The following is a 57,671-nucleotide window of genomic DNA, read 5'->3' on the forward strand; positions in this document are numbered from 1 at the left end:
TTCTGCAATTCGTCATTCAAATAGAACTTGCAGGGAATAGTTTCCGGGAATCTCTTGTTCAAAACAAACTGATGGTCCGCCATATTGGACACGCTGAAATTCTGTTCGTAGTTGGAAACTCCCTTCTTGGAATTGATCTTGTATATCGCAAGGGGATAACCAAACATCTTAGGTTCAAGGAGAACACGTTCATTCTTGTACTGTCCAAGAATTTCATCCACCTGATCGGTAGTCTTGAAACCAACCACACGGCTCTTACGGTTCAATTCACCATAGCCGTCCTGTCCACGGACCAGATAAATATTTCCATTGGAATACTGCAGCCACTGTGCAAAAGTTTCGGTACTCCAGGCCATGAAAGTTCTTTCGCTAAAGGAACTGTGTCCAGAAGCAAGCATCTGCCAAGGACGAGCATAAATAAAGATGGAATTCTTGGGATAGCCTTCCAAAGCCTTGTCCAGGTAGTCTTCCTCGGCAAGAAGCTTGTTCTTGTAATACAGCATGTTGCTGCGGTAGCTATTGCCATGATAGACCATAAGGCCCACAGCCATGACACAAGCTACCACCATGATAATGTATCCTGCGGCGTCCACCTTCATCTTGGTGGCGAAGGTAAGGGCGTCGTACAAACCGAGAGCCATAATCAAGGCAAACAGCGGCAAGGCCACCAACACATAACGCTGGTTAATATCGATAGTGAAGGTTCCGGAAACATTCAGCAAGATCACAAAAATCTGGGCACAGAAGGTAATGCCAAGGATCAAGCCGCGTAAATATCTTTTCCAGACGATGGCACGGACCAAGAGCCACACCGTTGCCACCAGCAAAATAACCGTAAAGCTGGTGTAGAACGGGTTTTCCATAATGCCGCCAAAGGCACGATCCTGGCCCAGGTTCATCATGATTTCGATATTGGTCTTCAGATTGAACCACATGTTCTCAAGGGAATGGGCTGCATGTTCGCCCCCCTGGAAATCGTAGCCACGGTAGGCAGCCATGGTGTTAATTGAAGGCCAGCTCACAAGGATAACCGCGGCCACGAATGCCGGCAATCGGTAAACCTTTTCGAGGAAATACTTGTAGTAGAAAAGAGCAAAAGGAATAAAGGCAAAAACGGTTTCCTGACGAGTCTGGGCAAAGAATCCCAGCAGAGGAACCGTCAGCAGGAAATGCTTCCAGGTCACCTTGGCTGCCGGCACAAAGGCATACCAGGCCATCAAAGCCGTCAGCAAGAAGATGTAGAGAACTTCAGTGGATGCGGACCTGGCCTGTAGCAAGTAAATGGGCATGCCACCAAGGAATGCAACAGCCGCCAAGGCTGCGCCTTCATTTTTGAACCACTTGGACAAAGCCAGGAAGAAGAACAGCAAGCTGAAAAGGTAGAACGGATAGTTCACCAGCAAGGCGGTATCACGATTCGGTTCCATGAAATTGAACACCAGGGAATAAACAAAGCCAAGGGCCTTTCCCTTGAAGTTGTTCACTTCGGTCTTGCAATCCAGAACACCATCGGACCAGACACCTTCATTACAAACGCCTCCCGAATGCTGGAAATACATTTGCAGGCCCATGGATTCCCAGCTGGTTTCATCACTCAATACTCGATGAGTATTGCTGATGTTAGCAAACATGAATACAGAGAAAATCAGGGCAATGCCTGCAAAAATGCAGAAGCCCTTTCCGCTGGGCAGGAACTTTTTAATGTTCGACGCAATAAACGGAATGTTTACCACAACACCGACAACAAGCAGAATGAATGTCAGGAGGATCGAGTAATAACCCCACTCAATATCCCAGCGACGGGCAAAGGCTACGGAGGAGTTATTGAAAATCAAAAAGGCAAGGAGCAAAATCACCAAGGTGATGCAGGCAAGGCACACATGCTTGCCGCCCAGATTCAACGAAGCTAACCACTTTTTCATGGGTGCAAATTTAGAAAAATGAGGAGCATAGCAAAAAAGGGAAACCCTTACGGGCTTCCCTTTTTGATAATCATTATCACGCCAACCGATTAACGACGATGCTTGTTGTTAAGATCGCGTTCGTGCGGGTTGTGGTGCGGCGGCGGAGGAGGAGGAGCGTAGTTGATACGGAGATCCAAGTGTTCGTTCGGCTTGATTTCGTGAGACAGACGACCACGGTCGTAGATACGCATCTGTTCCGGACGATGCTTGCCGATATAGAGGTCGGCATCCTTGAACGGATGGTCGCAACGGAGGGTGTAGTTCAGAGAGTTGCCATCAACATCGAGGTTGCAGCAGTTGTCGCGGTCGCAGAGACGCTTGTGGAGGTCACGCTTCGGCGGGTAGATGAGGTGAATGGACTTGCTTGCCTGCGGTTCAATTTCGCGCTGGAGGCGGCCCTTTTCATACAGGCGGAACACTTCCGGACGACGGTTGCCAACAGTAAGTTCAGCTTCCTTGAACGGGTGGTCGCAACGAAGAGTGTAGTTCAGGGAACGGCCATCAACATCGAGATTACAGCAGTTTCCACCTTCGCAAAGTCTTTCGTGGAGTTCGCCACGGGGCGGAGGAGGAGGAGGATTATTATCGGCGCGGTGATGAACGCCAGCGAAAGCCATGGTGCTGCAGAAGGAAGCTGCAGCAATCATTGCTCCGTAGAAAGAAAGTTTATTGATCTTCATTTGATCTCCTTTTTGGTACAAACCTTGTCTAAAAATATAAATGTTTTTTTAGACCGCGAGAACTTTTTCGTTCTTACATCCATTTAGACGCCCAACCAAAGGGTTTGGTTGCATGCAATTTAGCTTTTTAGCAATATTTTTTGAAGAAGTCTTCTGCCTGTACCGGTTTGGAGTAGTAATACCCCTGAAGACTCTTGATCTTGTAATCCAAAAGAATCTGCTGCATTTCCTGGGTTTCAATACCCTCAGCGCAGACTTCAGCCTGGAAGGAATTTGCCAATTCAGAAATGAATCGGACTGTATTCTGGTCTGAATGACTCTTTTCGATGTTCATAATGAAGCCACGGTCGATCTTTACCGTGTTCACAGAAATTTCGCGAAGGACTTCGATGGAGCAATAGCCCGTACCGAAATCATCCAAGGCGATCTTAATGCCCTTGTTCCTGAGGACGTGGAAGGTTTCCTTCAGCAAGTTGATATCCAGCAGACGGCAACGTTCAGTAATTTCCAAACAAAGGTTCTCCGGAGGGAAACCCGTTTCGTCAAGAAGCCTAGTGACCACGCTGACGAAGTCCCCATCTTCAAGCTGGGAGTAGGACAAATTCACATTGACAACAAAGTGGGGATACTTTTCCAGCATCTTCTTTGCGTCCAGCATGGCGCGTTTCAAAATCCACTTGCCCAGTTCTGGGAACAGGCTATCCCGTTCCAGGACGTCAACAAATTGAATAGGAGGAACCACGCCGTAAGCATCATTCTTCCAGCGGATCAGGGCTTCAGCGCCCTTCAGCGTCTCGGTCTTGGCATCCACGATAGGCTGGTAGCACAGGAAAAATCCATTGCAATCATCAACGATGCTATTACGGATAACATTGACCTTTTCAATCATGAAGCGATTGTCGTCGGTAAGGCGATCTCTCAAGACGTACAGTTCGCCATGATGAGAATTCTTGGATTCGTAATAGGCATACTTCAGGCAGGAATAAATGGTTTCCACACTGATATCGAAATGTTCCACATTGATTGCGCCGGCATCCAGAGAAAGGACAACGCGATGGCCTTCCACATAGAAGTCTCGGGTGGTACGCTTCTTGATTTCCTTATACAGCAAAATAAAGTCCCCCACCTTGGCCTCGTGGCTGATGATGGCGAACTTGGTGCCGTCCATTCGGTAGACCTTGCCGAAGTTGCCTACTTCCTCGCGAAGGATGTCGGCAACCTTCTGGAGCACACGGTTACCAAAGGTGTAACCGTAAATTTCGTTTGTATGTGAAAAGCCGCTAACGCCCAGCAGCATAATCTGCTGCTCCAGCTTATTCCAGTTATTGGCCTTTACATCGTCAAGAAATCCATACTGGTTGCGAAAATTGGTGATTTCATCAATGTAGCCCTTCACGTCGTTATTACGGAGGGTTCCGCAGAAATATTCAGGCTTACCGTCGGCATCGTAAAGGAGAGTTCCCTGGCAAGAACAGAGAACATAGTCGCCGTCGCAGGTCTTTGCGCGATACTGAATGTCGTGGCTAGGATCTACACCGGTAATGGTGCGCATAATGGAATTGGAATAATAGTCGCGGTCTTCCGGGTGGACATGTTCTCCCCAGACGTATTCCGCGTCCTGGATATACTCATCGGGAAGGCCGAAGAAATCGACAGCGCCCTTCGACCAGCGGGAAACATTGCTCTTCAGTTCGCACACATAGACGTATGCGCCAGCAGACAATGTCGTACAAGCATCAAAAGTCGAATCCAGTCGTTTTTTATCGATACAGCCCATGTCATGAATATATACCTAAAAAACGAACTTATCAATAACCTCGGCAATGCCCCCATGATTATTATCACATTTTGTGATGTATTTCGCACAAGATTTGGCGATTTCCGAGGCATTGGCCATGGCAACACCGATTCCTGCGGCGGAAATCATGGGGCAATCGTTTTCCTCGTCACCACAGGCGATGGTTTCTGACAAAGGAACATTGTAAAAATCGGCCATAAAACGGACCGCATCGCCCTTATTGGTCTTTAAATTGGAAAATTCCAGCATTTCAGGCTTGCTGAATACGTCAAAAAGCTTTCCCTCGGTGGTTTTGCGCATTTCTGCACGAAAATCCAGAAGACTGGAATGGTCCAAGGGGGTAATGACGTTCACCTTGATGGGAGAATTTGCAGAACCATCATCGTTTGGCCTGACGACCACATTGATGGGAGCATTGGGTACCGCAGCCTGAACATTACTTTGTCCAAAGTACTCTCGAATGTCATTTACGATAAGGAAATCCATGCCCATGATGGAGCAGTAATTCTTCAGTTGTTCCGTCTCGTATTCGGAAATCACCAGGTCACCAGCGTAAGTGTGGGCGTGAAAACCATTGCGGTGAGCCTCGTCCATGATGAACTTGGCGTCGTCTACGGAAATGTTTCGGGTAAGGATAGATTCACCTGTACCGCAATCGTAAATGAGCCCGCCGTTGAAACTGACAAGAAAGAATCCCGGCTTGAAAAAGCCGTACTTTTGAGCCAACCTTTTTGCGCTATAAAGAGGGCGACCCGTTGTAATCAGGAACTTGTGACCAGCGGAGAGCATGCGTTCAATGGCAGCCATATCCACATCCAGGATACGCTTGTCATCGGTAAGCAAGGTGCCATCTAAGTCTGAAAAAAGAATCTTCATTATCAGTGAACAGTGATGCGTCGCAGTTTACAGTTGGTCCAGGAAGCTTTCGGCGTCCATGTCATCCAATTCCTTTTGCAAGGAGGCCAGCATGTCGTCGGTAATAGCAGGTTGTGCAGGGGCGGCCACGCGATTTTCCGCAACGATTCCTTCCGCACGTTCTTCGGCACGTTCTTCGGCGCGAAGCTCCGATTCTTCCACAATCTGCCTAATGGCGTTGGCAACTTCTGCCATGCCGCTATCCTGCTTGGCTACGGCGTCCAAGGCTCGGGTAAGGCGCTTTCTCAAGTTTGCAAATTCTTCACGATCCAATTCGGATACTTCACCATGAAAATACATCAGCGGAGTCTTGCAGCGGGCGCAGCAAAACACCATCATATTGGACGGTTCGCCTTCGATCTGAACTTCAAAAGATGAGCCACAATGAGGGCAATCAATATGTAAATCACTCATACGCCCCTAATGTAGAAAAAAACTCATCACTTATTGGTATTATTTGCATCGGCCAACTCGACACAACTCACCGATTATTTTACATTTTCTGCGTAAAGTTTTTTCTTATATACGGATTTTTACGCTATGCTTTGTCAATGGCTTTATCATATGACCAGTATCGACCTTTTTGACGGTCGTTTGTTCCGTGCCGGTGTGGCAGCAATGCTTTCCATTATCATGGTTTTGGCTTTCATGCCCATCTATATTCGCAAGCTCCAGGCCCTGGACGCCACCAGCGATTTTGACAAGGATGGAAAGACCAAGTCTCCCCCGATCATGGGCGGCCTCCTGCTGGTTGTTGTGGTGGAAATCGTTTCCCTCCTGGTTTGCAAGATGAACGGCTACACCATCTCTACCTTGGCAGTGCTGGGCGCATTCTCTGCCGTGGGCGCTATTGATGATATCGCCAAGGTCCGCGCCAAGCGTTTGGTCAAGCTGGGTAAGCTGAAGGCTGCCGAATACATGGACAAGGCCGACGGCATTTCCAGTTCCCTCCGTTTGTTCCTCTATTTCTTGTTTAGCTTGGTGGTGGCCATTTTCTGCTACAAGTTCATACCTGAACTCAAGGGCGATCTGACGGTTCCTTTCTTCCCCCACGACGTTTTCCAGATTCACCTTCCCAACTGGATCTTCGTTGGTTTCATGACCTTTGTGATTGCAGCATCTGCTAACGGAACCAACTTTACCGACGGTCTGGACAGCCTTGTTTCCGTACCTATCATGACCAGCATGATTTTCGTGGGCCTCGTGGCTTATGTTAGCGGAAACTTCATCTTTAGCCAGTACCTGAGCGTTCCGTATCTGCCGGGCTGCGACGAACTGTTCCTTATCGCCATGTCCATTGCTGGCGCATTGCTAGCCTACCTGTGGTTCAACAGTCCTCCGGCAGAAATCTACATGGGCGACGCAGGCTCTGTGGGCTTTGGCGCTGCCATCGGTATCATGTTTATCTTGGTGCAGGCAGGTCTCTTCTACCCCATCGTTTGCATTATCATCATTGCAGAAGCTTGCTCCGTGCTGTTCCAGATTCTGTGGTTCAAGATCACCAAGAAGGCTACCGGAACCGGCCGACGCATTTTCCTTTGCGCACCGTTGCACCATCATTACCAGAAGAAGTGGGAAGGCCAGTTCCCCAGCAAGCCACTGATGAACTCCAAGATTGTGTGGAGAATGCACTTGGTGAGCATCTTTGCGCTGATTGTGAGCATGGTGATTTTCTTCGGGATTAGGTAGCCTTTGAAAAAGGTCCCAAACCACAAAGCTTTATAAGTTTTGCGGGCGGGGCCCCAGCTCGAAGTTGCGAAGGCCGCACGGGCCCCTCCCTGCACCCTCCCCATCCTTGGCCGACGCGCAAGCGGGAGAGAACTTTACTACAGGCAAGTACAGTATAAGTGATAAGTGCTGAGCCTCTGGTTAGTTCCGAGCGTGTGGAAAAAGTCGTGCAAGACAATTAAATTTTATCGTAGGTTTGTTATGCTTAGTGAAGATATGATTCAGATTTTGAAGGATGCAGGGCAGGATGATTTGCTGGCCCATTTGGAAGGTTTGAGTGGAGACGCTCGCGCTCGTTTGGAACGTGACATCATGAGTCAGGACTGGAAGGAACTGAAGGCTCTCCACGCAGAAAAGTCTGCAGCAAACTTGAGCGACAATGTCTCTTCCGACTTGAAGCCCATGCCCTTCAAGATTGCATCCGACGATCTTCGCTACGACTTCTGGAAGGAAACCGGTGAAATCCTTTTGGGCAAGGGCCAGGTGGCCGCTTTCCTCGTTGCCGGCGGACAAGGTTCCCGTCTGGGCTTCGAAGGTCCCAAGGGAATGTTCGACATCGGTCTCCCCAGCCACAAGAGTTTGTTCCAGTTGCAGGCAGAACGTTTGCAGAACCTGGGCGCACAGGTTGGCCACGCCATTCCCTGGTGCATCATGACCAGCCCGCTGAACCACGAAGCTACAGTCAACTTCTTTATCGAAAACAACTTCTTCGGTATGGACCGCCAGAATGTCCGTTTCTTTGAACAGGGCACCATCTGCGCTCTCACTCCCGATGGAAAGGCTGTTCTCGATGGTGAAGACCATTTGGCCCTGGTTCCAGATGGAAACGGCGGTTGCTTTAGAGCTTTGGCCCAGAGCGGTTCTCTCGCTTGGCTTATTGAACGTGGCGTGCGCTACGTGTTCCTTTACAGCGTAGATAACGCCCTCTGCCGCGTCTGCGATCCGGCCTTCATCGGGGCACTTGCCAGCGAAGGTTTCAGCATGAGTGCCTCTAAGGTGGTGCATAAGGCTAATGCCAACGAAAAGGTGGGCATCTTCGCCTTCCAGAATCGTAAGCCTGGTGTTGTGGAATACAGCGACCTTCCGGAAGAATACCGCGACATGACCAACCCCGACGGAAGCCTTACTTTCGACGGCGGCAACATTGCGATTCATCTGTTCAAGATCGAAGGTCTGCGCAAGCTGCAGACCAGCAAGCTTCCGTGGCACACCGCCCGCAAGACTGTTTGCGGCATTGAAAAGTGCTGGAAGTTTGAACAGTTCCTGTTTGACGCATTCCCGCAGTTGGGTTCCATGATGCCTTTCGGCGTCGTACGTGAAGAAGAATTCAGCCCGGTGAAGAATGCTGAAGGCAACGACAGCCCGAAGACTGCACGTAACATGATCGGTCAGCTCCACAAGGAATGGCTGAAGAAGGCCAACGTGGAAGTGAACCCCAACAAGCTTTACGAAGTCTCCCCCACCTTGAGCTACGCCGGCGAAAACCTGAACCGTCGTACCTTTGAACGCGAACTGGGCAAGAGCATTCTGGAGTTTGATCCCTAACAGGTTCGAGGTTCCAGGCTCGAGGCACGAGGCTACAGACGTTTCGCGAAAAATCGTGGCAGCAGATGAAATCCGTTTTCTTAAAAATACTTTTCTTCATACTGTTACGATTGCCAAACTTCGTTTTCGCGTTCATTTTCTTTTTAGCGTATCCCATCTATAAGCATTTGCATCGGGAACGGGCCTACGGCCGCGTTGTAAAACATTTGGAAAACGCAAAGTCATACTGCGACGGAATTGGCGCAGAGTTTAGCGAATGTTTCGCCGACGATATGTTCAAGGGAATCTACTGGAATGCCATCGATTCCTACCGCGGCCTGGCAAGAATGAAAAGCGTCACCGACCGCATCGTTTTTGAAAACGAGGAAATCATTCGGGATGCTATTGCACAGGGTCCCATCGCCGCCATCAGTATCCACCAAGGTTCCTTTGAATTGTTGCACCGCAGCCTCTGCCGCTACAGCAACAACGTACATCTTGTAACAGACACATTAGGCAACGGATCTCTTCGTAAAGTAATTCAGGAACTGCGCAGCGACCCCCATCTTACAGAATACAGTCCAGATGAATCCCGGGCTCTGATTCGCAACCTATTCAAAGTTAAGAAAGTAATGGATGGCGAACCAGTCAGTGGAAACGGCATCTTGGCCATGGTCTTTGATCAAGGCAAGCACACCAAGGGCAACAAGGTCAAGCTCTTTGGACAAGATTCCACGCTGTATTTAAGATTGCCGGAATTGGTGAACCAAATGGGCGCAGGCATTGTCACCTTCCGCACATTTACTGAAGGTGGATTGCGCGGAAAGATTGTCATCCGTTTTGAAAAATATTATCCACCCAAATACGACGCTACTATAAGCGACGCCCACAAAAATAGCGACGCCCCCTTGGTAGAGAGCATCGCTAAAGAAGTGGAAACCTGGATCGCCGAGAATCCCGCTCAATGGAGCTGGAACTACCACGGCAATTTCAAGGCCTAGTTTACCTTCACATTGAAGTATTCGATTTCCGGGTGGCTGATGTAGAGGCCGCTGACAGATGCCTGCGGGTACATAGCGCCGTTTTCAGTGAGGCTGATGCCTACGCTGTCGAAATCGATGAGCTTTGCCACGTTGAAGATTTCCTTGATGTTGGGAAGCACCGGATAGCCCACAGCCGGACGGATACCCTTCCAGTTGCTGTTGGCAGCCAGCTGCTGGCTCAGATATTCCGCACCTGCTTCTGCAAGGCGGTCTGCCACAGTCTGCATCAAGAGAACATCGTAGTCGCTGCCACCCTGTTCAGCCTTCAACTTTTCAAGGCGCTTCACGAAGGCGTCGCTGACGGTAACGGCGAAGGCACCCACGATGTCGCGGAAGACCTTGTCGCAAACCACAGAAGCGTAAACGCTATCAGTCTTTGCATCGGCGGGAGCCACATAGTCACAGAGGGCAAGGCAAGTACCTTCCGGATTCTGCTGACGGGCGGTGGAGACTTCCACGATGTCGTCAGCGGTGCCGGTGCGGCCCGTGTTGAAAAGGACCGTGGACTCGGTACCTGCAGCAGGATAGAAAGCCTGTACGGCGCGGAGGCTGTATTCCGGCTTGTTGAGATCGGCAAGCAACTTTTCAGCGTCGGCGCGGAGTTTCTGGCCTTCGTCGCAATCAGCCTTCACCTTCCAAGTGAAGAAGAAGTATTCCCAGCTGATGAGCGGGATAACTTTTTCCAAAGCAATGGGCGGCAGCTTGCTTTCGCCGAAGAAGGGCGGCTGCACCGGACTATACTTGGACCAGTCGCAAGCAAAGCGGCGTTCCACAGGGGTCTTTTCTGCGGCGGCCATGGCGACCGCCTTTGCGGCAACCTTGCCAGATTGTTCGTCGCGAATTCTCTGCTGTTCCTTGCGGTTTTCTTCGATGGTGGCTTCGCGGGTAGCGGGATCCAAAAGCTTTGCGGCAAGGCCCGGGTTGCTGGCGGCATCACGGACATGAAACACAGGGCCATCATAGCAAGGAGCAATCTTCACTGCAGTGTGGGTGGGAGAAGTGGTTGCGCCGCCCACGATAATAGGAATGCGAAGACCAGCTTCCTGCATGCACTTGGCCACAGTACACATTTCTTCCAGAGACGGAGTAATGAGGCCAGAGAGGCTCAAAATGTCGGCCTTATGTTCGATGGCGGCCTTCACGATTACATCTTCAGTAACCATCACGCCAAGGTCCACCATTTCAAAGCCGTTACAAGCCATGATCACGGAAACGATATTCTTACCGATATCGTGAACGTCACCCTTAACGGTGGCAATCACAATCTTACCGCGGGATGCTGCACCACCTTCGGACTTACCGGCTTCAATGTAGGGCTGCAAAATTTCCACAGCCTTCTTCATGGTACGAGCAGTCTTCACCACCTGCGGGAGGAACATTTCACCAGCACCAAAGCGGCGGCCCACTTCATTCATGCCATCCATCAGCGGGCCAGAAATAATATTCACCGGACTATCGCCACGGTTAATCAATTCCATCAAATCCGGCTGGAGGGTATTGGAAGTTCCCTTCAAAAGAGCTTCCTGCAAACGCTGTTCCGGAGTGGTCTGAACAGCAGCGGCACCTGTGTCTGCACTATCGGAACCACTAGAGCCTGCGCCAACGCTTACAGCAAAAATTGCCTTGGGATCATACTTAGCGCCAGTTTCCTTAGCCTTGGCAGCAGCAGCGTTCATGCGGCTGGCGATTTCAATCAGTTCTTCGCTGGCTTCCGGATGAGTGTTCAGCAACACTTCGGTAATGGCCATGCGCAGTTCCATAGGAATGCTCTTGTAAGCCACTTCCGCAGCAGGATTCATGATGGCCATGCCCATGCCGTTGGGAGTTGCCAAATGCAACATGGTAGAGTGCATAGCTTCGCGGAGGTAGTTGTTTCCGCGGAATGCAAAGCTCAAGTTAGAAAGACCGCCAGAAATGCGAACACCCGGCAGGTTATCGATAATCCAGCGGCAGGCACGGATAAAGTCATGGGCGTAGGCGTTGTGTTCCGCCATGCCGGTAGCCACCGTCAAAACGTTGGGGTCGAAAATAATATCAGAAGGATCGAAGCCGCACTTCTCGGTAATCAACTTGTAGGCACGAGAAGCAATATTCACGCGGCGGTCATAATTGGTGGCCTGACCTTCTTCGTCAAAGAGCATCACGATGACAGCAGCGCCCAAACGCTTCACGGTCATGGCATGCTCGATGAAAGTTTCCTCACCCATCTTCAAAGAGATGGAGTTCACAATGCACTTACCCTGGGCGCACTTCAAACCTTCTTCAATAACCTCGAAGCGGGAGCTATCCACCATAATGGGCACGCGGCTAATAGCCGGATCGGAAGCCAACAAGTTGAGGAAAGTTCGCATTTCCTGCTTGGCATCCAGGAGACCGTCGTCCATGTTCACGTCGATGACCTGGGCACCGTCTTCCACCTGCTTGCGGGCAATGTCCAAAGCTTCATCGTAATTCTTTTCGTTGATGAGGCGGAGGAACTTCTTGGAACCTGCCACATTGCAGCGTTCGCCCACCTTCACGAAATCTTCGGCGTTGCAGTTGTCGGCACCATTGCTAGGGCGGACCTGGTTTACGAACAGCGGTTCCAAACCGGAAAGGCGAAGCAGCGGAGAAGTGGCGAAAGCGGGAGCGGGCTTACGGCGTTCATAATCCGCCGGCAGAGCGTCCAACATCTTGCGCATGGCAGCGATATGTTCCGGAGTAGTACCGCAGCAACCACCGATCATATTCACCAGGTGTTCGTCCATGTAGGGCTGCAATTTCTTCACCATGTCTTCGGGAGTATCATCGTAACCACCGAACTGGTTCGGGAGACCTGCGTTAGGATGGCAGCTAATAAAGCAAGGAGCCACCTTACCCATGCGGCGGAGGTAAGGCACCATACCGTCGGCACCGAGGCCGCAGTTGAGGCCGATGGACAGCGGCTTCACATGCATGACGCTGATGGCGAATGCTTCCACGGTCTGACCAGAAAGGGTACGGCCAGAGGCGTCGCTCACCGTCATGGAGAACATGACTTCCAAGGGGCGGTCGGTCTTTTCCTTCACCTTCATGTAGGCGCTGGCAGCGGCCTTGGCATTCAGCGTATCAAAAATCGTTTCGATGAGGATGGCGTCCACACCTTCTTCCACCAACACCTGAATCTGTTCCAGGTAGGCATCTTCCAATTCATCAAAAGTAATGCTACGGCTGGCAGGATCGTTCACGTCCTCACTCATGGAGAGCATCTTGCTGGTGGGGCCCACATCACCCAAGATGTACACCTTGCGGCCATACTTTTCCATGGCTTCGGCAGCAGCCTGCTTGGCGATGGCCACGGAGGCGCGGTTCATTTCGGCGATGCGGTGTTCCTGATGGTATTCGTGCTGGCTCACGCGCTGGCTGGAGAAGGTATTGGTTGTCAAGCAATCCACACCGGCGTCCACATAGCGGCGCTGGATATCCAGAATCACATCTCTGCGTTCAATGGAGAGCATGTCATTGTTGGCACCCTTGATACCATAGGTCTGGATCACGGAACCCATACCGCCGTCAAGGAGCAACATCTTACTTTCAAAAGCTTCGCGTAAAGTCATTTTAGGCCTTTATACTTCGCACATCCAAACGTCAGCAAATTTATCGAACCGCCGGCGCTAGTCTATGCACTTATGCATTTTTATGCATATATAGAAAATATACTCTCCCCTTTCAAGAGTAGCAAAACAGCCAAAACAGCCTAAAAAGGGCATTTTTTGTACCTTGCACCATCTTGCGCGCAAGATTTCCCTCTGCAAAAAAAGGACGCACTTTTCTGCACAAAAAATATGCTCCCCAAAAGAAGTGGTTGTACCATCATGCACAAAAAATACACCGTCTGAAAAAAGAAGGTGGGCTATTCCGCGCAAAAAATACACCATCTGAAAAAAGCGGGCGGGTTATTCCGCGCAAAAAATACACCATCTGAAAAAAGCGGGCGGGCTATTCTGCGCGTAAAATTCACCGTCTGAAAAAAGCGGGTGGGCTATTCCGCGCATAAAATTCACCATCAGAAAAAAGAAGGTGGCCAATTCTGCGCGTAAAATTCACCATCTGAAAAAAGCGGGCGGGCTATTCCGCGCAAAAGATTCACCTCCTAAAAGACGAGGATGCACAATCTTACGCAAAAAAATATGACCCCCGAAAGAAGAGGATGCACCATCTTACGCAAAAAATATGACCCCTGAAAGACAAGGATGCACAATCTTACGCAAAAAATATGACCCCTGAAAGACAAGGATGCACCATCTTACGCAAAAAATATGACCCCTAAAAGACGAGGATGCACCATCTTACGCAAAAAATATGACCCCCGAAAGAAGAGGATGCACCATCATGCACGCAAGATTGCACGCCCAGCAAAAAAGGAGGCCCATCGCAAATTTACGATGAGCCAACCTCTTTTTTTTACTTCACAGTCACTTTATAGGCACGACTTACGGCACCTACAGCCTGCAATACATAAGTTCCCTGGCGGAAGCCCACAGATTTCATACCGGCTTCAAAGTTGTCACCAACCACATCGATGCGCTTCATAAACTTTCCGTTCATGTCAAACACATTGTAGGATTGTTTTCCATGGGCAACGCCCACAACCTTGGAAAGAATGGCATCCTCACAATTGGTACTCCAAGAACCATCCGGACACCAATCGGGGCAATCGTCCTCACCTGTTGGGCATGCTTCTGGCCCTGGTTCTGAAATTTGCAAGTAATCAATATCAAACCAGTCACCAGTTACGGTAAGGCGCAGGATATGTTCCCCTTCGGTCAATTTTACGGTAGACTCAACTTTATCAAAGTCACCAAAATCTTCAAAGCCTCCTTCTTGTCGAGGGACCGTGATTTTTTCAGTAATGTCTTCACCATCTACGGACAATTTAAAACTTGCAGTTCCATTATCTGAAACTACAGCGGCAAACAGATTGTATTCACCACTCTTAGCAACATTCACTGTGTATTCCAACCATTCATCAGCTTGATTGTAGCCAACGACAACACCAGAGGCCTTCTTGTAAAGATCAACCCCAGTATCCTTGCGGTAATCGCTATCGCCATGGTTCTGAGAATCCTTATCATAGTAGGAATCATTTCCCTTGCCCACGCCAGGAATATCGAAATCTTCAGCCTCAATCTTGCCGGGAACAGCAAAAGCTTTACCCTTGAATGGTTTCTGAGGAACCGGTTCCACAGGGGCTCGGTTAATAGCCTTCAACATCTGTTCCGCATAACGCTTACCCAAAGTCACATAGGCGTCGTGGCTAAAGTGGTAACGGTCTACCCCATTGCCTCCCAAACCTTCTGAGGATGCAAAATAGGTGTTGTCCATGGAATTGGGCAACTCGGAAACTCGCTTAGAATAACAGCAACCTTCACGGAGCAATTCCCCAGCCACGAAAGGAACGGAGTCGGAACTCATGCCCAAGGCAGAAAGAAAATCATCGCGGGTCTTCTTCACAATTTTCGGCCAGTCAGGATAACCGCCATCGGTTTCGCCCTGGTGGAAAATAATGCCCTTGATAACGCCAACTTCCTGGGCCTTCTTGGCAATATCAATAATAGCCTTGGGAACGTTTCCGCTGGGTTCATATTCCTTGGCGTAGTTCACTAGCCAGCTTTCGGCTGTAGAAAGATAACTGGAATACTGATCCTTGTCGAACAACTTAATACTTGCACCACCTACAGCCACAGGCACAATACCGATGGTCACATCGGGCATGCTGTCCGCCATGGTGCGACCAAACCAGTCCGCTACAGAAATAGTGTTGCCACAGTTGAACAACGAAGGCACTGCAGGATAAACTTCGCCCAAGGTGTTACGGCCCTTGCCGCTGCACTTCTGAGAAGCAAAAATCTTGAAACGGGGATTTTCCACTTTGTCGGCGTTCTGAGCTTCGGCAGTGCCACCCATATTGGACTGACCATAGGCAAGATAAATGTGGAAATTAGGATCCGGCGCAGCATTTGCAACGCCTGCGAAACAGGCCGCAGCGGCCATCGAAAGAAAAAGCTTTTTCATGACATCTCCATACGTACGTACCATAAAAATACCCTATGGCAATAAAAACATACCTCCCAAACAAAAAATGCCATGGACGTATTGTCCACGGCATTCAAGGTCTGTGTCTATGATTTCTAGTAGCTCAAGCCAAATCCGTAGGGATAAAGTCCTTTCTTGCCGTCACCATCATTAATGGGAATCTGCTTAGCATTCTTGGGCCAAGTGTGGGGCAACTTACCAGAAGGCATTACGTTACCAAAGAGAACGTCGGCAACACCTGCGCCTTCACTGCCCGGAAGCCAGGCGGCCACAAAGGCGTCAGACAAGTTAATCAGATTTGTAATGGGCAGCGGACGTCCAGAAACGAGAACCAGGACAACCTTCTTACCAGCATCCTTCCAAGCCTTCATCTGTTCTTCATAAGCCTTGGTGTTTTCAAAATGGGTCATATGGGAACGTTCCGTGGTAAACAACTTGTTGTCAAAATCCTTTTCACGGAAATCGCCGAACCATTCAGCATAAGGAGTTTCACCGATTACAAAGATCACGGTACCAGCACTGTCCAGATTTTCGGTACGAGCGCCAACGGCAACTTGATCGATACCGCCCTGAATGGAAGTTGCACCCGGAACTTCACCGCGGGTACCCTGCCAACCCAGAGTCCATGCGCCGCACTGAAGGCCAGTATTATCGGCATGAGATCCAGTCACAAAAACAGGAGCCGCCTTGGACAAGGGAAGAACAGACTCATTCTTCAAAAGGACCAAGCTCTTTTGCACAGCTTCGCGGGCAAGGGATCGATGAGCTGCACTACCGATATTTTCTGCGACACCCACATACTTGGCGGGGCCCATGGAATTTTCAAATCGACCCGCACGAATTTTCACTCGAAGAATGCGGCGGGTAGCGTCCTTGACTCGTTCTTCGGAAACCTTTTTCTTTTCAACCAAGGTCTTTAAGGATTCCATGAAAGCTTCTGCAGAAGAAGGCACCATGGCCAAGTCAATACCTGCGTTAATGGCACGACGGACAGCTTCTTCGCTAGAGATGTTGGTCTTTTTTCCGGAGTAGTCACCTGCGTTACCCGGAGTTGTGGAATGCTGAATGCCTTCCCAGTCCGCAATTACAAAACCGTCAAAGCCAAGTTCTGTTTTCAGCCAGCCGGTGAGGCGCAAGGAGTCCACATGCTGATGGACACCGCGGATGGTATTGAAGCTGGCCATCACACTTTGGGCACCCTGTTCTACAGCAGCAACGTAGGGCGGCAAATGAAGTTCACGAATCTTCTTGTCGTTCACTTTCACATCCCCACGGTCCCAACCCTTGTCGGTTCCGCCATCGCCAATAAAGTGTTTGATGGTTCCCACCACGCGCCATTCTGCGTCAAAATGGTCCCCCTGCATACCGCGAAGGAATGCGGAGCCCAAGTCAATAGCAAGTTCCGGCTTTTCTCCAAAGCCTTCGTAAGTACGTCCCCAACGTTCATCCTGAGGAACGCTCAAGGCAGGCGCGAAATTGTAATCAATGTGGGCAGCCCACATTTCTTCGGCAACAGCCTTACCAATACGGCGAACAAGAGCGGAATCTCGAGTTGCACCGAGGCCAATGTTATGAGGATAAACCGTAGCATTGATAACATCAGCAACACCATGAACGTTATCCTTACCATAGCTCACAGGAATTTTCTGAGCCCAGGCGTTCTTGTAGAATTCTGCAGCATAGGCACCACCACCCTGCAAGGCAGAACCGCAAATGCTGTTACCGCATTTTACATTTGGAACCATGGCCTGGGTCATCTGGGCAATCATGTCATCGATGGTCATGCCAGACATCAAAGAGTCAATCTGGTCTTCGATGGGATCGCGCTTCAAAATAATCTTGGCCGGGTTCTTGGGATCGACGACAGCGGCCACAGACAAAGTTTCCGGCAAGAAACCGGTCTTGCGGACAATCAAAACCTGAGGATCGGCAACCTTGTCCTTGATAGTGAACTTACCCTTAGCATTGGAAAGGGTTCGAGCATCGGGTAAAAGGTTCGGCAAGGTCTTAATGCTAACCACAGCATCCTTAATGGGTGCGCCAGATTCATTAAATACAGAACCCTGAACAGCAGCGTTGGCCATAGAGGCCAAAAACAAAGTAACAGCAGCGGAAAGGAGACGTTTTTTCTTCATACTACAAATTTAAGCAAAAACGTGTAGGATTTCATAAAAAATGCACCTAATCCAGTGTACAATTGAAAACAAAGGATTTGACAGACCTCATTTTTGGGTATATTGTATAAAAAGGTGTAATTATGGGATGTTTGAAGAATTGGGTATTTGGCGGATTAGTGTTCGCTCTTTGCGGCACGTCCTTTGCAGACATAGTCTATCAGGGAAAGCGAGTTCAGGCTTGGCCCGACGAAGCCATCACAAAGTTCGACAACTCGCGAGGCGCCTGGAAAAATTCAGGGACGACAAGCGTGATGTTTGCTCCACCAATGGAAAAAAGCCACTACTCCTCCCCCAAGGGGAAAATCTACGGTCTCACCCTGCTGGTAGACTTTTCAGATCAAACAGCACCTGTCACCAAGGAAGAAATTTCCGACTGGCTGAACAAGGAAGGTTTCAATCGTGACGGTTGTAACGGTTCGGTCCGTGATTACTATCTGGATGTCTCCAATGGCCAACTGGATTTTACCAACGAAGTCTTCGGCTGGTACCGAGCCAAGTATCCAAAGTCTTATTACGAAGGGCTGGAAGGTTATTCCGGTTCCGATGTTTTGGTCAAAGAAATTTTTGAATACTTCGATTCCCTGGTGGATTACTCCCGCTACGACAACGACAAAGACGGCATTACTGAAGCCATCAATATCGTGTACGCGGGTCCCGGTCTAACATGGGGGCAGGGACTTTGGCCTCACGCCGGCTGGTCCAATGAAACTCGCGATGGAGTCAAACTTCAGAAGCACCAGATGACGGACATGCCGGGCAAATTTTCCATCTATGTTTTCATTCATGAAAATGGACACATGGTTTTTGGTTGGCCCGACCTTTACTGGTACGGCGACTACTGCACCATGGGAAACCGCGCAAACGACTTGAATCCGATTGCAATCAACGATTTCTACCGCGCAGACCAAGGCTGGATTCCCTTTGTAGATGTAACAGCAGAAGACATCGGCAAGGTTTCTACAACTGCAGGGGAACAATGTTACCGCTTCAAGAACCCCGCCCGCCCCGACAAGGAAGGCTTAGTCTGGTCCTACGTGAAAAACGATGGACGAAACAAATCGCTGAAAGGCAGCGGCATTCTGATGCAGCATTACGACTTCTCCATCGAAGGGAATTCTGCGGCAAATAAACTAGGACTGCGAATTGTACACGCAGATTCCAAGGGTAAGAACAGCGATCCCGAAAACGACCAGTGGCCCTCACCAGGAAGCCGTGCGGGAGCATTCTTCAGCGGGAGTTATAACGTATTTTCTGACGCGATGTATCCGGCAATCCGCTGGTACAGCGGCGCAGAAACTGGGCTGAAATTCACGGACGTCAGTGTTAGCGGAAACAGCCTCAGTTTCTGCCTCGGTGGCGATTGCACCGATTACAATGCAGAACCTTTCGTAGAAACCGAAATTACCCTCGCCACCGAATTGCCCATCAGCGACAGCTACGCCCCTGTGACCGTCGATTTGCAGGGAGCAAAGGTCGCCGAAGCACTCGGTATCGCACAAAACGAAATTGCAACCAAGACTAGTTTCTACGCCGTTGAACCCGATGGTTACCTGAACAGCGAAACCACCGGCGAAGGCACCGGCCACTGGTTTGATACCAAGGGCGCCGTTGCCCAGTGGAATACAAACGGCCCCAGTATCGTATTCTCCAACGTGAATCTCAACACCATGACTACCAAGGTGGGGCACATGCCTAACCTGGTAAAGCCGGGTGACACCTTCACCATCAAGCAGGCTGTTGTCTACAAAAACAAACAGGTGACATTCACAATTACCATAAAAATTCCCGTCGAAGAAACCGGCAGCGATTCTGGCGAAAATTCTGGCAAGGATTCCACGGTTGTTTCAGACTCCAGCACCACGGCCATCGCCCAGCTGCGTCAAATTCCCCTGGACTTGTCCGCAACCGCAATCCAGTACTTCGACATGAACGGAAACGCCCTAAAGGCTTCCCCCAAGCAGGCAGGCGTCTACCTAATGCGTGAAATGAAAAACGGAAAGGCAATCCGCCAATCCGTTATTCGAGTCAAGTAGTTTTTACTTCTTGATGGCCGCCAAGAAATCCTTCAGGCGGTCATCCTTGGGATGCTCAAAGATTTCCTCAGGAGTTCCCTGTTCCTTAATGACGCCATCGGCAAAGAACAACACGCGGTTAGCCACTTCACGGGCAAAGCCCATTTCGTGGGTCACCACCAGCATGGTCATGCCAGACTGTGCAAGGTCCTTCATAATCTTCAGGACTTCGCCCACCATTTCAGGATCCAAGGCGCTGGTAGGTTCATCAAACAAGATGGCTTCGGGATTCATGGCGGTAGCGCGGGCGATGGCCACACGCTGTTGCTGACCACCAGAAAGCTGCGCCGGGTAATGGTCCGCACGATCAGCCAAGCCCACACGTTCCAAAAGTTCCTTGGCTCGCTTTTCACCTTCAGCCTTAGTCATCATGCCCAGTTTCACAGGAGCGAACATGATATTTTCCAAGGCAGTCATGTTCTTGAACAAGTTAAACTGCTGGAACACCATGCCAACGCGGGCTCGAATAGAAGGCTTAGAAACCTTCTTGTCAAGAATGCTCTTGCCGTCCAGCAGAATATCGCCGCTGGTGGGCTTTTCCAGCAAATTCAACTGGCGCAAGAAAGTAGACTTACCGCAACCGGAAGGTCCGATAATAGCCACCACGTCACCCTTGTGGAATTCCACATTGATGTTCTTCAAAATCTGCTTGTCGCCATAGGACTTGCAGAGGTTCTTCACTTCAATCATTACTTGCTTTTCACTCATGACATCCTCCTTAGCGTTCGTTCTTCTTCAGTCTCTTTTCAAGACGGGCAACGCAAGCAGAAAGACCTGCCACGATGATGAAGTAAACCACAGCCACAGACAACAGCGGGAACATGGCTTCGTAAGTAAGGCTTCGAATAATGTCGCCACCGCGAGTCAAATCAGTAAGGCCGATGTAGCCGCAAATAGAAGTTTCCTTGATGAGGGAAATAAATTCGTTGGTCAAAGCCGGCAAGGAATTCTTGAATGCCTGGGGATAAACCACGTGAATCATCACCGTCTTGAACTTCAAGCCAAGACTGCGGCCTGCTTCAATCTGACCCGGATCCACAGCCTTGATACCGCCGCGGATAATTTCAGAAACGTAAGCGCCGGAGTTGATACCGAAGGCAATCACAGCCACCAGCAGTTTGTTGATATTCACGGAAGAGAATACGATGTAGTAGATGATCAACAGCTGCACCATCATAGGAGTGCCGCGGATGATGGCGAGATATGCCTTGCAGAACCAATTGGCAATCTTGTACTTGCCGTTAAATTCGTGGTTCACGCGAACCATGGCCACCAGGAAGCCAATCAAAATACCAAGAATTGCGGCACAGAAGGCAATAATCAAAGTGTTACGGAGACCTTCGGCAATGTACTTCCAGCGGTTATCCTTGATGAAGTTCTTGTGGAACTTGTCACCGAAGCTTTCCTGAGTCGCATCCAGTTCACCTGTGCGAACAAGAATCACCACCTTGTTGTCCACCAGCTTGTCGGTGAAGTTAATGGACTTCTTGCGTTCTTCAGTAACGGTAAAGCCAGAGAGACCAAGATCAGCCTTGCCGGAACTTACAGCGTTAATGACGGCGTCGAATTCAATATCCTGAATTTCCAACACGCGACCCATCTTGTCGGCCAAGTAGTAGGCCAGTTCGATTTCAAGGCCGACAATATTTTCACCTTCATGGTATTCGTAGGGCGGGAACTGGGCGTTAGTAGCCAGCACCAAATGTTCACCTTCCTTCACCTTCTGGGCATAATGGAATTCGCCGGTTCCGTTGATGTAAGTATTCATCAAGGAATCGAAAATGCCATTTTCGCGCATTTCCTTCAAAGCCAGATTGAAGGTATCCAAGAGACCAGTACGTTCCTTGGCAATGACGCCAGCGTAGGTTTCTTCCACAAAGGCTTCTTCCAAAATGCGAAGTGTGGGATTCTGCTTTACGAAGTAAATTGCCGGCTGGTCATCCAGAAGGACGGCGTCAATCTTGCCCTGTTTCAAAGCCTGAACGGCATCGGCCAACTTGGTGTAACGTTCCACCTGAATCTTGGCAGTATCGCCACCGTATTCAGAAGCATAGATGTCGGCGGTGTTACCAATCTGGACGCCCACCTTCTTATGACCAAGATCGCTAACAGCAAAAACCTTATTGTCCAGGTCGCTGGGCTTGATGTCACTACGGACCATGACCACGACCTTGTTGTCCACCAGCTTGTCAGTAAAGTTAATGGACTTTTTGCGTTCTTCAGTAACGGTAAAGCCAGAGAGACCAAGATCAGCCTTGCCGGAACTTACAGCGTTAATGACGGCGTCGAATTCAATATCCTGAATTTCCAACACGCGACCCATCTTGTCGGCCAAGTAGTAGGCCAGTTCGATTTCAAGGCCGACAATATTTTCACCTTCATGGTATTCGTAGGGCGGGAACTGGGCGTTAGTAGCCAGCACCAAATGTTCACCTTCCTTCACCTTCTGGGCATAATGGAATTCGCCGGTTCCGTTGATGTAAGTATTCATCAAGGAATCGAAAATGCCATTTTCGCGCATTTCCTTCAAAGCCAGATTGAAGGTATCCAAGAGACCAGTACGTTCCTTGGCAATGACGCCAGCGTAGGTTTCTTCCACAAAGGCTTCTTCCAAAATGCGAAGTGTGGGATTCTGCTTTACGAAGTAAATTGCCGGCTGGTCATCCAGAAGGACGGCGTCAATCTTGCCCTGTTTCAAAGCCTGAACGGCATCGGCCAACTTGGTGTAACGTTCCACCTGAATCTTGGCAGTATCGCCACCGTATTCAGAAGCATAGATGTCGGCGGTGTTACCAATCTGGACGCCCACCTTCTTATGACCAAGGTCGCTGACCTTGTGAACCTTATTTGCCAGGGCATTATCTTCGCAACCGGTAAAGGCCAGGGCGAAAACAAGCAAGGACAGCAATGAAATCAGTTTTTTTGCCATCAAGCAGATTCCTTTAAAAACGTTATGGGCGAAATATAGAATTCTGAGAAAATTGCTAAATTTGTCCCCCGTAAAAACGAAAGGCATTTAGAAGATTTTATATGGCTACTGAACTTAACGAAGAAGAACGCTTCCAGCTGGAATGGATCATGAACCACCACATGGAAGACAAGGACAAGGCTCGCCTGCAGGCTGAAGAAGCCGAACTGGCCGCCCGCCCCCAGACTCGTGGCCCCCGCGGTAAGAAAATGCGCCGCAGCCCCTCCAGCTGGGAACTTCCCGTACCCGAAGATGAAATCGACCTTCACGGCTACACCTCCGAAGAGGCTGCTGCCGCTGTGGAACGCCGCATCGACGACCTCCTGATTGCCGGTTTGAGCGTTCTGCGAGTCATTCACGGTGGCGGAAACCCGGAATACGGCAATGTGAAGCACATTATCGACCGTAAGGCCCGCACCGAATGGAGCAATCGCATCGTTTTGTACAAGGTTGAACCCGATAACGCCGGTTCCAGCATCATGAAATTGGGCAAACCGGCCCCGAAACTGAACTCCAAGGGCAAGCCAAAAGCCAAGAAATAGCGCCAAAAAGGCTAAAACGGCAAAAAATCGAAATTTTTCACTTTTTTGTCGCTTTCCCCTTTAAAAAGTCCAATGTTCTATCTATATTTGGACTCACAAAACGGAATATAGCTCAGTCTGGTAGAGCGCTTGCTTCGGGAGCAAGAGGTCGTGAGTTCGAATCTCGCTATTCCGAGAAACAAGAGAACCCCTGCAAAAGCAGGGGTTTCTTGTTTTTAGGCATAATGATATGAACTCACGACCGTAGGTCGGGAGGTCGACTGTATACGAGCCGAGCGCAGCGCCGAGGAGCTTGCTCATCGGCATTGCCGAGGCGATGTTACAGGTGCTCGTAGAGCACAATCTCGCTATTCCGATAAAAAGGAAAAGACACCTTTACGGTGTCTTTTTCTTTTTTATTTGTATAAGCCGAGATGCGAGAACTCACGAAGTGAGTTCGAGTACCGTGCAAGGTGAGCGTCGCGGAAAAATGTTCACATTTTTCCATGACCGAGCCGCAGCCGGTGACGCCGAAGGCGTCCATCTCGCTATTCCGAGAAACAAGAGAACCCCTGCAAAAGCAGGGGTTTCTTGTTTTTAGGCATAATGATATGAACTCACGACCGTAGGTCGGGAGGTCGACTGTATACGAGCCGAGCGCAGCGCCGAGGAGCTTGCTCATCGGCATTGCCGAGGCGACGTTGCTAACGCCCGAAGGGCGTCCATCTCGCTACTTCCATTCCATTTTAAGTTCGCGTTTATGAACGGCACAATCCGTCAAATATGAATCCATTAAAGTTTGATACGGAATCCCATTCTTTTCCGACAGAGCCTTAAAATATTCAATTGTTGAAGCATTCAACCGAATGGTAATCTGTTTCTTCAATGCAGAAGCATACGGATTTCGCACACCCTTCATTTTTTCAAAGTCATACTCTTTTTTCATAATCCATCCTCTTTGCGAGCATTCCAATAATACCGGAACTCCTTTTTTGTCGCTTTTCTTGCACTGATAATTCGATTAACGACAATCTCGTCCTGAACAATCCGTTCTGTATAAACCACAACCAAAGTTCGTAACTATTTTCATCCCATTCAAATTCTATCTCCATAGAACCTCACAGGATGTAACTACAATATAATTATATTTAAAAATAAAAACAACATCCCTATTTTCGGGCATACCATATTTTTGTTGAATATTTTCCACAGAAAAAAAATCCTATGGAACGCATTTCCTAAATCACAATGACCCAGGTCCTTGTCGAGGGATATACAAAAAAAGGGTGGATTATCCACCCTAACATAATATACTAAGTTCCTATTGAGAAAAGCAAGAACTACTTCACAAATCCAAGTCTTCCTTCCCCGCTTTGGAGGAACTCATTCATGTAGTCCTTGCCAATCTGGCAGGCTTCCGGCAACGACTTGCCCAAGGCCACATTGGCAAGAATTGCTGAACTCAAGACACATCCGGTGCCGTGCTTTCCATCGCCAGGCAAACGAGGACTAGAGAACTTGTACTCCTTACCTTCGTGAAGCAAAATGTCCACGGATTCTGCGCCTTCGCAATCAAAATACAGACTTTTAAATGTGTCTTCGCAGCAACGGCTCCGTGTACGAATTGACTTGACACAGCCTGCACTGCACCTGCCTTTTTGTACAGTGACAACTTTTTTCAGTATAAGACACCGTTCAAAAATTCCGAAAAACGCTGACTGAATCACCGCCGCTTGACTATCCGCTGCGTCACGAGCCCGTGCGATGTCTCCACCTTGACCACGTACACGCCGCGGTTCATGAAGCCCACGTCAATGGCGGCGCTCTCGAGGCCCACCCTGGCGTAAACCATGTGGCCCAGCGCATCGTAGACGAACAGGCGCTTTACATCGGCCACGTTGCCCAGGTACAACAGCGTGTTACCCGCCAAGCGCACCGAGGCATCGAGGTTTCTCATCACCAGCGGAATCGCCTTGGAGGGATCCTTTACGGTCGTATCCTTGAATGCGTCGGGATTGTAGACAAAGACCACCTTATACGTGGCGCTCTTTGTGCTGTCGGCGGAGTGGATGACAAAGTTGATGGTGTCGCTCAAGTCGTAGAACTCGTTCTGCTCGTACTCTTCGCAATAGGAGCCATGAGGACCCGCCCATGTGAACGAGGCGCGTTTCAGGTTCATCTCAAACGGCAAATCTACTTGGACAAACTTCTTTTCTTGGTCGATGGTTCCGGGTAACTTGGCGGGCCCAAACTGTATAAAGAGTCCGCGCAGCTCGGCAACCGACTTTTCGGAATTGGTCTGCATCGTAGCACTCAAGATTCTCCTTTGGTTGTCCTCGTTAGAGGCCGTTATCCTGATTTTGCTGCCGGTGTCCCAAAGGTTGTTTGACTCAAATACGGAACTATATTGCATAAATGGATTCGTACTCACAGGCACGATTCCAAAATCATCGTCATCGGAATTGACCACCTTCGCCATTGTCCGGACAGTAAACTTGAGCTTTGTATCCCCAGGCTCGGCCATGATATACGAATAGTGGCGTCCCTGGGAATGATCGTTCACATACACACCCGCAACATCGAACATGGGCCAAGCCTTTGTCTGCTTGTTGAGCGTGATGGCGTAGAGCCTCTTGTCGTAGCCGTTGGTCAAAGTCACGTACATGCCAGAAGACCCTTTCAAGGCACCATGGACCGAAACAACGGAAGAATCGGAGACTTGGAAGGTGTTATCGCATTTCTTATACGAATTCATGTAGTACAACTCGCCCGTACCGCAAACAAACAATCTGGGCGCCACAGTGGAATTGTACGGGAGGTCATAGATGATGGAACCCGTATCGCTCGGGGTCTCCGGGTCATATATGGTCCTCGGATAGAAGTAACGCGACTTGAGGGTGTCTATCAAGACCATGTCGTACACAATATTCTCGGGTTCAACGCCGTTGAACTTAAACTTGTAATAATGGACAGGTTTCTGGTTCTCCGCGGTTAATTGCAGCACAGTATTTTCAAGGTCCAAGGCTGTCTTGGATAGATTCACGCTATCCATCTCCTCACCTTTGTAATACCATTTTAGTGTAGCACGTTGCGACGGCAAGAAGCCCACAATGGTCTCGTCCATATTCCAGCGCCCATACATTTTGGTCTTGATGGAGTCCGGCGTCCACTTGTACAGGTCGATTAGCACGATACCCGTATCCCCGTCTTCTTTGGGGTGCGTCACCTTTGTCCCTTCGCTGCAAAGGACGCCCTGCTTGGCCAAAACAGACGGAGTCAGTTGTTCGACTGGAGGGTCCGAATATGTTTTTTTGGCCGTAACAATGTCCGGCTTGGAGCAAAAACCGACGAAACTAGAAGCATAGGCGTTGGTATCGCCCGGCAGTTTCGCGATAGAGAGCACGATTGTCTGCGTTTCGGTGCCCGACTTGGCGGTGAACGTGTAGGTGACAGGCCCTTCGGTAAAGTCCTGGGCTGTAGACGGGCTCACGCTCCCGAAGTAGCCGCTAAAGGAGGGAACGATGCTGTCGAGCCGTGCATTGAAGGGAATCGAAAGCGAGATGCTGTCGCCGGATTTCTTGTAATCGGACATGTTCGGCACGGTCGCACCGGCAACAAGGATTTCGCCCCGCATGCCGATGAAGACGGAATTGAGGGTCACGGTGCATTCGCTTGCGGAGGATGTCTGGGCCTGGAGCGCAATCTTGGTAAAGGCATCGCACTGAACATCGACTTCCTGCCCGCTCTTAAACGAGCCAATCTCGTACCAGGGATCGGTCGGGTAAAATTCATCATAGCCGTATGCGGCGATATTGTTGCCATCACCGCAATTGCTGGTGTAGCTTACCACAAGTTTCTGGTAACCCGCATCGCATTCAGGAGGCGGCACGACAATCGCCGGCGAGAACTTGTCGCCCTTGATGGTCGTCTTCAATGCGCCGTTGTTCTTGATCCACGAAGACCACGAGGTCTGATCGGACTCAAGTTTTTCGTTGGATATCGTGTAGCCGTTACGCTCCACAAAGTCGACGACAATGGCTGCAAAGGCAGAAGTCGCCATGAAAGAGAGTGCCATGACTGCAGAAAGGTGGCGCATAAGGATCCTCCGCGGATTTGTAAAAAAAAAGAAACAATTTCACGGGATAATTTATAATATTTCGTTCAATTGCGTATATGTTTTTTTAGGCCCGCCCCCAATAAGCGTGCAAAAAAGGTATTTTTGCATCGCAGCTTTGGTACCACGCAAAACGTAGTGAAAGTTTTGTCAATCTCGCTATTCCGATACGAAAACTACTTCACAAATCCAAGTCTTCCTTCCCCGCTTTGGAGGAACTCGTTCATGTAGTCCTTGCCAATCTGGCAGGCTTCCGGCAGCGATTTGCCCAAGGCAACATTGGCAAGAATTGCAGAACTCAAAACGCATCCTGTACCGTGCTTCCCAACGCCAGGCAAACGAGGGCTGGAGAACTTGTACTCCTTACCTTCGTGAAGCAAAATGTCCACGGATTCTTCGCCTTCGCAATGGCCACCCTTCTTCAAAATGGAGCAATCCTTCCCCATCTGAATTTCGCCGGCAGCCTGAGCCTTTTCCAAGCCAAGGAATTCGTATTCCACAGCATTGGGCGTCACCAGATCAATCATTTTCATCACAGGAAGGAACTCGCTGGCGTCACGCATAAAATGGAAACCAGCGCTAGCGCTTGCAATGGGATCCCAGATGATAAATGCATCCGGAGACTTGGCCCGAACAAATTCCACAATGCGACGAAGAATCTTGGCCTTTTCCACCAAGCCAATCTTCACATACTTAAAAGTATGCTTTTTGAAAAGGGTTTCCAACTGAGCTTCGATGCGTTCCCAAATCACCCAACCCGGGGCAACGAATTCATCTTCGTTCTGTTCCGTAAGGGCCGTGCAAACCGCCTGGCCATAAACACCAAAGTGAGCCATGGTCTTGATGTCGGAAATAAACCCGGCGCCAGCGCTACCATCAAAACCAGCAATCGTCAAAGCATAAATCATATCAGCCATACTAAACCTGTGGGCTAGAAATTAAACCATATAGAAACCGATCAACACACCTGTAAAGATACAAATCAAAGCCACCGCCGGAAGGATGGGCTTACGCATGGCCTTCGCACCAAGGAAGTATGCAAGGCAACCCTTGGTAATGGTGTTGGCCAAGCTGGCAAACAAAAGGGCGAGAACCAAGGTCCGGTTATCCAGGGAGGACTTCAAAGCCATATCGATCAAGGAAAAGGCCACCGCATCCATTTCAGCGGAACCGCCCAGGAAACTGCAGGCGATCAAGGCTCCAGATCCCAGGTACACGCGGGCAGCGTTAGCCAGGAACATGACCACCGTAAAGATAAAGCCGAACTTGATAGCAGGAAGCAGGTGGAACGGGTTGTTGAATTCCGCGGACTTGGCCTTGTGTTCACGACCATCCTTAATCTTCAGGTACAAAGCGTAGCCCAAACCGGGAACCACAGGCACCAGCAGCGGCACAGCAAGTACACTTGCCAGGCGAGGCATCAGCACAATGCAAATCAAGTACAAACGAATGTACATCACGGTCCAGCCAAGGACAATGCCCAAGGTAAAGTTGCTGGCGTAATCCTCGTTCTCGCGACTGCGGGCCGCAAGGTTCAAGGTCAGGGCCGTACTGCTGGCGAGGCCACCCAGCAAGCCGGTAAGCCAAATGCCTTTGCCAGGGCCCACAATCTTAATCAGCACATAGCCCACGAAACCGATGCCCGAAATAAAGACAACGAAAAGCCAGATAGTGTGTGGATTCAAGATTTCAAGACCGGGAGGACCGTAAGCCTGGTTCGGCAAGAACGGAAGCACCAATCCGGAAATCACAGCGAACTTCACCGTAGCCAAGATATCTTCTCGAGAAAGTTTCTTTGCAAAATCGTGAAGCTGTTGCTTTACCGTGAGAACCCACAGAATCACAATCATGATAACGCAGGATTCCAAAAGCTTTCCATGCCAGCAAAGACCGCCCAGCAGGTAAACCACCACAAGGGCCACGCTAGTCGTAATTCCCATAACCTCAGCATTAACAGACTGAGCTCGTAAATGGGACGCCATCAGCAACAAGCCCAAAACCACAAAGCCGGAAACGAAAGGTGCGGTGCCACCCATCAAAGCGGACAAATAAGCCGCCATGGCACCACCCAAGCCAACAAGAGTAAAAGTACGAACACCAGCCGGATGCCTATCCGACTGATCACCGTAAGTATGCTCGCGCTGCATGCCGATAATAAGGCCAATGCCAATGGCTGCAACCAAACGATATAAGACACTGAACTCTATCATGATTTTTAATCTATACTCTTTTTCACAAAAAAGAAAAGAGCAGCTTTGTGCCACCCTTTTTAAATCACACGAAATCCAGATTGCCGGCTGTTACTTTCGAACAAGTTTAGACTTGGATTCCTTTTTCATGGTGTACATGCGTTCGTCGGCGGCACGGTAAACATCCTTAGCCTTGCCTTCGCTAAATTCATTACGGAGGGCAACACCGTAGGAAGCTTCCAGTTCCACAGGCAGATCCTTGGAATACTGCTTTGCCAGAACGTCCATACGTTCCTTCACGATATGCATTTCAGCCAGGTGGGATTCACGGATAATCACCACAAACTCGTCACCACCCATACGAACCGCGGTGCCAACGCCAGCAACGGCATCCCTAAGCACTTCGGCAAAGCGGCAAATCTGGCGGTCACCATTGGAATGGCCGTGGGAATCGTTCACCACCTTCAAACCATTCATGTCAATGCTAACGATGGCATAATTTCCATCTTCCTGGTCGAGAACATCAAAAATCTGTTCACACTTGGTGCGGTTGAACAGACCCGTCAAAACATCCTTGTAGGCAAGTTCCGTAAGCACATCCTTTTCTGCCTTGGCGGCCACCGCTTCGAATGCATAAACAACGTATGCAATGATAAGGCAGAGGATAAACAGCAAGGCGCCCCAGGGAGTCCAGGTCATACTCATGAAATCGCTGCTGAACAGGAACAAGTGCTGCAGCTGGAAACGGGTTACGTCAAGCATCCCCACCACAAAGAATATCACAATGCCCAGAGCAAAGATCCTTTCCGAAAGGCCCATTTTTTTGTTATAGACGAGCCCCGTTCCCAAGGTATACACAGCAAGGAAGCAAACGAACACATGGAACACCGTAAGGAAGTGCATCATGAGCGCAATATTCATGAGATGCAAAACCGAGGTGACCACGACAAACAAAATGGAAATCACCGTCACAATCCTTAAGAACATCCATTTCTTGGGACTGAGCTTTCCCTTGTGCATATCCTGCAAAAGCAATAGGAAGGGAATGGGAATCATGTAAAGGCAGAGGTACTCCATGAAGCTTGTGGTGACAAAGTCCAAAGAACAAACCTGGACCACCTTGGAATAGCACATGCTCCACACACCCACCAAAAGGGACATGCCGCCAATCAAGACAAATCGGTAGAAGGTCTTGCTGAAAGCATTTGCCACAAGTCCAAAAATGATTCCAAGAAAACCAAGCACCACAAGGAAGATGCCGATGTACAAGGAATAAGCGTGGCGGGCCATGTAGTCGGTATAGGCCACTTCCGTGGAAAGCATTTCAAATGTGGAGACTCGGTCCACTGGCTGACGGAATCCGCCATAAAAAGTCACGTTCAAAACTTTTCCGTTAACCGTATAGGGAACCGGCACAGAGAAAACACCAGAGCCAATATAGCGATGCTGCATCAGGCGGTCATAACCGTACATAAACACGGTCCAGTCTTCAATCTGGACCCTGACTGCAGCATGGTTGGCCTTGATGCGGAACATGTAAGGCGGGCGGCCCTTAAAGACAAATCTCTTGGAGAAGGTGATGGAGTCCATGTAGCCCAGGGGGCCTTCGGGGAACTTGTAGACATCGATGGACTGGTCTTCGTAGACATGACCATTCTGGGTCACGGTCCAGCCCTCGTCCATTCGCTGGATGTTGTTATCAATACCACCCGCGCGGAAATGGTCGAACATAAAGACCATCACCAAGGCTGCACCAACAGCAACCATGGTCCACAGAATATGTCCGCGTTTAATCTTCTTCAAAAGCTTCAGCATAGACTACTCTCTTTCCCATACTTGGAAGGCCGTCGGGAAATCGTTCTTTTCGTCGGCGGGAAAAAGTTCTTCGCTTACCATGCGCCAGCCTTCTCCCCAGTCCGGGAAGAACACGTCGCCATCCACATTGGCAAGGACTTTCGTAACATAAAGTTTTTTCACCAGAGGCATGGCAATCTTGTAGATGGCTGCCCCACCGATAATGAAGCATTCGGATTCACCTGCGGCAGCAGATGCTTCCAGGGCGCTTTCCAGGGAACCGCAAACAACGCAACCGGGCGCTTCGAAGGAGGCGTTACGGGTCAGAACATAGTTCACGCGGTTAGGCAACGGGCGTCCAATGTCGTCGTAGTTCTTTCGACCCAGGACAATGGAATGACCTGTGGTAATAGCCTTGAAACGCTTGAGATCTGCAGAAAGATGCCAGGGCAAATGGCCGTCGCGGCCAATCACGTTATTCTCGGAAACAGCAACAATAGCGGAAATAAGCATAGGAAATAGTGGTTAGTGGTTAGTGGTTAGTGATTAGTGATTAGAGGCAGGAAACTGACTACTGTTTACTAACCACTGACCACTAATTAAACTGCGATGGGAGCCTTGATGGTCGGATAGGGATCGTAGTCCACCAGTTCAAAGTCCTCGAACCTGAATTCAAACAGGTCCTTCACGTCCGGATTGATCTTCATGGTGGGAAGCTTTCGGGGAGTGCGGGTCAGCTGTTCCTTCACCTGTTCAAAGTGGTTGGAGTACAGGTGGGTATCGCCCAAGGTATGGATGAATTCACCCGGTTCGTAATCGCAGACCTGGGCAAGCATCATGGTCAAAAGCGCATAGGAAGCAATGTTGAACGGAACCCCCAGGAAGGTATCTGCGCTACGCTGGTACAGCTGGCAGGAAAGCTTACGCTTGCCGGAGGCGCCAACGCCGCCCACGTAGAACTGGAACAGGCAGTGGCAGGGCGGAAGAGCCATCTTGTCCACTTCGGAAACGTTCCAGGCGCACACCAGGTGGCGGCGGGAATCCGGATTGTTCTTGAGGCTGTTCACCAAATTCTGGATCTGGTCGATGTGGCCTCCATCAGGGGTGGGCCAGCTACGCCACTGGTGACCGTAGACCGGGCCCAGTTCGCCATTTTCGTCGGCCCATTCGTCCCAGATTGTCACCTTGTTATCGTGGAGGTACTTGATGTTGGTGTCGCCCTTCAGGAACCACAAAAGTTCATGAATAATGGAGCGCAAGTGCAGTTTCTTGGTAGTCAGGCAGGGAAAGCCCTTGGACAAGTCATAGCGGTACTGGCGGCCAAAAACGGAGCGGGTGCCGGTGCCGGTACGGTCGGAACGGTCCACGCCGTTATCCATAATATCTTGAAGTAAGTCGAGGTATTGCTGCATAAAAGGTTCGAGGTTCGAGGCGCGAGGTTTGAGGTTCGAGGCGCGAGGTTCGAGGCGCGAGGTTCGAGGTTTGAGGTCGGCCTGACGGCCTAGATGTCTGAAGGTTCTCCAAAGATTTCCAGTCGTTTGTAGGTCTTTGCATTCTCAACTTCCTTTTCACGAAGAAGGGCGTTGAGAGCATTCAAAATCAAATCCTGGGTATGGCGGGGAACAGGCTTCTTGCCAAGGCGAGCCTTCTGCACCATCTTATGATTCAGGTGGGCAGAATCCATCTCCACCACGTCGTGGTTGGAGGCGCCAATTTCAGTCAAAATTTCATCAAGTTTTGTCATACAAAATAAAGATAAAACAAAAAAGACCTGACGTTTTAGAAAAAAGCCCCGGGAGGTTTCCCGAGGCTTGATTTTCTACGATTTCGTGAGATTTTTCACTATTCAGCGACGAAATTGCTTTCGCACTTGGTACCGTCGTTATCCGGTGTTGCGAAGTGCATTTCAATACGACGATTCATTTCGCGGCCTTCTTCAGTTCCGTTGTCGTCTACCGGGCAAGAAGATCCCATACCGATAGCCTTGATACGGTTCTTCTTGATGCCAGCCTTGGTCAGAGCCTTCATCACTTCCTTGGCGCGGTTTTCAGAAAGTTTCTGGTTGGAAGCTTCCTTACCCACGTTGTCGGTATGACCCTGAATCACGATGTTCAAATCCATGTATTCTTCGGTGTTCAGCTTCTTGGCAACGTTCTTGAGAATCAACTTGGCATTGGATTCCAAGGTAGCCTTGCCAGACTTGAAGGTCACGCCATCTAGCTTTTCAACAGCCTTCTTCGGGCAGCCGTGGCCATCGTCACCAGCCACATCCGGGCAGCGGTCGATGCCAGTACACTGGTCAGCAAACTGCTTGGTAAGCTTCTTGGTGGTCACCCATTCAGAGCAAACGCCATCATGGTCAGCATCCGGTTCGTCGTCAGACGGGCAACCGTTGTTCCAGTCCGGACCCGGTTCGTCTTCGCAACGGTCGTAACCGGAGCATTCATCGGCAAACTTGTCCAGCAACTTCTGCTTGGTCACCCAAGGAGAGCAGAGACCGTCTTCATCGGGGTCGGCAGCCTGAGCCGGGCAACCCTTGTTCCAATCCGGGCCTGCTTCGTCTTCGCACTTGTCAGTACCCTTACATACATCCTTGAACTTGGCGCTCAAGCCCTTCTTGGCAACCCACGGAGAGCAAAGACCGTCACCATCCGGGTCGGGCTGGTCGTCAGACGGACAACCCTTGTTCCAGTCCGGACCGGCTTCGTCTTCGCACATGTCCTTGCCAGTGCAAACGTCAGCAAACTTAGAGGCCCAGCCCTTCTTGGCTACCCACTGAGAGCAGAGACCATCCTTATCCGGGTCCGGGTCATCCACAGGGCAACCCTTGTTCCATTCCGGACCAGCTTCGGTATCGCACTTGTCAATGCCGTGGCACATTTCAGCAAACTGCTTCTGCATCTTCTTTTCAGTTACCCACGGAGCGCAGAGGCTGTCACCGTCGATGTCCGGATTGTCCATGGGGCAACCCTGGGCAAACTGTTCGCCAGCTTCAGTGGGACACTTGTCGATGCCGGTGCAGATATCATCGTACTGATCCTGCATACCCTTTTCGGTAACCCATGCGTCGCAAACGCCGTCACCATCGGTATCCGGCAAGCCCAGGGGGCAGCCTTCGTTGGAGGCGGGACCATGTTCACTGGGGCACTTATCGATACCCTTACAAGACTTTTCAATGAACCATTCGTTGGCGATGGTTTCATCTTCTGCAGCCTTTTCGAAGTAGTAACCCATCTTCTTTTCAGAAACCCACGGGTCGCAGAGGCCGTCACCATCGATATCCGGGTCATCCCACGGGCAACCCTTGTTAGCCTTGGTACCAGCTTCACCCGGGCACATGTCGTAGCCCTGGCAAACGTCAGCAAAATCCGCCATCACGCCTTCGTCGGTAACCCACGGAGAGCACATACCATCTTCATCCGGGTCCGGCTTCTTGCCCGGGCAACCGTTGAACTTAGGATCGCCAGCCTGAGCCGGGCATTCATCGATACCCTTACAGATCTTCTTGAACTTCTTGGTCATCTTCTTCTGGGCAACCCAAGGATCGCAGACGCCGTCCTTATCCGGGTCCGGATCGGCAAGTTCGCAACCATCTTCACCTTCACCAGGTTCGTTGGGGCACTTGTCTACGCCTTCGCAGATTTCAGAATATTCGTCTTCAAAGCCCTTTTCATAAACCCAGGCATCGCAAACGCCGTCTTCGTCGGAGTCCGGATTACCCAACGGGCAACCGCGGTTCAAACGATGACCATAGTCATCCGGGCAGTCATCGTCGTTATCCATGACACCATCGCCGTCGCGGTCCTGGGGCAGCAGGAATCCGCTCCAGGTAATACCGGCGTAAATCGGATGGTTGAAGGACTTGGGCCATGCAAAGGCGCCAGACCATTCGACAGAACCACCAGCGTGAATATCCAGGCCAATAGGCAGATGGAACACGATAGCGGCAGTAGCTCGGTTCTTGAAGACCTTTTCAGTAGATTCGGCCACAGTAATGGAGTCGATAATCATGTCCTGTTCCCAAAGGTCCTTTCCAATAACGACTTCTTCCGTGGTCGGAGCCACATAGTTGTAGTCCAGGGACCACTGGTAGCTCAAAAAGATGGAGAGGAAGTCCAACGGGAAGAATTCCACGGCGCCAGAAGCGTAGTACTTGAACTTTTCACCATATTCAACGCCAACCTGATTTTCAGAGGAAATCAGATACGTGACACCATCAGCCCCATCCAGTTTATCCGGAACTCGTATGGTATAGTAGGCGGAGTCTGCCACCAAGGCGTAATTCAAGCCACCGTTAAGGTGGATGAGGAACGGAACGTCATGGCTCTTGTCAAAGTCCAAGGTAAAGGCAACGCCACCGTTAATGGCAACATCGGACATCTTGCTCAATGCGGCTCCACCATAGATGGCGAGGTCCACCGGCTGGTCTTCAGGCAGAGGGAAGCGGAACTTCATGTCTGCACGGCCGATCCACTTGGAGAAGTGCTTCTGGCCATTGAACTGCTTGACCATGTCCTCGCCCTCTTTGTACTTAGCCTGAATGTAGGTTTCAGGAAGGGTAAGGCCCAAATCGAAATAATCACTGATGCCGATAGCAAAACCAGCATTTGCGTTAGCGCCTTCATACTCCACAGCGCCATCATAGGAACCAAAGCCAATGTCATTCAACAACACGAACACCAGCTTGGAGTTTCCAAGAGACTGGGCAGACTGGGTTTCATTAACACCAGCAAAACCATGTTTGTTAATGGTCTTAGCATGTTCGGCAAAGGCTGAAGTTGCCAAAGCCAGCGCAAGCCCCATTGCTATTTTTTTCATAGCTACTCCTTATGAGGGGAATTTCACCAAACCTAACTTATCCCCGATAATTATTTTCAAGAAATATAGTTTCCAATAAACTTTTCATTAAAAACTTTTTCCGAAAATGTCTGGATAAAGCCTACAAATACTGGTAAAACCCATTTTCCCTATAATTATATGGTCCAAAACGGGAATTTGTATAATTTTCCCCGCCGCACACAAGACCTTTGTTATGCCGATATCCTCGGGGCTGGGCACGGTGGCCCCCGACGGATGGTTATGTGCGAATATCACAGACACGGCGCGGTCCTCGATAGCCTTGGCAAAAGCCTCACGGGGATGAACCGGAGTCTGGTTCACAAGCCCAGTGGTCAGCTCATGAACCTTTATAATAAGGTTAGCGGAATTCAACGTCACCAGAACCAAATGTTCCTGCTCCTCATATTTCATATAGGAGAGCCTGGAGACCAGATCTTCAGGGGCATTAACCGCCATGGCCTTGTCACTTAGTATATAACGGCCCGACAATTCCAGGCAAGCCAGGATCTGTGAGGCCTTAACCTTTCCCAAACCATGGATTTTTCGAAGCTTCTCCAAGGTTGGAATGGTCGTTTCCGTCGAAAGGAAGTTGGAAAGCCGTCTTGCAAGTTCAAAAACATCGCAATTTTGGCATCCACTGCCCAAAATCAGGGCAAGAAGTTCCTCGTTACTCATGGAATCGGCCCCATAGCACTCTATTTTTTCTCTTGGCAGCAGTTTTTTATTTGTAGCAGGGCAATCATCTCGTTCTTTTTTCACAACCATACAGGTCCTTTCGTTAAAGGTTTCTGTCCTATAAACGGATTTTTCCAAAAATCGGGTACTTTTTTCCAAAATTTTTCTTCAAAAACACGAAACTTTCGTGAAAAAATTCACTTTTTCCCATAAAAAGCCCTTTACCTGTAGCCATTTTAAGTTCAACAGACTATATTTTCGGCATAAAATTTCAAAGTAAAACCATCCGAAAAGGAATTTTTATGGCAAATAAAACCTTAAGCGGTGCAGAAGTGATCATCGAATGCCTCAAGCGTGAAGGCATCGACACCATCTTCGGCTATCCTGGTGGATCCGCAATTCCGATGTTTGACGCAATCCTTGATTCCAACATCAAGGTTGTCCTCACCCGTCATGAACAGGGTGCAACCCACATGGCTGACGGCTATGCTCGTCAGACCGGCAAGGTGGGCGTGGCTCTCGTGACCTCCGGTCCGGGCGCAACCAATACCTTCACTGGTATTTATACTGCTCTTATGGATTCCAGCCCCATCGTGGTGTTGGCCGCACAGACCACCACCCCGAACCTGGGTAAGGACGCTTTCCAGGAATGCGACACCAGCGGTATGACTTTCGCTGCTGTTAAGCACTCCTACCTGGTGAAGGATCCCAACGACCTTCCCCGCATCATGAAGGAAGCTTTCCACATTGCACGCACTGGCCGTCCGGGTCCCGTGCTCATCGACCTCCCGAAGGACGTGACCGCAGGTGCTTGCACCGCTCCGTTCACCGACCAGATGGACCTTCCGGGCTACAAGATTCCCACCTACGCTTCTGCTGAAAGCGTCGAAAAGGCTGCAGAATACTTGAAGAAGTCCAAGAAGCCCCTCCTCCTCGTTGGCCACGGCGCAATGATTTCTGGCGCATCCCGCCAGGTGAAGGAACTTGCTGAAAAGCTCCAGGCTCCGGTGGCTTGCACACTGCTTGGCCTCGGCACCTTCCCCACCGACCACGAACTTTCTCTCGGCATGCTGGGCATGCACGGTACCGTGTACGCCAACAAGGCTGTTCTGGATTGCGACTTGATCCTCTCCATCGGCTCCCGCTGGGACGACCGTATCACCGGCAAGCTTGAAGTGTTCTGTAAGGACGCTATCAAGATGCACATCGACATCGATCCTGCCGAAGAAGGCAAGGTTCTCCAGCCGGATGTGTTCATGTGCGGCGATGCAAAGATGGTTCTTGAACAGCTCCTCCCGCTGGTTGGCAAGCTGGACACCGCTGAATGGGTCAAGACCTGCCAGACCTGGAAGAAGCGCTTCCCGCTGACCTACCCGAAGCAGGGCGGTCTCCGTATGCAGCACATCGTGCAGACTGTTAGCGACCTCACCAAGGGTAACGCCATCGTTACTACCGACGTGGGTCAGCATCAGATGTGGGTGGCTCAGTACTTCCACATCAACAACCCCCGTCAGCTCCACTCCAGTGGCGGCGCAGGCACCATGGGCTTCGGCCTTCCGTCTGCAATCGGCGCAGCATTCGGCAACACTACTGGTTGGCCGGTCTGCAGCTTCAGCGGCGACGGTGGTTTCCAGATGACCGAATTTGAACTTGCTACCGCAGCACTCCACAAGTTGCCCATCAAGATCTTCGTTCTTGACAACAAGTACCTGGGCATGGTGCGTCAGTGGCAGGAACTGTTCTACGATCACCGCTACTCCAGCGTTGACATGCAGGGCAACCCCGACTTCGTGAAGCTGGCAGAAGCTTACGGCATTCCGGGTCTCCGCATCAAGCGCGCTGCTGATGCAGAACGCATGATCCAGAAGGCTTTGGACTATAAGGATGGTCCGATCCTCATCTGGTGCGAATGCGAAAAGGAAGACAACGTGTTCCCGATGATTCCGGCTGGTGCTCCGCTCACCTCCATGATCACTGAACAGCCCAAGACTCAGCTCGACAAGCCGACAGGATCGACCTAATCACGGAAAGGAGATATAAAAATGATTTCTACAGCTCATTCTATTAGCTTGTTAGTTGCAAACCGCCCGGGCGTGCTCGTTCGCATCTCCCTGGTGTTCTCCCGCCGTGGCTACAACATCGACTCTCTCGTCGTGTCCCCCACGCTGGACCCCAACTTTAGCCGCATGAACATTGTGGCTCACGGTAACCCGGAAATCTTGATGCAGATCATCAAGCAGCTGGAAAAGCTGGTTGACGTTGTGCAGGCCAAGGACCACACCAACATGAACGTGGTGGAAAAGGAACTTGCCTTGATCAAGGTTCGTTGCGCTCCCGAACAGCGTACCGAAATCCTCCAGCTCTGCGATCACTTCAAGGCTGTTACCGTTGACATGACTGAAAACTCCATGATCATCCAGATTACCGGTAACTCCGATAAGATCGATGCCATGAAGAGCCTGTGCCAGAAATTCGAAATCGTCGAATACATCCGCACCGGTAAGGTCATCATGCTCCGCGGTGAAGACAAAACCTAGCAAGGTGAGAGTCGCGAAAATGAGTTCACTCATTTTCATGACCGAACCGCAGCAGGTTGCAGTTTCAAGCGAAGCGCAGAAACTGCCAGACTTAACGAGACGAGAGATTGTCTAGAGTAGTCCGTCAAAAAAATCCTCAGTGAAGAACTGAGGGTTTTCTTTTTTTTATTTGCTTTGATTGAATTAGAAGCCGAGCACGGCTTCGGAAATTTCGTTGGCTTCGTCGGAGCCAAAGTCGGCGTAGTCCGGATTGAATTCGCCCCAGCCATCGCTGGTTCCGCATTCCACGCCCACTTCAAAGGAAGACCACTTGAAGGCGCCGAACACATGCTCAAAACGTTCCATCAGTTCGGAGAAGAATTCTTCGGGAAGTCCGTCTTCTGCAACCATGGTTCCGTCCATGGCCAAAAGTTCTGTTTCCGGCAGTTCTTCGAAACGACATTCATACTCGTCGTTCATGATTTCATCCACAGAATACCAGTCGCCAGAATCTTCGTGAGGCAACTCTGCTTCGGGGAACTGTTCCAAGAAAGCGTCGTAAAGGGCAGAGAGGTCATCCCTGACACCAACGAAACGCATTAATATTCGACTTTCCATTTTTTCTCCTAGTGTTACAAACAATATAAGAAAACATTTGTACAAGCGGGAAGCATAAAAAAAAGACCGCAGCCTTTTGGGCTACAGTCTTTTAGTGGAGGTGAGGGGAGTCGAACCCCTGTCCAAAGTCACATCCCTGTCCATTCCTACAAGCTTTCCCTTCGCATTTAAGATCTCGTCTAATCCACGCCCAAGAAGGTCGGCGCGGACTTTGACCAGCCTAGTAAATCTCGGGACCTGCACCCAGGCATTACATTTCCCTATCCCATATTGCGTCCGGACGTACTACCCAATGGGAGTGAGTCGAGGCCCGGCGTTGCCGATTAATTAGGCAGCGAGTGCGTAGTTTTCTTCAGCACTTATTTTTTTTCAGACTTTTTAACGGGAGCCCTCGTCTGAGACCCCGGCTTGCAACTAACACTTCAGTAACCCTGTCGAAACCAGATCACCCCCGGTAATTAGTAGGATAACACAAAATATAGTAAACTTTCGTCCCTACGTAACACATATCGTTCTTTACGTGGCTTTTGTAAATTTTTGTCGAGCCACGACATTAGGAGGAACAAAGCTATTTGCCGCTTGTTAACGAAATCGTTAACTAATATGCCCATTTTTTACTCATAATCGCCATTGTTTGTTAACCAAAACGTTAACAAGTGCCGAAAACAAGTTCCAAAGCGAAGCTGTAAAAACCAAGCTAAGGAACTAGCTTCTTCGCATTTTCCAGCGCAGCAATGACCTTGTCGCACCAGGCGTTGGTGTTTTCGAACACCACAGAATTGGCCTTGTCCCCAATGAGACTTCCGGTAAAGTCAAATCCCAGCGGATCCCCCACAGCAGCAAGAAAATCAGAAGCTACATGAACAGCCTTTAGTTCTACCCCTAGGACGTTTGCGATGCTCTGGTAAACCTGATTCCAGGTCACCGTTTCGTCGCTGGTTATCTGGAAGGATTCACCAATGGCGTGGATGTTGCCCATTAAGCCCACAAAGCCCTTGGCAAAATCAGAGTTGTGAGTCATGGTCCAGAGGCTGGTGCCGTCACCGTGAATGATAACAGGCTTGCCTTCAAGCATGCGCTTGGCCACTTGCCAGCTACCTTTCTTGCCGTGAACGCCCAGAGGAATTTTGCGTTCGTCGTAAGTATGGCTAGGGCGAATGATGGTTATGGGGAAACCTTCTTCGCAGTACATTTTCATCAGGAACTCCTCCCCCGCAATCTTGTTGCGGGAGTATTCCCAATAAGGATTTGCGAGAGGCGTACCTTCGGTAATGCGGTAATCCGAAAGAGGCTTCTGGTAGGCGCTGGCGGAACTGATATACATGAACTGCTTGGTCTTGTTCTTGAACAAGCGGTAATCACGTTCCAAGGCGCTGTAGTGGAAAGCAATAAAATCGCAAACCACATCGAAGTTCAGGTCCGCAATTTTCTTAGCCACGTCAGCTTCGTCATAGATGTCAGCCACAATCTGCTTTACTGCGGGTGCGCCATCGGCAAGTTTTGCAGTCGGAAGGTCAGAAGCATCGCGATTGCCTCGGTTCAGCAAATAAATTTCCCAGCCACGCTCCACTGCCAGGCGAGTAATAGCCATGCTAATCGTTCCGGTTCCACCGATGAATAATGCTTTCATAATATCGTCACCTTTTATATGCAGTAATTTGTCAAAATGGGGTACCAAACGAGTCTCTAAAATGAATTTAGTACCCTATTTTTTAGTTTGTACGTTACGGAATTTTGTTCCCGGGGTACTAAAGACCTACATTGTCAGGTCGGAGTACCCGTCTAAAATGATTTTTTGATAAAAACAACCAGAAATTCGTTACTTTGTTTATAAAACGGGGTACTAAACAGGAGTTGTTTGGCTATTTGGTACCCCAAAACACTTTCAAGCACCCCAAAACACTTTCAAAATTCAAAAAAAAGGCGCCGCAGCTCTCTCCCTGCGACGCCTTACACCAAACAAAATTAGACAGTTGCCTTTGCAGCAATCTTGTAGATGGCAGTAACGTCGGCAGCCTTCAGCGGCTGGAAGCCCCAACCGTCACCCGGGTTCAGCTTTTCGACCATGGCAGGAATGTCTTCTTCCTTGGCGCCAAGTTCTACAAAGTTGATGGGCATACCGATGCTCTTGAGGAAGCTGCGGAAAGCCTTGATGCCGGCGAGAGCGGTGGCCTTGGGGTTTTCAAAGTTCATGGCGCAGCCGAACACGCGGGAAGCCATCTGGGCAAAACGCATAGGATTGTGATCCACCACGTATTCCATCCAGGACGGCATAATCACAGCAAGACCTGCACCGTGAGCGCAGTCGTACATGGCGCTCAGTTCGTGTTCAATGGCGTGGCTGTTCCAGTCCTGTCCACGGCCTACACCGCAAACGTTGTTGTGAGCCACCATGCCTGCCCACATAATGTTGGCGCGGGCTTCATAGTTGTTGGGATCGGCAATAACGCGGGGTGCTTCCTTCACCATGGTCATCAAGACGGCTTCGCAAAGACGGTCGGTGATTTCCACTTCGGTGGTGTTGGTGAAGTAACGTTCAAACACATGAGCCATAATGTCGGTGATACCGCAGGCAGTCTGGTAAGCCGGCAAAGTGCAAGTGAGGGCGGGATTCAAAATAGAGAAGCGAGGACGAATGAGATCGCTACCAGCGCCACGCTTCAGCATGCCGTCCACCTTGGTAATCACGGAGTCGCCGGAACCTTCGGAACCAGCGGCAGCGATAGTCAAAACGGTTGCCACCGGGAGAGCGGCAGCCGGAGCCTTGCCACTATAGAAATCCCAGAAGTCGCCTTCGTAAGGAACGCCCATAGCAATAGCCTTGGCGCTATCGATGGAAGAACCGCCACCTACAGCAAGAATGAAATCCACGCCTTCCTTACGGCAAAGTTCAATACCTTCGTAAACCTTGGTATCAATGGGGTTCGGATGAACGCCACCCAATTCCACATGAGGAACACCTGCTGCATCCAAGGATGCCAAAACGCGGCCGATAAGGCCGGACTTTACAGCAGAACCACCACCGAAATGGACAAGAACCTTGGTTCCGCCATACTTTTTGACCATGGCGCCGCATTCATTTTCGCGGTCCTTACCAAATACGAATTCCGTGGGGCTGTAGAAGTTAAAATTTTCCATATATTCCTCTTGTTTGTGGGAATAAATCTACAAGTTTATAGGCAAAATCGGCCTGAATTGGCCAATATTTTCGTTCACAAGCGAAAACATCCACTTTGGAGCATATTTTTCCTCAAAATCCCCCAATTTTTGCAAATTTTTTGTTTTCAGTGCTTTTTTTTGTTCAGTTTATGTATATATTGCCTTAAAGAGAGGCCCCACTTTTTGGGCCCCAAAAGGATATTTATGATTTCTTTCGCTGAAGCTTACAAGATTGCCGCCGAAGTCCACAAAGACCAACAGGACAAGGCTGGCGGACCGTACATTGATTTTATGAAGAATGTTGCCGATTACCTTAAGAACAAGGGCGAATCCGAGGAAGTTCAGACCCTCGCCATTCTTCAGGACCTTACCACCGGTGCAACCAAGAAGACCCCCGAAGAAATTGTCGCTATGGGCGTTCCGGCAGAAACCGTGGAACTCATCCAGAAGATGACCTACCACAAGAATCAGGGTTGGATCGACGAATACAGCTGCAAGCTTATGGCCGAAGGCGTTCCCGCCGAAGAAGCAACCTACGAATCCCGCGAAAAGGACTTCGTCCGCTTCGTAGAAACCCTTAAGGATAATCCCATCGCTGCTAAGGCTAAGTCCGCAATCCTCAACGTTTTACTTGAAGACAAGTACATCCACAGACAGGAACGCCGCGAACTTAAAACCCAGTTTAGACTGAAAAAGTACAAGGCAGCAATCCAAGCTCTTGGTGTATAAAAGAAGAAGGTCCCTTAATCGGGACCTTTTCTTTTTCCGCTCGAAAAGCAGAAAGTCAAACCTGTGACATACGTCTTATTTTATCAAAAACAGGTAAAAAACGGCTTTCCAAAACCCTAGCTTTTACTAAATTTACCCCCGTCGAAAACCAAATGGTTTTTGAAAACACTTAAAAAGGAACATTATCATGGCTAATAAGGTCTATAACTTTAGCGCAGGCCCGTCTGTCCTGCCCGAACAAGCACTCAAGGAAGCTTCTGAAGCATGCATCGACTATGCAAACTCCGGCATCAGTATTCTCTCCATGAGTCACCGTTCAAAGCCGATCGAGAACATGTTCCTCGAAACTGAACAGCTTCTCCGTGACCTCATGGGTATCCCCGCCAACTACGATATCATTTTCCTCGGCGGCGGCTGCTCTCTCTTGTTCTGCATGATGCCGATGAACTTCCTCCCGGCTGACGGCGTTGCTGACTACACCGACACTGGTGTCTGGGCAAACAAGGCTCTCAAGGAAGCTAAGCAGTTCGGTAACGTTAACGTTGCTTGCTCCACCAAGGCTGATGTGTACAACCACATCGACAAGAACCTCCAGTTGAGCGACAACGCAACCTACCTCCACGTTACCGCAAACAACACCATTTACGGTACCGAATGGCACAACTTCCCGAAGCCCAAGTCCGGCTTCCTCATGGCTGACATGAGCTCCGACTTCCTCGCTCGCAAGGTGAACGTGGAAGACTTCGGCGTGATCTACGGCGGCGCTCAGAAGAACATCTCCTGCGCAGGTGTTACCGTTTCCATCATCCGTAAGGACTTGCTCGGCAAGGTCGATCGTCAGATCCCCACCATGCTCAACTTCAAGACTCATCTCGACGAAAAGACCGGCGTGAACTCCATGTTCAACACTCCTCCGGTATTCGCAGTCTACACCATGAACCGCACCCTCAACTGGCTCAAGCAGATCGGTGGTGTCGACGCTATCGAAAAGATCAACCGCGAAAAGGCAGCACTCCTTTACAGCGCCATCGACAACTCCAAGGTGTTCGTCGGTACCGCTGCTAAGGAAGACCGTTCTCTCATGAACGTTCCGTTCGTCTTCAACCGCGAAGTTGTTTCCGAAGAAAAGGATGCAGACATGGCTAAGGACTTCATCGAATTCGCAAAGTCCAAGGGTCTCGTCCAGATCAAGGGTCACCGTTCTGTTGGCGGCTTCCGCGCTTCCATCTACAACGCAATGCCCATCGAAGGTGTCCAGGCTCTCGTCGACTGCATGGGCGACTACGAAAAGAAGATCCTCGGTTAGTCCGAGGCTCCAGGCGCGGGCATTGAGCTTTAGTTAGACGACGGAGTCGCGATAATTTAGCTTACAGTTCATAGCTGACAACTGAAAACTAAAATCCCGGTGCTTAGGCATCGGGATTTTTTTTGCGAAGGTTTATTACAAGACACAAAAAAAGACCCAGGTCTAAGACCCAGGCTTCTTTGTTTACAGATGGTTTGCGGCAACGTTCAACCGCAGCGCAACCGAACTTAAGCTTCGTCGTTCTTCTTAAACTTGTTCACCACATCAGGAACAATGTCCATGACCTTGCTTACCAGGGAACTGTCCTTGGAAATGGGCATGATGCGAACGTCATCGCCCTTGATTACGAGGAAGGCAACCGGTTCCACAGAAGCGCCACCACCAGATGCGGAAGTATCGCCCTTGCTGGAATGACCACCGAAGCCGAAGCCAACGGAAACGCGGCTTACGGGAACCACGGTAGATTCGCCGGCCTGGATGGGCTGACCGATAACGGTTTCAGCCTGAGTGATGAAACGGAGTTTTTCTAAAAGAGTTTCTGCAAGTTTTTCAATAGCCATGTCTTTAATATAGATAAAATAGGTTAAAAGTGGTTAGTGATTAGCGGTTGGTGATTAGTGGTTGTTGGTTAGTGGTTAGTAGCGGGCCTCGAAAACACGGTCTGCCGCATTAAAGAACTTTCGTTCCAGGTCAAACCAGTCAAGGTACCCCCAAACGACCACAACGCGACCACCAGCCAATTGCTTGGCCATGCCGCGGGAAACAAATTCTGCATCAGCAAATCCGTCCACAGTGAAGTAGACGCATTCATTGTCCATGGGCATGCCCTGAGGTTTCGTCTTATGAAGATTCTGAACCCATGCTTCAAAGTTTTCTGGCGTTACCAGATCCCAGCTACGTGCCACATTCCAGCGCAAGCCTCCATCGCGGTAGCTTTGCACCAGCACAGGGAACTTAGACTCTACGCCGAGGAAGTACTTTGTCTGAATGGAAGTTCTACCCTGTTCACGGTGTTCAAAGGGCAAACTGAGGAATGCCTGGGGGAAACCGCCGCGGTAGCCAGGGAACTTACGGACAAAATTTTCAAGGTCGCTACGTTCATAACGGCGGAAGCTATCGTGTCTAAAGATGAAGATTCGTTCATCAGCACGGAAGCTCTGTTCCAAGAAATCACCTCTCAGAATTGGAGCGCTTCCCTGGAACTTACCGCTATTCATGTAATAATCCAAGGCATACACGTCGCTACGGAATTCCATAATGGTCACGTCCAAAGTGTCGCCCAGCGTCACCGGATAATGGTAACGGATGATTTTGGTAAGGCTCGTATCCGGGTTGTCCAGTTCCTTGATTTCAGGAGTCGTAGAACGAATAGACTTGTACCTGATGTCGTTATAGTCCACCGGAACAACTTCTTCTTCCTGACAGCCAGTCACTGCTGCACCTAGAGCGGTCAGCAAAACCAGCGAACTTGCACGAAGAAATTTTCCGATCTTAAACATACGAGTTGAATTTAGAATTTAAAATGAAATTCATCGGTCATGACGTTCTGCATAACCGCAATATTCGTACAACGGGCACTTTTTGCAATGGTCCGTAACAACCCTGCAAATGAATCCATCCTTACCGTCTTCCAAAAAGAACTGCAAGGCATGGGCCGCGGCGTAAGGATGCTTAGATTGCACAGATTGGGACTGCGCATTTTGGGACTGCGCGGCAGCCAATGCGACGAAAAAGTCATTGGCCATTTTCTGCTTGGTGGCTGCGAGAAGTTCAGCGAACTTTTCGTCTTTGCCGGGACCAAGAATGGAGAGGTAGCGGCGGGCGCCCATGGTCAGCGGGAGCGATGGCATCTTGCTGTCGGCGGGGTTCTGCGGGTCAGCCGGACGCGTCTGCAGGCCAAGCCCTATGGGAGCGGGAGCTGTCATACGATAAATTGCTGCACAAGCCTTGGGGCGCGGGTTGCCCTTCCCCATGAAATAGATTTCACCCAGATCTCGCCACACTTCCCGAGGAGAGCGGGAATAAAGCCACTCCTCCAGATTTTCATGCCGGCGAACAAAGTGGCCTACACTCCAGAAGATGCCCGAGGCGTGTTCGGAAACAGACCAGCAACAACCATTCATTGTCGTCTTGACGCATTCCTCAATCTCCGAATCCTTCGGCACCGGAATCGTCCACAACTTGTCTTCCGGAAACTTCTCGAAAAGTAGATTCAGCAATGCGGAAATCTGAGAGAAGGAGCAGTCCTGAAAAAGAGCTGTTCCTAAAAGAGTCCAAGCAATCTTTCCATTGACGGAGGTGCATTTCCTTGCCACTTGAAGAACAGGATCCGGTACCTTGGCGAATAAATCAACAAAACCGGCGGTCGCCTTAAACAACCCCGGTTCGTCAATCATAAATCGCTTTACGGAAACGGTCATGGCCCGGCACCTATGCAGGACTAGAGGGCCTCGCCCACCTTCACAGCCTGGCCTACGCGGTTCTTGAACAATTCCGGATTGCGTTCGCGGATTTTCTTATCTACCACGAGAATCACGGTACTGCCCATTTCAAAGCGGCCAAGTTCGCCACCCTTTTCAACCATAATGGTTTCCTTGGGCTGCCAATCATAGCGCTTGCAATCCTTGGGGAGCTTGCCGGCATTGGTCAACAGATCGTTGGTATAGGCCACACCAATACGGCCCACGTTAGTAGCACCAACCTTTACCACCAGAAGTTCAGAACCATCTTCCAAACGGATGTGGCTAGTAAGGCGCTCATTAATGCAGAACAAACCTTCTACACGTTCCACGCTACCTACGTTCACCGGCCACAAGGTACCCGGGCAATAACTTGCGTCAATCACATGGCCCTTCACGGGGCTATGAATGCGATGGTAGTTGAAAGGTGCCAAATAAATGGTAGCGAAAGCACCACCTTCAAAACGGGCAGCCATTTCTTCATCACGAAGCAAATCCTTAAGAGTATAAGTCTTGCCCTTGGCCTGGATCAACTCCTGTTTGCCATCGAATGTTGCAGTCTGGGAAAGCACACCATCCACAGGGCTTACTATTTCAGAATCAGCAATGGGGCGCTTGCCGGTCTTCAAACGACGGATGAAAAGTTCACCGATGTTTGCGTAATGTTCCAGCGGATATTCAGATTCTTCCATATCCAACTTGTAGTAGCTGCAGAACCAGTTACGGGCCAACTTGGAAATTACCGGAAGACGAAGACGAGTCACCACACCGAAGGCACGGCTAGCAGCATTCTTCGGCAAGAGCTTCATAAAAACATAAAAAGCAGTATTCATAGCGATAAAGGTAGTAATTAAGTACAAGGTACGAGGTTCGAGGTTCCAGGTATGAGGTATGAAAAATTTCATACTTCATAAATCAAACTTCATAATTAAATCAGTGCGCTTCCAGTTTGCTGAAATCCACAGAGAACATTTTCCAAAGTCTGGCGGCAAAGGGTTCTGCCCATTCCTTTTCAGGAGCAACGCGGCTTGTGGTGGCAGCAGTAAATTCGCTGTAGGTCAAGAAAACCAGTTCTCCATAGCGAGCATCCCACAAGGTCCAAAGAATCTTCCAATAATAACCGCCACTCTTTCCAAGATCCGTATCCATGGTCACGTCCACCTTCACCGGAATGGAAAGGTAGCGCAGTCCGTAACGGCTGGCGATATCATTCAGCAAGTTCTTCAACTTGGCAGGCACTTCGCGGGTGTAATCCTGTTCAATTCCATCGCGTTCAACCCAAGGCGTAAAATCACCAAGGTCTGCACCATCAGCAAACTTGGAGCCCAAGAGTTGAACAGAAAGACTGTCGATATAAAGAGAGTCTGCGTCAGGAACCTTCATGCCAGGCAGCATCAGGTCGCGCTGCATTTTTGGGAATGCCTTCACAAAAAGGGAATCTTCCACGCGGGCCAAGTCAAAGTCTACCGCATCTTCGCTAAAGCTATGGCAGAATCTACAGGACTCGGGGCGTTTCGCATTCACTTTCAACGCAGGGAAAACGCCCACCACTGCAGAGGAATCAATGCGATTGTAAGCAGTCTGATTCCATTCGCGATAGAACTTTTCCTCGGTAATTTTCAGTTCAATGTCGCCACGCTTGCCGCATTCTTCGCAAGGCGTATCCATCATTCCGGAGTCGCCTCCACCGCCACGAACTTCATCATGAAGCCCAGCGCAGGATGTTAGAAATACAAGACCCAAAGACAAAAGAATTGTATAAAGCTTCATATGTATTAATTTATAAAATAAACTACTTAGATTGCTTCGTCGCTTCGCTCCTCGCAATGACATCGGTAGTTGTTTTTTGAAATGACTTTAGAGATTATTCAAGCATAATGGTGAAAGGGCCATCGTTCACAAGGCTCACCTGCATATCGGCGCCAAAGCGACCGGTCTGCACATTACCAACTTCCTTACGACATTCTGCAATGATGTATTCATAAAGTTCGTTGGCCATCATCGGATTGCCCGCACCATTGAATGTGGGGCGATTGCCCTTGTTGCAGTTTGCATAAAGGGTGAACTGGGAAACCAGCAAAAGTTCGCCGTTTACATCCTTGATGGAGAGGTTGGTCTTTCCGTTTTCATCGGCAAAAATGCGGAGGTTCATCATCTTGCGGATAAGGCGGTCGGCAACTTCGCGAGTATCTTCCTCGCCCACACCGATAAGCACCATGTAGCCCTTACCAATCTGGCCAACGGTTTCGCCATCAATTTCCACTTTAGCTTCAGTAACTCTTTGAATCAAGAACTTCATAAAAACAATTTAAGAAAAAAGGGAACTAGGCGCGGGCGAATATCTTGCGGATCTTTGAAATGCTGTTCGTCTGCGCCAAGGCGAGGCGCAAGAGGATTGCAGCCTTCTGGGGCGGGAGTTTTCCTGCCGCGATGGCGTCGGGAGCAAGGCTTGTGTTCAGCGTTACGGTACCGTGATTGATGCGGGAGCTGACAACCACAGGCAAGGGCATGCTTTCCATGACGCGGGCAAGGCTTGCCGCCCACTTCAAGCTGAATTCACCTGCGCCGGCTCCGGCGACAACGACACCTTCGGAGACGCTGGCGGCGTATTCAAGAATTCGCGGGTCGGAATCCACACCAAAATAAACCACATTCACCTTGGGCAGTTCCTGAAGATCGCTAACGTCAAAGAAAAGCGGGTCCTTTGACGCAGGCATATCGTCAATATCCATCGGCTGCAACTGGCTGGCGCTGCACTTCTGGACGCGTCGGGCATCGAACAATTCTCCGCCGAAATACACCCATACATTATTTTCCGTAGGTTCGTCATCTACAACAAAGCCCACAGCGGCCCTCACCGCACCAAGCAAGTTCGCAGGCCCGTCAGGATCCTTCGCCGTCGCCGGCCTCATGGAGCCCGTCAGTACCACAGGCATGTCTGTTCGCAACGTAAGGCTCAAGAAGTAGGCAGTCTCATCCATGGTATCGGTTCCATGGGTAATCACAACCGCATCCGCCTCAAGTTCGTCAATTCGTCGGGCCAACTTCAGCCAGATTTCCGAAGTCATATCATCGGAATTCACATTGCAAACCTGTTCCACAGTCACATCGGCATAATCCGCAATTTCCGGGACTGCGGCAACTAAATCAGCGCCAGCAATCTGTCCCGAGGTATAGCCAAGGTTTTCTCCTGGCTTACCCACTCCGGCAATCGTTCCGCCAGTAGCCAAAATCACAACTTTCTTCTTTGCCATATGTCACCTGACTTCATCCAGCAACTGTTCTGCAGTTACAGAATAAAATTCTTTCAAAGCCTGTTCCGCACCGAGGTTACGGATACTCTGCACAAACCTTCTGAAATGTACAAAATCGTTATTTCTGTTCAGCAAGCCGCGCACCATTCGTTCCGAATACCAATAAAGTCGTACTGCGTTATCAGTGCTATTTTCATTCACAAAAGGTTCCGTCAACGCATTCAAAGACGGCACACCACCCTCGGGTCGTTGCATTCCCGCGCGAGATCCATCAACCACCTGTGCAATACCTTCATTAATCCAAAGAGGAACCTTGGAACGAGTCATTGCACGAACAAACCCATGAGTCAATTCGTGAAACAGCATCGGGCGATAGACTTCTGGATACTGCATCATATTTACAGGAACGCGAAGCTTTCCGTCAAACACAGCCCCTACCCATTCAGGCCTTGGTCCAACGCCTTGATAATCAGCGGCCTCATGCAAGACCAAACTCATTTTATTTTCCGGATTGAATTCAAACAGTCTGCACAAAGAATCATAAGCCACTTCCAGCACAGACAATGCCTCCAGAACATCGTTCCTTGCAGGTCTTCCATCAAACTCTAAACGAAAATGGGCTGAGCGTTCCAGTTCCAAAGTCGCCATTTCACGGATCAGCAAGCGGGACTTTTCCGTCAGGTAATCAAGGTCCTTATTTGAATAGCCCAGTCCTGCAATATAGCCAACACAGTCCTCGTATCGTTCCTGTTCAAACAGAACACCAGCCAAGTGTAAATGCAGATTTTTATCATCTGGAGATTCTTGCAATAGCAGTCGGACATTTCTTTCTGCGCAATTCCAATCGCCCGACTCCAAGCATTCATTTGTCTCGACAATCAAAGATTCATGTTTTTCAAAAGCTTCTCTTTCTGCGGACTTTTCCTTGATTACACGAAGTCCTCCTACAAGAACAAGCAGGAGCACCGCGACAAGAACTATATTCTTCAAGGAATTCATTATATTTTAAGGTAGCAAAAAATCAGCAATCAACAACAGCAAAAACTTTTATGCAACATCTATTCAGGATTCTACTTGACAATTTGGCTCTAGGCTATGGAGCAGAAGGTGTTGCTGCCACAAGCGGAATTTTAACCATCATCGCCATATTTCTTGTAATCATCATTGGGGCAATCATGAACCTCATTGAAAGACTACAGCTTAATCTGCTTGAAAAAATTCTAGGACTTAAGGCCGCGTTATTTATCTGCAATTATTTCACCATCGCAGGCACAATCATTCACGAATGCGCCCACGCGTTGTTCGCCATTTGCACCGGAGCAAAAGTTACGGAAATCAGTTTCCTAGACACCAAAGGTGATTCTCTTGGACACATCACCTATGTCGTTCGCGGTCCATTTTTCATGAAGGCGATTCAGCACTCGCTTTGCGCTTGCGCGCCTGTTTTTGTCGGGCTCCTGTGCGAAATCATTATCATCAACCAAATTTTCTATGGAACTTATCCCATTTGGGGACAAATCATTTTGTGGTACTTGGCCATTTCTGTTATTGACCACATGTCCATGAGTCCCATTGACATAAAGCATTATTTCCAGGGAATCTGGGCGGTGATCCCCATCGTCTTCGCCATCATCTTTGGGTACGGCTACTTTATTGTAACTTAGATGATTTTTTGAAACAAGTTTTTATCTGCGACTCTCGGCTTTCTTAAATTTCTCTCGAATCAGCTGGAGGTCGTGCTGGTAGGGGTTGCGGACAAAGTCTTCAAAGGCCCAGCTGGTGGGATGGAAAACACCCTTGGCATAAGTCAAAAGCATATCAAGCCACACTCCCTTTCCTGCATAAAGCTTAAAGGGGCCACGTTTGTAGCTAGGCAAAACGACCTTATCCAAATCCATATACCCGATGTCAATATTCACATGACGAAAATCCGTATTATCGCTGGACGCCGTGGTTAGTTCAAGAGCGTTGCTACGTTCCTTTTCATCCGCGATAGTTTCAGGAGAAATGGTCTTTTCAAAAGACACAACTCCACGGTACAGGCCATCACCCATTTCTGGAGTATAGTAAGACGTTTTATCGAAAGCAAACAACTTGCCCTTGTGGCGAATGGGGCCCCAAGTTTTTTCAAGCATATCTATAACGGCAGGATCCCATTCTGCACCTTTTTGAAGTACAAAGGCAATCAGCTGAGCCTGTTCTGAAAATTGAGAAGCCTTCATTTTCAATCCCTTAGTGAGGATAAATCATCAAAGATGCTCGCAGTGTATAAAGCTGCTGTTCCGTAAAAGGAATCAGATCAAGTTCCGTTTCCAGCGGGAACATGACATTTGACGCATCAGGGCATTTCTTGTAGTATTCATCCGTTGAAGCACTGATAATCTTGACACGAGGCATCATCCAACCATCCAATTCCAAATCTTGGTAAACCTTCTTGATTTCATAGGTGCTTAAATATTCACAATACGGGGTATCTTCAAATCCATCTTCATAGTTGGACAAATCACCTAACTGCTTCAATTCTACGTTGGTCGTAGTCGTATGTCGTAATCCAAAGAAATGGCCTATTTCATGAACAGCTGTTGCCACAATCGATGCTTTATTTAGTGCATCAACCCCACCCACTTTTTTCACATGGACTCCAAGAACAACCGTACTTCCTTCACCGCCACCCATATTGCCACTAAACAAATTGCTAAATCCCAAAATTCCATTGTCATTGATATAGTCTACCAGAACAATATCCAGAGCATTTTCAACTCCGGGCCAACCACCCAGTTCACTCAACATTTTGTCGTCAGAGGACCACCCCGCAATCCAAGGCTTATCAGCAGGATATTTGCCTCCCAAAGTAGGATGTTCATCTGCATAGCGCACATACAACGTATCTATAGTCACGCTGGTATAGTAGCTTCGCATCGTTGAAAGCAAATCACTGGCTAACTCGTCGATGGTAAAGCCATCTAGTCGGGAAGCAACGTTTCCCACTACAATCAAATTTAAGGACATACGATCGGAGTAAGCACCTTCCGCTGTAAGGCGAACATTATTCGTCGTCCCCGCATAATAGGTTTTGTTCTGTTCCAGAGTCATCGCCCAAATGGCTTTGCCTATTCCATCACAAGAAAATCTGTAAACGTATCTTCCATTTTCGTTTTTACCAGACACGTTTTTCACTTTAACCAAGCTGACGTAATTTGGCTTATCTGGTTTTGCAAATGTTTTGAACAATTGTAATGTCGGAGCTTTTCCAATAGTTGAATCCACATCAAAAGACAATTCATAAACCGCCTTCGAATGGGCAACCATTGTCAACCCATGAGCCAAGTCTGCAGAGGCGGAATCATTTCGAGCCATATCATTCGGGAACAACCTATAACGAAGCACATTATCCGGAAGCAAGTTGAATTCCGTTTCATCCGGGCCTATGGTGCAAGAAAAAAGAATTGACAGACTCGCCAACAAACAAAATTTCAAAATAAAATCACAAATCTTTTTCATAAAAAAGTTCCCAAAATCAACAAAAATTCGTGTATAGAGATAGTCATCTCGTAATATAGGTTTTAAATGGGTTTTAAGAGTAGCAACAAGGCAATTTTTTGGATTCAATTAGAGCAGTTGGTAAAGCCTCTTTCAGGAAAACCAGCTCTTTTAAGTTCTGCAGTCATCGTTGCAGCGCTAGCAAGCCTTGATGAGCCCAATTTTTCCCTTTTTCTGCTATGTCCCATTATTCTTATTTCCCATGTTCTACCCCGTTATTTGCAATGGGTCATTTTCATTTCTCTTGCCGCGGGAATCCTCAGCCACAATCATTTTTCATCAAATCAGAATGAATTTCTAGAAAACTGCTCCAAAGTTTCTATTGCAAATGAAGGTTGCGGATTCGTAGAAAGTCTCCAAGCTAAGTCCAGCGGTTACGCAATCATCATCCAAGTTATTGATTCGACTCAATCAAGTTATCGAATCCGATTAACCGAAAAAAGGAACTTTGAAATATTGCCTCTTCCAGGGGATTCCATTTGCTTTGAAGCCTCATGGTACCCCATCAATCCACCAACCGTTCCTGGAGCATTCGACACAAAAGGCTGGCTAAAATCCCAGGATCTTGTTGCTTTCGGAAAATTCAAACATTGGACAGCACACAAACATCACTGGACTCCTGAAAGAAGTTTTTTCTTTTTTAGACGATGGATTGGTCAGAGGTTTTCCGATTACCTGGAACCTGCAGAAACAGGGCTTTTATTGGGATTGCTCGCCGGAGATCGTTCGGGAATTCCAGATGCGTTGAGAAGTGATTTTCAGAGGTCCGGTCTCGTCCACGTCCTTGCAATTAGCGGTTTTCACGTGGTGCTTTTAGCGGGAATGCTCATGGTATTTTTGAAAGCCACAGGACTTCCCCACAACGTCGTGCGAATCGTCGCTGTAGTCCTCCTGCTCTTATACATTCCCGTAACAGGAGGTTCCCCTGCAGTAAGACGAGCCGTATTGATGTTCGCCGTTCCGCAGCTAGGAGCATTTTTTCAGCGGCAAGCCAACACCTTGAACAGTCTTGGCGTCGCTCTTTTATTCATCATGATTCCCGAGCCCGGCGTTATCTGGAATCCCGGTTTTCAACTTTCCGTGGCAGCCACCATGGGAATCCTTATCAGCGGCCCCATAAGCCCTTTGAAAAAAGTTCCCGACTTCCTTCGCAAAAACAAGATCTGGTCATTATTCCAAAACTTCATTCTTGAGCCAACCTACGTTACGTTATGCGCCACACTTTCTACAGCGCCATTCCTTATCCATCATTTCAAAACCCTTTCGCCATTTTCCTGGCTAGGAAACATTTTCGTGGTTCCAGCCATTTCCATGGGCATGCAAGCAGGACTTTTCGCTTTGCTTTCTCCACTTGACTTTTTACGAGAGTACTTCTGTTATGCAGCTCAATTTTTTCTTAGGCTAGCAACATTACTCACAAACAAATTATCAGACTCATCCCAAGCGTCAATAACCGTAGGTCCTTTCGATTCCAGTTTCCTTCTTCTCTGCGGGATTTTGATTTTACTTTTACCCCTATGCCGAGAGAACAAGATTGCTCGCAATTACGCCTTCTTTTGTCTTATAGCATTTACTGCGGCATTCACTTATGGTAGTTTCCAAAAGGCCTCCCATCCCTCATGGAAATTAACCACAATCGACATCGGCCAAGGGGACAGCCACCTCATCACCACCCCGTCTGGCAGGCATTTTCTCATTGACGCAGGAGACTCTGAACTACTTGGAGGCAAAGGGAAAAAAGACTCTGGCAAAGATGTCATCGTTCCTTATCTACATCACATTGGCGTTTCTACACTGGACGCCCTTATCATCACCCACCCTGACCTGGACCACTACGGAGGTTCCCTGTCCATCATAAAAACATTCCCGGTTAAAGAACTTTGGATTACGGATTGTGCCCGAATTGAGAACAAAGAAAGTTGGCAGAAAGTCATTTCCGAAGCGCTACGACGAAACATCATTGTCCGAGACATTGAACAGGGGTTTATGTGGAATGAAAAATTTTTTGACTTGCATGTCCTTCACCCCAATACCAAAGTTTGCTCTGACGCAAACACCCAAAGCATCACCTTTAGGGCCAAGGGTCTAGGCCATTCAGCCGTTCTTACAGGAGACCTCACCATTGCTGGAGAAAAGGAAATCTTAAAAAAGAAAGTCTATTTAAAAAGTGACATACTTAAACTGGGGCACCACGGTTCCAAAACTTCCAGTAGCAGGGATTTCCTGAAAGCCGTCGATCCGAAGCTAGCCATCATATCCAGCGGCCGGCGAAACCGATTCCGCCACCCTAGCAAAAAGGTCATCCAGCGACTGGATTCCCTTTCACTACCATACCTAAACACTGCTGTCGTAGGAACTATTGATGTTATTTTCAGTAAGGATTCTATGATTGTTCAGACGATGCTGGAACCGAACTAGAATGCCTGTTGAACAAACAGGGCGATTTTCTTGCCGCTGTTGTTGTCCTTCAAGATACCGATATCAAAGTCAAGACGAATACGAGTTCCACCCAAGTCAACTTCAGCCTTGGGAATAATGTCCGTCATGAAATCCCTGATAGGATGCCTTACGGTGGAAGAAGCAGTCACTTCAATCATAAAGAGGAAGTGATCGCCGAAATGCAATGTGGGTTGAGTCGCCAATTCCACAGCAGCCCATCCATCACCTTTATTCACGCCATCCAAAACGCCAACTCGCGCTTCGTAATAGTTGGAGAAGACCTTTGCAATGTAGTGTTCCTTGCCATAAGTCAAAATGACTGCGGTTCTGTCATTACGGTTCAAGCCAAAATAACCATCCAATTCAATAAAGCCAGAACTACCCAGACGATAACGGCCACCGAAATCGATGGATGCAACCACATTACCAAGACGGTTGTAGGCAAAAAGATCAATCTTGGCACCAAGGTCCCAATCCTTTGCAACCTGTCCAACAAGATTGATGGGGAAAAGTACTTCATCACCAAAATCAGACTGAAGGCCAACGCCAGCAGCCAATTTCGGTGCCGGACGACCATCGGGTCCAAAAGTGTAGCG

Annotated in this window: 48 protein-coding genes, 1 tRNA gene and 1 other RNA gene (2 of these 50 cut by a window edge); 13 read left to right on the forward strand and 37 right to left on the reverse strand. The window is 49.2% G+C overall.

Annotation, left to right across the window (positions count from 1 at the left end; translation table 11 throughout):
• The 5 genes from MJZ25_06220 to MJZ25_06240 form a co-directional block, all read right to left on the reverse strand.
• Positions 1-1,922 carry the 5' portion of an NPCBM/NEW2 domain-containing protein gene (locus MJZ25_06220; protein ID MCQ2123765.1) on the reverse strand. Its footprint begins 565 nt before the window's first position, so the window shows 1,922 of its 2,487 coding nt (coding positions 1-1,922); the start codon lies at positions 1,920-1,922; its stop codon lies beyond the left edge, outside the window.
• 89 nt (positions 1,923-2,011) lie between these two features.
• Positions 2,012-2,644 (reverse strand): hypothetical protein, encoded by a 633-nt coding sequence (locus tag MJZ25_06225; GenBank protein ID MCQ2123766.1) that lies wholly within the window; start codon positions 2,642-2,644, stop codon positions 2,012-2,014.
• 127 nt (positions 2,645-2,771) lie between these two features.
• Entirely contained in the window at positions 2,772-4,421 is a 1,650-nt protein-coding gene (locus MJZ25_06230; protein MCQ2123767.1) for an EAL domain-containing protein, read from the reverse strand.
• A 15-nt stretch (positions 4,422-4,436) separates the two neighbouring features.
• Positions 4,437-5,318 carry a Cof-type HAD-IIB family hydrolase gene (locus tag MJZ25_06235; protein ID MCQ2123768.1) on the reverse strand — a complete coding sequence of 294 codons (882 nt, stop codon included), beginning with the start codon at positions 5,316-5,318 and terminating at the stop codon, positions 4,437-4,439.
• Between the two features lie 27 nt (positions 5,319-5,345).
• The gene (locus MJZ25_06240) at positions 5,346-5,771 is read right to left on the reverse strand and encodes a hypothetical protein (GenBank protein ID MCQ2123769.1); all 426 of its coding nucleotides are present in this window, start codon (positions 5,769-5,771) and stop codon (positions 5,346-5,348) included.
• Positions 5,772-5,921: 150 nt separating this feature from the next.
• On the opposite strand from MJZ25_06240, the gene MJZ25_06245 reads away from it, so the two are divergent.
• From MJZ25_06245 to MJZ25_06255, 3 genes are all read left to right on the forward strand, one after another.
• Positions 5,922-7,046 (forward strand): phospho-N-acetylmuramoyl-pentapeptide-transferase, encoded by a 1,125-nt coding sequence (locus tag MJZ25_06245; protein MCQ2123770.1) that lies wholly within the window; start codon positions 5,922-5,924, stop codon positions 7,044-7,046.
• A 240-nt stretch (positions 7,047-7,286) separates the two neighbouring features.
• On the forward strand, positions 7,287-8,630 hold the full coding sequence (locus tag MJZ25_06250) for a UTP--glucose-1-phosphate uridylyltransferase (protein ID MCQ2123771.1): 1,344 nt from the start codon (positions 7,287-7,289) through the stop codon (positions 8,628-8,630).
• Positions 8,631-8,836: 206 nt separating this feature from the next.
• Positions 8,837-9,610 carry a lauroyl acyltransferase gene (locus MJZ25_06255; GenBank protein ID MCQ2123772.1) on the forward strand — a complete coding sequence of 258 codons (774 nt, stop codon included), beginning with the start codon at positions 8,837-8,839 and terminating at the stop codon, positions 9,608-9,610.
• Here MJZ25_06255 and metH read toward each other — a convergent pair.
• The gene (gene metH / locus MJZ25_06260; GenBank protein ID MCQ2123773.1) at positions 9,607-13,227 is read right to left on the reverse strand and encodes a methionine synthase; all 3,621 of its coding nucleotides are present in this window, start codon (positions 13,225-13,227) and stop codon (positions 9,607-9,609) included. The two genes, MJZ25_06255 and metH, sit on opposite strands and share 4 nt — an antisense overlap.
• A 173-nt stretch (positions 13,228-13,400) precedes the next feature.
• On the opposite strand from metH, the gene MJZ25_06265 reads away from it, so the two are divergent.
• Positions 13,401-13,595 (forward strand): hypothetical protein, encoded by a 195-nt coding sequence (locus tag MJZ25_06265; GenBank protein ID MCQ2123774.1) that lies wholly within the window; start codon positions 13,401-13,403, stop codon positions 13,593-13,595.
• A 479-nt stretch (positions 13,596-14,074) separates the two neighbouring features.
• On the opposite strand, the gene MJZ25_06270 is transcribed toward MJZ25_06265, so the two are convergent.
• Positions 14,075-15,685, reverse strand: a complete 1,611-nt coding sequence (locus tag MJZ25_06270; protein ID MCQ2123775.1) for a carbohydrate-binding protein — start codon at positions 15,683-15,685, stop codon at positions 14,075-14,077.
• A 116-nt stretch (positions 15,686-15,801) separates the two neighbouring features.
• Positions 15,802-17,841, reverse strand: coding sequence for a glycoside hydrolase family 3 C-terminal domain-containing protein (locus MJZ25_06275; GenBank protein MCQ2123776.1), 2,040 nt, complete (start codon positions 17,839-17,841; stop codon positions 15,802-15,804).
• Positions 17,842-17,963: 122 nt separating this feature from the next.
• On the opposite strand from MJZ25_06275, the gene MJZ25_06280 reads away from it, so the two are divergent.
• Positions 17,964-19,916: a M6 family metalloprotease domain-containing protein gene (locus tag MJZ25_06280; GenBank protein ID MCQ2123777.1), complete on the forward strand. Its 1,953-nt coding sequence runs from the start codon at positions 17,964-17,966 to the stop codon at positions 19,914-19,916.
• Positions 19,917-19,919: 3 nt separating this feature from the next.
• Here MJZ25_06280 and MJZ25_06285 read toward each other — a convergent pair whose 3' ends face one another.
• On the reverse strand, positions 19,920-20,645 hold the full coding sequence (locus MJZ25_06285) for an amino acid ABC transporter ATP-binding protein (protein ID MCQ2123778.1): 726 nt from the start codon (positions 20,643-20,645) through the stop codon (positions 19,920-19,922).
• A gap of 28 nt (positions 20,646-20,673) precedes the next feature.
• Entirely contained in the window at positions 20,674-22,884 is a 2,211-nt protein-coding gene (locus MJZ25_06290; GenBank protein ID MCQ2123779.1) for an ABC transporter permease subunit, read from the reverse strand.
• 101 nt (positions 22,885-22,985) lie between these two features.
• Between MJZ25_06290 and MJZ25_06295 the strand changes: the two genes are divergently transcribed.
• The gene (locus tag MJZ25_06295) at positions 22,986-23,465 is read left to right on the forward strand and encodes a Smr/MutS family protein (GenBank protein ID MCQ2123780.1); all 480 of its coding nucleotides are present in this window, start codon (positions 22,986-22,988) and stop codon (positions 23,463-23,465) included.
• A 101-nt stretch (positions 23,466-23,566) separates the two neighbouring features.
• Positions 23,567-23,640 (forward strand) — tRNA-Pro (locus MJZ25_06300).
• A 144-nt stretch (positions 23,641-23,784) separates the two neighbouring features.
• On the opposite strand, the gene MJZ25_06305 is transcribed toward MJZ25_06300, so the two are convergent.
• The 12 genes from MJZ25_06305 to radC form a co-directional block, all read right to left on the reverse strand.
• Positions 23,785-23,988 (reverse strand): hypothetical protein, encoded by a 204-nt coding sequence (locus MJZ25_06305; GenBank protein MCQ2123781.1) that lies wholly within the window; start codon positions 23,986-23,988, stop codon positions 23,785-23,787.
• Positions 23,989-24,174: 186 nt separating this feature from the next.
• Positions 24,175-24,390, reverse strand: coding sequence for a BrnA antitoxin family protein (locus MJZ25_06310; protein MCQ2123782.1), 216 nt, complete (start codon positions 24,388-24,390; stop codon positions 24,175-24,177).
• Between the two features lie 394 nt (positions 24,391-24,784).
• Complete coding sequence (locus tag MJZ25_06315) at positions 24,785-24,997, reverse strand: bifunctional hydroxymethylpyrimidine kinase/phosphomethylpyrimidine kinase (GenBank protein MCQ2123783.1); 213 nt, start codon at positions 24,995-24,997, stop codon at positions 24,785-24,787.
• A 170-nt stretch (positions 24,998-25,167) separates the two neighbouring features.
• A complete protein-coding gene (locus MJZ25_06320; protein ID MCQ2123784.1) occupies positions 25,168-27,540 on the reverse strand; it encodes a T9SS type A sorting domain-containing protein in 2,373 nt (790 codons plus the stop codon).
• Between the two features lie 194 nt (positions 27,541-27,734).
• Positions 27,735-28,475, reverse strand: coding sequence for a hydroxymethylpyrimidine/phosphomethylpyrimidine kinase (locus MJZ25_06325; GenBank protein ID MCQ2123785.1), 741 nt, complete (start codon positions 28,473-28,475; stop codon positions 27,735-27,737).
• A 21-nt stretch (positions 28,476-28,496) separates the two neighbouring features.
• On the reverse strand, positions 28,497-29,768 hold the full coding sequence (locus MJZ25_06330) for an MgtC/SapB family protein (protein MCQ2123786.1): 1,272 nt from the start codon (positions 29,766-29,768) through the stop codon (positions 28,497-28,499).
• A 90-nt stretch (positions 29,769-29,858) separates the two neighbouring features.
• Complete coding sequence (locus MJZ25_06335; protein ID MCQ2123787.1) at positions 29,859-31,562, reverse strand: GGDEF domain-containing protein; 1,704 nt, start codon at positions 31,560-31,562, stop codon at positions 29,859-29,861.
• A gap of 3 nt (positions 31,563-31,565) precedes the next feature.
• Complete coding sequence (locus tag MJZ25_06340) at positions 31,566-32,054, reverse strand: dihydrofolate reductase (protein MCQ2123788.1); 489 nt, start codon at positions 32,052-32,054, stop codon at positions 31,566-31,568.
• Between the two features lie 86 nt (positions 32,055-32,140).
• On the reverse strand, positions 32,141-32,953 hold the full coding sequence (locus tag MJZ25_06345; GenBank protein MCQ2123789.1) for a thymidylate synthase: 813 nt from the start codon (positions 32,951-32,953) through the stop codon (positions 32,141-32,143).
• Positions 32,954-33,042: 89 nt separating this feature from the next.
• Complete coding sequence (locus MJZ25_06350; GenBank protein ID MCQ2123790.1) at positions 33,043-33,285, reverse strand: hypothetical protein; 243 nt, start codon at positions 33,283-33,285, stop codon at positions 33,043-33,045.
• A gap of 98 nt (positions 33,286-33,383) precedes the next feature.
• Positions 33,384-36,359 carry an OmpA family protein gene (locus tag MJZ25_06355; protein MCQ2123791.1) on the reverse strand — a complete coding sequence of 992 codons (2,976 nt, stop codon included), beginning with the start codon at positions 36,357-36,359 and terminating at the stop codon, positions 33,384-33,386.
• Positions 36,360-36,446: 87 nt separating this feature from the next.
• Entirely contained in the window at positions 36,447-37,214 is a 768-nt protein-coding gene (gene radC, locus MJZ25_06360) for a DNA repair protein RadC (GenBank protein MCQ2123792.1), read from the reverse strand.
• Between the two features lie 143 nt (positions 37,215-37,357).
• On the opposite strand from radC, the gene ilvB reads away from it, so the two are divergent.
• Both ilvB and ilvN read left to right on the forward strand, forming a co-directional pair.
• Positions 37,358-39,076: a biosynthetic-type acetolactate synthase large subunit gene (gene ilvB, locus MJZ25_06365; protein ID MCQ2123793.1), complete on the forward strand. Its 1,719-nt coding sequence runs from the start codon at positions 37,358-37,360 to the stop codon at positions 39,074-39,076.
• 21 nt (positions 39,077-39,097) lie between these two features.
• The gene (gene ilvN, locus MJZ25_06370) at positions 39,098-39,592 is read left to right on the forward strand and encodes an acetolactate synthase small subunit (protein MCQ2123794.1); all 495 of its coding nucleotides are present in this window, start codon (positions 39,098-39,100) and stop codon (positions 39,590-39,592) included.
• 183 nt (positions 39,593-39,775) lie between these two features.
• Here the strand turns inward: ilvN and MJZ25_06375 are convergent, their stop codons facing one another.
• The 4 genes from MJZ25_06375 to MJZ25_06390 all read right to left on the reverse strand — a co-directional run bounded on the left by MJZ25_06375 (position 39,776) and on the right by MJZ25_06390 (position 43,327).
• Complete coding sequence (locus MJZ25_06375; protein MCQ2123795.1) at positions 39,776-40,189, reverse strand: hypothetical protein; 414 nt, start codon at positions 40,187-40,189, stop codon at positions 39,776-39,778.
• Between the two features lie 92 nt (positions 40,190-40,281).
• Positions 40,282-40,642, reverse strand: a transfer-messenger RNA (tmRNA) gene (gene ssrA, locus MJZ25_06380).
• 244 nt (positions 40,643-40,886) lie between these two features.
• The gene (locus MJZ25_06385) at positions 40,887-41,819 is read right to left on the reverse strand and encodes an SDR family oxidoreductase (GenBank protein ID MCQ2123796.1); all 933 of its coding nucleotides are present in this window, start codon (positions 41,817-41,819) and stop codon (positions 40,887-40,889) included.
• A 335-nt stretch (positions 41,820-42,154) separates the two neighbouring features.
• Positions 42,155-43,327 carry an iron-containing alcohol dehydrogenase gene (locus MJZ25_06390; GenBank protein ID MCQ2123797.1) on the reverse strand — a complete coding sequence of 391 codons (1,173 nt, stop codon included), beginning with the start codon at positions 43,325-43,327 and terminating at the stop codon, positions 42,155-42,157.
• 225 nt (positions 43,328-43,552) lie between these two features.
• On the opposite strand from MJZ25_06390, the gene MJZ25_06395 reads away from it, so the two are divergent.
• Positions 43,553-44,077 carry a hypothetical protein gene (locus MJZ25_06395; protein MCQ2123798.1) on the forward strand — a complete coding sequence of 175 codons (525 nt, stop codon included), beginning with the start codon at positions 43,553-43,555 and terminating at the stop codon, positions 44,075-44,077.
• A 187-nt stretch (positions 44,078-44,264) separates the two neighbouring features.
• The gene (gene serC / locus MJZ25_06400; GenBank protein ID MCQ2123799.1) at positions 44,265-45,383 is read left to right on the forward strand and encodes a 3-phosphoserine/phosphohydroxythreonine transaminase; all 1,119 of its coding nucleotides are present in this window, start codon (positions 44,265-44,267) and stop codon (positions 45,381-45,383) included.
• Positions 45,384-45,610: 227 nt separating this feature from the next.
• On the opposite strand, the gene MJZ25_06405 is transcribed toward serC, so the two are convergent.
• The 8 genes from MJZ25_06405 to MJZ25_06440 form a co-directional block, all read right to left on the reverse strand.
• Positions 45,611-45,943: a GerW family sporulation protein gene (locus tag MJZ25_06405; GenBank protein MCQ2123800.1), complete on the reverse strand. Its 333-nt coding sequence runs from the start codon at positions 45,941-45,943 to the stop codon at positions 45,611-45,613.
• A 75-nt stretch (positions 45,944-46,018) separates the two neighbouring features.
• On the reverse strand, positions 46,019-46,882 hold the full coding sequence (locus tag MJZ25_06410) for a hypothetical protein (GenBank protein MCQ2123801.1): 864 nt from the start codon (positions 46,880-46,882) through the stop codon (positions 46,019-46,021).
• A 30-nt stretch (positions 46,883-46,912) separates the two neighbouring features.
• Complete coding sequence (locus tag MJZ25_06415) at positions 46,913-47,803, reverse strand: hypothetical protein (GenBank protein ID MCQ2123802.1); 891 nt, start codon at positions 47,801-47,803, stop codon at positions 46,913-46,915.
• A 20-nt stretch (positions 47,804-47,823) separates the two neighbouring features.
• Positions 47,824-48,675: an archaetidylserine decarboxylase gene (asd, locus tag MJZ25_06420; GenBank protein ID MCQ2123803.1), complete on the reverse strand. Its 852-nt coding sequence runs from the start codon at positions 48,673-48,675 to the stop codon at positions 47,824-47,826.
• A gap of 100 nt (positions 48,676-48,775) precedes the next feature.
• On the reverse strand, positions 48,776-49,612 hold the full coding sequence (locus MJZ25_06425; protein MCQ2123804.1) for a hypothetical protein: 837 nt from the start codon (positions 49,610-49,612) through the stop codon (positions 48,776-48,778).
• A 94-nt stretch (positions 49,613-49,706) separates the two neighbouring features.
• Complete coding sequence (dtd, locus tag MJZ25_06430; protein ID MCQ2123805.1) at positions 49,707-50,141, reverse strand: D-aminoacyl-tRNA deacylase; 435 nt, start codon at positions 50,139-50,141, stop codon at positions 49,707-49,709.
• Between the two features lie 25 nt (positions 50,142-50,166).
• The gene (locus MJZ25_06435) at positions 50,167-51,096 is read right to left on the reverse strand and encodes an asparaginase (GenBank protein ID MCQ2123806.1); all 930 of its coding nucleotides are present in this window, start codon (positions 51,094-51,096) and stop codon (positions 50,167-50,169) included.
• Between the two features lie 3 nt (positions 51,097-51,099).
• Positions 51,100-52,095, reverse strand: a complete 996-nt coding sequence (locus MJZ25_06440; protein ID MCQ2123807.1) for a hypothetical protein — start codon at positions 52,093-52,095, stop codon at positions 51,100-51,102.
• 83 nt (positions 52,096-52,178) lie between these two features.
• Here MJZ25_06440 and MJZ25_06445 point away from each other — a divergent pair, with 83 nt between their 5' ends.
• On the forward strand, positions 52,179-52,760 hold the full coding sequence (locus MJZ25_06445) for a hypothetical protein (GenBank protein MCQ2123808.1): 582 nt from the start codon (positions 52,179-52,181) through the stop codon (positions 52,758-52,760).
• Positions 52,761-52,781: 21 nt separating this feature from the next.
• Here the strand turns inward: MJZ25_06445 and MJZ25_06450 are convergent, their stop codons facing one another.
• Positions 52,782-53,318: a DUF4416 family protein gene (locus MJZ25_06450; protein MCQ2123809.1), complete on the reverse strand. Its 537-nt coding sequence runs from the start codon at positions 53,316-53,318 to the stop codon at positions 52,782-52,784.
• A 10-nt stretch (positions 53,319-53,328) separates the two neighbouring features.
• On the reverse strand, positions 53,329-54,597 hold the full coding sequence (locus tag MJZ25_06455) for a hypothetical protein (GenBank protein ID MCQ2123810.1): 1,269 nt from the start codon (positions 54,595-54,597) through the stop codon (positions 53,329-53,331).
• Positions 54,598-54,663: 66 nt separating this feature from the next.
• Between MJZ25_06455 and MJZ25_06460 the strand changes: the two genes are divergently transcribed.
• Positions 54,664-57,054, forward strand: coding sequence for a DNA internalization-related competence protein ComEC/Rec2 (locus tag MJZ25_06460; GenBank protein MCQ2123811.1), 2,391 nt, complete (start codon positions 54,664-54,666; stop codon positions 57,052-57,054).
• Here the strand turns inward: MJZ25_06460 and MJZ25_06465 are convergent.
• Positions 57,051-57,671: the 3' portion of a hypothetical protein gene (locus tag MJZ25_06465; GenBank protein ID MCQ2123812.1), read on the reverse strand. 81 nt of this gene lie beyond the right edge of the window; the window shows 621 of its 702 coding nt (coding positions 82-702); the start codon falls outside the window, past its right edge; the stop codon is at positions 57,051-57,053. The genes MJZ25_06460 and MJZ25_06465 overlap by 4 nt on opposite strands.

This window comes from Fibrobacter sp. (assembly GCA_024399065.1).
GTDB lineage: Bacteria > Fibrobacterota > Fibrobacteria > Fibrobacterales > Fibrobacteraceae > Fibrobacter.

Bases quoted from the DNA above. Each gene is read 5' to 3' on its own strand.
- MJZ25_06385 (MCQ2123796.1), bottom strand. From the start codon at position 41,819: ATGAAAGCATTATTCATCGGTGGAACCGGAACGATTAGCATGGCTATT.
- MJZ25_06235 (MCQ2123768.1), bottom strand. From the start codon at position 5,318: ATGAAGATTCTTTTTTCAGACTTAGATGGCACCTTGCTTACCGATGAC.
- MJZ25_06440 (MCQ2123807.1), bottom strand. From the start codon at position 52,095: ATGAATTCCTTGAAGAATATAGTTCTTGTCGCGGTGCTCCTGCTTGTT.
- MJZ25_06345 (MCQ2123789.1), bottom strand. From the start codon at position 32,953: ATGCAGCAATACCTCGACTTACTTCAAGATATTATGGATAACGGCGTG.
- MJZ25_06245 (MCQ2123770.1), top strand. From the start codon at position 5,922: ATGACCAGTATCGACCTTTTTGACGGTCGTTTGTTCCGTGCCGGTGTG.
- MJZ25_06310 (MCQ2123782.1), bottom strand. From the start codon at position 24,390: ATGAAAAAAGAGTATGACTTTGAAAAAATGAAGGGTGTGCGAAATCCG.
- MJZ25_06230 (MCQ2123767.1), bottom strand. From the start codon at position 4,421: ATGGGCTGTATCGATAAAAAACGACTGGATTCGACTTTTGATGCTTGT.
- MJZ25_06350 (MCQ2123790.1), bottom strand. From the start codon at position 33,285: ATGACAAAACTTGATGAAATTTTGACTGAAATTGGCGCCTCCAACCAC.
- asd (MCQ2123803.1), bottom strand. From the start codon at position 48,675: ATGAATACTGCTTTTTATGTTTTTATGAAGCTCTTGCCGAAGAATGCT.
- MJZ25_06435 (MCQ2123806.1), bottom strand. From the start codon at position 51,096: ATGGCAAAGAAGAAAGTTGTGATTTTGGCTACTGGCGGAACGATTGCC.
- ilvB (MCQ2123793.1), top strand. From the start codon at position 37,358: ATGGCAAATAAAACCTTAAGCGGTGCAGAAGTGATCATCGAATGCCTC.
- MJZ25_06240 (MCQ2123769.1), bottom strand. From the start codon at position 5,771: ATGAGTGATTTACATATTGATTGCCCTCATTGTGGCTCATCTTTTGAA.
- ilvN (MCQ2123794.1), top strand. From the start codon at position 39,098: ATGATTTCTACAGCTCATTCTATTAGCTTGTTAGTTGCAAACCGCCCG.
- MJZ25_06285 (MCQ2123778.1), bottom strand. From the start codon at position 20,645: ATGATTGAAGTGAAGAACCTCTGCAAGTCCTATGGCGACAAGCAGATT.
- MJZ25_06305 (MCQ2123781.1), bottom strand. From the start codon at position 23,988: ATGGACGCCTTCGGCGTCACCGGCTGCGGCTCGGTCATGGAAAAATGT.
- serC (MCQ2123799.1), top strand. From the start codon at position 44,265: ATGGCTAATAAGGTCTATAACTTTAGCGCAGGCCCGTCTGTCCTGCCC.
- MJZ25_06295 (MCQ2123780.1), top strand. From the start codon at position 22,986: ATGGCTACTGAACTTAACGAAGAAGAACGCTTCCAGCTGGAATGGATC.
- metH (MCQ2123773.1), bottom strand. From the start codon at position 13,227: ATGACTTTACGCGAAGCTTTTGAAAGTAAGATGTTGCTCCTTGACGGC.
- MJZ25_06395 (MCQ2123798.1), top strand. From the start codon at position 43,553: ATGATTTCTTTCGCTGAAGCTTACAAGATTGCCGCCGAAGTCCACAAA.
- MJZ25_06280 (MCQ2123777.1), top strand. From the start codon at position 17,964: ATGGGATGTTTGAAGAATTGGGTATTTGGCGGATTAGTGTTCGCTCTT.
- MJZ25_06270 (MCQ2123775.1), bottom strand. From the start codon at position 15,685: ATGAAAAAGCTTTTTCTTTCGATGGCCGCTGCGGCCTGTTTCGCAGGC.
- MJZ25_06225 (MCQ2123766.1), bottom strand. From the start codon at position 2,644: ATGAAGATCAATAAACTTTCTTTCTACGGAGCAATGATTGCTGCAGCT.
- MJZ25_06335 (MCQ2123787.1), bottom strand. From the start codon at position 31,562: ATGCTGAAGCTTTTGAAGAAGATTAAACGCGGACATATTCTGTGGACC.
- MJZ25_06290 (MCQ2123779.1), bottom strand. From the start codon at position 22,884: ATGGCAAAAAAACTGATTTCATTGCTGTCCTTGCTTGTTTTCGCCCTG.
- MJZ25_06320 (MCQ2123784.1), bottom strand. From the start codon at position 27,540: ATGCGCCACCTTTCTGCAGTCATGGCACTCTCTTTCATGGCGACTTCT.
- MJZ25_06460 (MCQ2123811.1), top strand. From the start codon at position 54,664: ATGGGTTTTAAGAGTAGCAACAAGGCAATTTTTTGGATTCAATTAGAG.
- MJZ25_06455 (MCQ2123810.1), bottom strand. From the start codon at position 54,597: ATGAAAAAGATTTGTGATTTTATTTTGAAATTTTGTTTGTTGGCGAGT.
- MJZ25_06355 (MCQ2123791.1), bottom strand. From the start codon at position 36,359: ATGAAAAAAATAGCAATGGGGCTTGCGCTGGCTTTGGCAACTTCAGCC.
- MJZ25_06450 (MCQ2123809.1), bottom strand. From the start codon at position 53,318: ATGAAGGCTTCTCAATTTTCAGAACAGGCTCAGCTGATTGCCTTTGTA.
- MJZ25_06390 (MCQ2123797.1), bottom strand. From the start codon at position 43,327: ATGGAAAATTTTAACTTCTACAGCCCCACGGAATTCGTATTTGGTAAG.
- MJZ25_06275 (MCQ2123776.1), bottom strand. From the start codon at position 17,841: ATGAAGAAAAAACGTCTCCTTTCCGCTGCTGTTACTTTGTTTTTGGCC.
- dtd (MCQ2123805.1), bottom strand. From the start codon at position 50,141: ATGAAGTTCTTGATTCAAAGAGTTACTGAAGCTAAAGTGGAAATTGAT.
- MJZ25_06375 (MCQ2123795.1), bottom strand. From the start codon at position 40,189: ATGGAAAGTCGAATATTAATGCGTTTCGTTGGTGTCAGGGATGACCTC.
- MJZ25_06340 (MCQ2123788.1), bottom strand. From the start codon at position 32,054: ATGCTTATTTCCGCTATTGTTGCTGTTTCCGAGAATAACGTGATTGGC.
- MJZ25_06425 (MCQ2123804.1), bottom strand. From the start codon at position 49,612: ATGAAGCTTTATACAATTCTTTTGTCTTTGGGTCTTGTATTTCTAACA.
- MJZ25_06415 (MCQ2123802.1), bottom strand. From the start codon at position 47,803: ATGACCGTTTCCGTAAAGCGATTTATGATTGACGAACCGGGGTTGTTT.
- MJZ25_06330 (MCQ2123786.1), bottom strand. From the start codon at position 29,768: ATGATAGAGTTCAGTGTCTTATATCGTTTGGTTGCAGCCATTGGCATT.
- MJZ25_06405 (MCQ2123800.1), bottom strand. From the start codon at position 45,943: ATGGCTATTGAAAAACTTGCAGAAACTCTTTTAGAAAAACTCCGTTTC.
- MJZ25_06325 (MCQ2123785.1), bottom strand. From the start codon at position 28,475: ATGGCTGATATGATTTATGCTTTGACGATTGCTGGTTTTGATGGTAGC.
- MJZ25_06410 (MCQ2123801.1), bottom strand. From the start codon at position 46,882: ATGTTTAAGATCGGAAAATTTCTTCGTGCAAGTTCGCTGGTTTTGCTG.
- MJZ25_06250 (MCQ2123771.1), top strand. From the start codon at position 7,287: ATGCTTAGTGAAGATATGATTCAGATTTTGAAGGATGCAGGGCAGGAT.